Here is a 57148-nt window from a genome sequence, read left to right as displayed (position 1 = left end):
AGATAAGTGAACATGACGTTACCGGAAGGAGTCGCGAGGGCGTCGAGCGGACGCGGAAGCGGAGTTGCCTGATCGTGGTGCAACGGGTATCTACCTAAAAGGGAATGTCTGCGTCGAGGTCAGCGCGGGCTCACGCCCGCGGCTAAATGGGCTTTGCGGGGGTCCTGCTAGCGTTTTGTTGGGAGGAAGCCCTGGCTCGAAAGTTATGAATTACCTTGCGCACGCCATCGATTGCCTCGACGATCCCTACCAAGTAGCGGGGGCGGCGACGCCTGATTGGCTCTGCATGACGCGGCCGCGGCTGCGGTGTAGGTCGCGGCAGGCGGCGCCGTTCGTTGACGCCGACGACTCGAAGATGGCCTCCTACGCTCGCGGCGTCATGCGGCACCATGCCGACGACGACTGGTTCCACGAAACCGGCGCCTTCGGCGATTTGTCGATGGAACTCGCCCGCCAAGTCCGCTGGGCGACCGGCGATCGCGATGGGATGCGGCCCGGTTTTCTCGGCCATATTCTGGTCGAACTACTGCTCGACGCGGCCCTCATCGCCGAGGATCGCCGCGGCGTCGACGCCTACTACGAGGTCCTGGCGACGGTCGACGCCGAGTTCGTTGCAAGCGCGATCGGCCAAATGAATGGCTGCGACGCCAGCGGGGTGGCCGGGCTGATCACGCGGTTCGTGGAACTGCGGTTCTTGTACGACTACATGGAAGACGAGACGCTCCTGTTTCGCTTGAACCAGGTGATGCGGCGGGTGAAATTGCCGGAACTGCCGGAACGGATGCTGGAGATTTTGCCGGGGGCTCGAAAGCTGGTGGCCGAGCATCGAGTGGCCCTCTTAACGCCACGGCCCGCGGAGACTCCGATGCTAGCAGTGACTTCACTCTAGCCCCGGGCTCCGCCCGGGGGTCGTCCACCATTTCGAAACGCGTCGCCCCATGCGCGGCAAACCCACCCCCGGGCGGAGCCCGGGGCTAGAATCAGGAGCACGCGCATAGCCGCCTTGTGACTTCTGCCGCCGCGGCGATATCATCCGGCCGCTATGCCCCCCGAACGCGAATCCGCCGATCCCGATATTTTGCCGCTGCGGCCGATCGCGCCGCCGTCGGCGCCCGCGCCGGTGAACCAGCGATTCTCGCTGGAGCGGCTCTCTTCGGCATTCGCCCGCTTGATGGGGACGCCGGCCGCCGCGCCGGGCCTCGCGATCGCCAAGCCGCAGATTGCGCTCGAACCGGAAGAAGAGCCGGACGACGATAATTCGCTGCCCGTGACGCCGCGGATGATCGTCGAGGGAATGCTGTTCGTCGGTAACGCCGACGGCAAAGCAATTCCCGCCGCAAAAATCGCCTCCCACATCCGCAATGTCTCCGCCGAGGAGGTCGAGCAGCTTGTCGCCGACCTTAACGCCAGCTACCGGCACGACGAGGCAGCCTACGAAATCACCGGCGATGTGGCCGGCTATCGGCTGCAGCTCCGCAGCGACCTCGGCATCCTGCGTGATCAGTTCCGGGGTCAGCAGCGGGCCGCCAAGCTCACCCCGGCCGCCGTCGAGGTCCTGAGCATCGTCGCTTACCGGCAGGGGGTGAGCGGCGAGGAACTGAACAAGCTCCGCGGCTCGCAGAGCCACGCCATCCTCGCCCAGCTGGTCCGCCGCCAATTGGTACGGGTCGAACGCCCCGCCGAGACGCCCAAAGTGGCCCGGTATCACACAACCTCGAGGTTCAACCAGCTCTTCGGCGTCAGCTCGCCCGCCGACCTGCCACGGAACGAGGATTTGGACGATTCGTAACCATCGGCACTCTCCGGGAGGCCAATCTGCGAGAATCCGCAATCCACAAAACCCCATACCACCAAACAACTTACAAACCGGACTCCGGAAACCGCTCTAGTAGTTCCTGCCGCCGTGAGTAGAATCGGCGCGGCGACTTCGACAACCGCCGGCCGCCCTTTGCGGCCCATGATCCTCCGAGGCGACTGAACACGATTCAGTCGTTACCGATTCGATCGGCGCCGCGCGACTACCCAGCGGCCATTCCCTCCTGAACCCCATTTCTGGGTCACTAGCTCCATCGGCATTGCTGCGCCGAAGAGCGACTCCGCCATGCCGCGCCGCCGTATCCTCGATGAACTTCGCAACCCACCGCCGGTGGTGCTGCCGTCGCTGCTGCTTTGCGACTTCGGCAACCTGGCCGCGGAAGTGAAAGCGGTGGAAGCTGCTGGCGCCCGAGCCTTTCACCTCGACGTGATGGACGGCAATTTCGTGCCGAACATTACCTACGGCATGCCGATCGTCGAGGCGGTCCGCCGCGCGAGCGACCTGCCGATCGACGTCCACATGATGGTGTCGAAGCCCGCCGCGTTCGTCGACGAGATCATCGACGCTGGCGCCGACATCGTGACGATCCACGCCGAGGCGACCGACGATCCCCGCCCGATTCTCGAACAAATCCGGAAGCGGGGCGCCTTGGCCTCGCTGGCGATCAACCCGCCAACGCCCGTCGAAGCGATTGCCGACGCGTTGCCGCTGTGCGACATGGTCCTGTGCATGAGCGTCATGCCGGGATTTGGCGCCCAGCAGTTCGAGGCGGTGGCGCTGGAGAAGTTGCGGGCCTTGCGATCGCTTCGCAGTGACTTGCTGCTGGAAATCGACGGCGGCGTCAACGCCTCAACCATCGCCCAATGCACCGCCGCCGGCGCCCAGATGTTGGTCGTTGGCTCCGCAATTTTCAAGAAACCTGCCCCGTACGCGGATAGTTTGGCTGAGCTAACTCGCCTGGCCGCCTCGGGAACCCAATAGCGTCGAAACCGCGAGGCGGCGACGCCGGCGGTTCCAATCGACGCGACACTAAATGCCACTTACCTTAGTAGCCAGAACCAAGCAGAGAGATTCAGAGGTTGCTCGTTCGATGTTAACCATCTTGTTAGTCCGCTCCGGGCTGACCGAGTACGACTGTCAGGGCCGCATTCAGGGAACGCTAGACGTTCCACTGAGCGGCGAAGGACGCCAACAAGCCGAGGCGACCGCCCAGGAATTGGCGGCGCGCGGCACGCAGATCGACGCCCTCTACGCCGGTCCCTGCCTGAGCGCCCAGCAAACGGCCGAGGTGCTGGCCACGACGCTCAAGCAAAAGCCGAAGACGCTCAAGACGCTCCACAACCTCGACCAAGGCTTGTGGCAGGGAATGCTGTTCGACGACGTGAAGTCGAAGCAACCTCGCGTGTTCCGCCAATGGCAGGAACGCCCCGACACGGTCTGCCCCCCCGAGGGGGAAACACTTCGCGAAGCGGGCGAGCGGCTCAAGGCGGCGATCGCAAAGCTCACGAAAAAACACAAGTCGGGGACGATCGCCTTGGTGCTCGCGCAACCGCTGGCGAGCGTCCTCCGCTCGCTGCTCCAAGCGAACTGTCCGCCGACGCTCTGCCAATCGGCTTGCGTCGGCAAGCCACTGTGGGAGCCGATTGAGCTGGCTGCAGCAATCTAATCTCCGCATTCCGATACTTCAGCCATGAGGTTCCCTCCCCTTGATGAGGATTATGCAAGTGCCAGCAGTTCCGGTTGCCGGATTTTGATCCACCGGAGGCCGTTGAGAATGAATTTGGCTTGCACCCAATGTCGGACTCGGTGGAAGCGTCGCACCCAGGCTGGCAGCGGGGCTAAGACTCCTCCGGTGCTTGCCAAGACGCCGAACTGTCGCTCGATGGCGCCACGCTCGCGATAGAGCTCGCGGCCGAACGGCGTGGCCAACAGTTCGATCGATCGCAGGCGGCTCGGGCTTTGGCGACGATGGCCGAGGCCGTTGCGACCGCGACTGGGCGTCTTCTTGGCGACGAGTTGAAACCCGGCTTGCGCCGCCGCATCGTAGAGCCCGTTCGCGTCGTACTGCGTATCTCCCAGCAGATAACCGCCGCCTGGCAGTGATTCGAACAACTGACGCGCGACGGTCTTCTCGCTCACGTTCATCGGAGCGAGCGACCACGTCGTAAACAACGGCCCTCCATTCCACACGGCGTGCAGCTTGTAACCTTTCTGCTTCCCCTTCGCGCCGCGACCCCAGGCGGCGTCCCGGTCCTGACTGATCGGACTGACCGCCAAGGCCTTGCCGTCGATGATGTGGATCCACTGCCGCCCTAAACCAATTAAGATCAGCAGTTGCTGCTCTACCGCCGTCAACAACTCCACGGCGTCCGCCTGCTTCAGTCGTCGACTGAGCGTGCTCTGCGGCGGCAGTGGATCGAGCCGCAGATCAGCCGGCCACTCCTCGGCACACGCCGCCCAACTCGTCGGCCGATCGTGCACCACCGCCCAGAAGTAAACCGCCACAATCTCCGCCGTCGAGTACTTCCAACTTCCCCAACGCTTGTCCAATCCGCGCGCTAATAGGTAAAGTGCCAGCCAGAGTTCGCGTTCCATAAAACTCTCCTTGTCAGGGGTTTGCTACCGACAAGGTGGAACGCGGACTCCTTCTTTTCAAGACGCTGCTAGCAGTTGCATAATCCTCCTTGAGGGGGAGGGGTGATCGCAGCGGGTACCAGGCTTCTTCCCCCCTCCCCAGCCCTCCCCTCCAGGGGGAGGGAGCCAGAAGATTGTTGAGTCGGTGGCTCCGCGAGGCGCTAGAGTCTTCAACGCGGCGCCCGGCCAGTCTCCCCAGACCGCCATGGTTGCCCGCCGGCAACGCTGATATACTGCGTACCGGCGAAATCACCCCAGCAGCCGCCACATGTCGACCATCGTTTCCTCCCCGACCCAAGCCATGTCGTCCAGCGAAACCGAAGCTCCCGGCGGGCAGGGTAAACCTCCGCGCGAAAAACGCGGGGTTCCCAGCGGCCTGTGGATGAGCTGCGGCTCGTGCGGGGAGATGCTGTTTCGCAAGGCGGTCGAGCAGAACTTCAACGTCTGCCCGAAGTGCGACAACCACATGTACCTCAGCGCTCAGGGCCGCATCGCGTCGGTGCTGGACGAGGGGACCTTTGAAGAGTGGGACCGCGACCTGCAATCGGTCGATCCGCTCGGCTTCAACGATAAGAAGTCGTACCCCGACCGCATCAAGTCGGAGCAGCAGCGGACCGGCCTCCGCGACGCCGTGGTCACTGGCAGCGGCATGATTCGCGCCCGCCGCGTGGCGTTCGGCGTCACCGATTCGGCGTTCATCATGGGGAGTATGGGCTCGGTGGTCGGCGAAAAGCTGACCCGGCTCGTCGAACGTGCCACCGAACAGCAATTGCCGCTGATCATCGTCAGCGGCTCCGGCGGCGGCGCTCGCATGCACGAGGGGATTTTCTCCCTCATGCAAATGGCCAAGGTGTCCGCCGCGCTCGCCCGGTACGACCAGGCAGGGGGCCTGTTTATCTCGGTCCTCACCAACCCGACGATGGGCGGCGTCGCGGCGAGCTTCGCATCGCTGGGCGACATCATCGTCGCCGAGCCAAAGGCCCTCATCGGCTTCGCCGGCCCGCGGACGATTAAAGCGACGATCCGGATTGAACTGCCGGAAGGCTTCCAAACCAGCGAATTCCTGCTGGCGCACGGTTATATCGATCGCATCATCCGCCGACACGATTTGAAGAGCGAATTGGCCCGCGTCATCGACTACTGCGGCAAGCGCTAAGCCCAGCCTTTTCTTGCCCGCATCGCGTGCCCCATCTAAATTGGAATGATGGCCGCTGGAGCCATTTAGCCCCGCCGCTCTCGGCGGGAGGCGGCCTGACGACCGCCGCTAAATGGGCGTATTTTGCGGCTACGATTTCAACGCTTCGTTCCGTCGGCATTCTCCACTCCTTTCACCGAATCGCGACATCCTATGGGTATCGGCGGCTTCTTCAAATCGCTGATGGAGGGGGGCAAGGTCGACGTCACGCGTCGCTACGAAGTCCTCCGCGAAGCCGTCTCCGGCACGATGAGCAGCTTCCAGGCGGTTCGCGATCGGAACACTGGGGAGATCGTCGGCCTCAAGGTGCTCGACAAGGACAAGACCGAGCAGCTCGAGCAACGCTTCCGCGGCCTCAACAAGCCGAGCGAAGGCGAGATCGCGATGCTGTTCAACCACCCCCGCATCGTCCGCACGCTCAGCCACGGCATGACGAACAAGGGCGAGCAGTACGTCGTGATGGAGTATCTCGACGGCCCGGGGCTCAACTCGCTGATCATCGGCCGCAGCAAACTGCTCGACGGCAATCGCGTTGCGCTGATGACGCAGGCCGGCGAGGCGCTGCAAACCGTTCATGAAGCCGGCTACATCCACCGCGACGTCTGCCCGCGGAACTTCGTCTGCACGAAGGACGCCACCTCGCTGAAGCTGATCGACTTCGGCCTTACCGTCCCGGCGAAAAAGGAATTCCAACAGCCTGGCATTCGTACTGGCACGCCAAACTACATGGCGCCGGAAGTTGTTCGCCGCCGGCCGACCGACCATCGACTCGACATTTTCGCGTTTGGCGTGTCGATGTACGAAATGTTCTCGTTCGAACTCCCCTGGCAGCGGGGGAGCGGCGACGGCCTCGCCGCGATGGGGAACGGCCAGTCGGCGCCCGTGCCGCTCGAAAAGCATTGCCCGAAGATCAATCCGATCCTCCGCGATGCGATCCACAAATGCCTGGAGCCAGAGCCCGAGAAGCGTTTCCAGTCGATGAAGGTGCTGCTCAACGCCATTCGTGCGGCCAAAAGCGAGACGGCTTAGACCGACCGTGCGGAATGCATTCATTTGGTGGTCAGAAGGCTGAAAACGCCCCACAGCGGACGTCGACGGGAAGTTAAAGCCGCCAAATTGGTCAATGGCCCCTCGCTCGGCCGATAATTCCCTTCGTTCTGTCGACGCCGGCATGCATTGCGGGGTTTACCCCGACCCGCTAAAATGCCGAATTCGACCAACCATGCGGGCGATTCGCCGTGCGAACGCCCTTCGACAATATCCTTTCACGATCGATCCGCCCGCGGGGCGGGAGCTTCCCATGACCATCGACAAGAGCCTGAAAGTCCGTCGCGGCGCCACGAGCACCCGGAACGTCCTGAGCCGTGCTGAGCGCCTGGAACGCCTCAAGGAGAACGACCGTTGGAGCGAAGGCATGTCGCCCATCGGCATTCCGAAGGTCCGCGTGAAGAAGCTTTCGCTGAAGAAGAAAAAGAAGACCAAGGCCGAAGGCGATGCCGCCGCAGCCCCCGCCAAGGGCGCCAAGGGCAAGAAGTAAGCCGTTCGTCGCTTGCATCAGGCGACCGCAGACAAACAACCATAGACAAAGGCCAAGCTAGACAGCTTGGCCTTTGTCTTTTTGTGACAGAGCGACGCGTTGCTCGCTATTCCAAGAAGCCACTAAATACTCCACGACTCCACGCACTCCATTTCTCCTGTGGAAGTCCGCACCAGACGAGATGCTTGCCGCAGTTCGTAGTCGGAAACGACCGCCATCCCTCCGTCGGTCGATCGCTGCAACGACGCCAAGAGTCGGCCCTGCTCATTGTAGAGTTGCCACACTTCGCAACTCGCGCGATCTTGTCGATTGGCGCAGCGCGCCAGCCGAATTGCGATGCGACCGCATGATGCTTCATGCACCTCGACAATATCGCGATCCGCCGACGCGGAGATCACGCGCCAACGGCCGATGCGCGCCCGAGTGATTCGTCCGCTTGCATCGCGCACGATTTCAACGCCGCTCGGCAAACGCCGCGAACCTCGCAACGGGGCGTTTTCGCCGTGATTTAAGCCATTTCCGCGATCAAGCAACATCGTTGAGGAAGCATTCGCACCGATGGTGACATGCGCGGCACGGCGTCTCGTAGAAGAAAAAGCGACCATAGATTGCAACTTTGAAAGGAAACTATTGAGGCCGACGTCAACCCGCGTCATGCCACAATGGAAAGCGAAATCGGCGAAGCCTCGTTACAGAGGGGGAAATACCCTTTCAAGTCCCATCACACGCTCCTAAACCTTCCATTTTGGTAAGATTAGGACCCTTTAATCGCCGTTCTCCGCAATTATGCGTAAACCATCTTCCATTAATTCGTCGGCGTGCTTAAAACCGAGAAATGTGAACGCTAGCGAAGGGCGTTCCAACACACACCGGCGCTGCCAAGCGCCCCCGCCAGAAGGAATTGCGTATGTTCTCTCAAACCGTCGAATATGCTCTGCGTGCGATGGTGCAGCTCGCCGCCGACTCGTCAGGCTCCGCCACGACGAAAGACATCGCCGCCAAGGCGAAGGTCCCGAGCGCCTACCTTGCGAAGGTGCTGCAATCGATGCGTCGCGGCGGATTGATCCACTCGCGTCGCGGCGTCGGCGGCGGCGTCACCCTCGCGAAGCCGGCTGCCAAGATCTCGCTGCTCGACGTCATCGACGCCGTCGAGCCGCTGAAGCGTCAGCCCAACAAGAAGGTGGCCACCGCCAACACGCTTCAGAAGTCGATGGACACCGCCGTTGATCAGCTCCGCTCGAAGTTCGCTTCCGAGTCGCTGGCCGACATGATTCCGAAGGGCAAGGGCGTCAAGCCAGCTCCGGTGAAGCGCGCCGTCGCTAAGAAGCGCTAGTCGCTTCGCTCGATTCGTCCAACGCAGGGGCGAGCAGAATCGACGGTCAGGTCGATTCTGCTCCCTCTGGGGACGATCTCTTCTTCCGTCCGCTGTCTTTTCAGATTCAGCTTCTAGGACGTTCTTTCCGGTGATTTGTTTCGCGGCAAGCTTTTCGCGGCGCCGACGAATCTCTCCTATCGCCCGTGCCAGCAGGGGAATCTCTGATTCCTTCCCGCACTTTGCCGCATCGCGTATAATTCGCGCTGCTCGCAGTAAACTGTTGCTAACGGTCGACTTAACGCTAGACGCGCCGCATGAACAAGTCGAACGCACTGATCGCCGCTCGCGCCTTCGGGCGCTGCCTCGCACTCTTCGCGCTAATCGCCGTAACATTGCTTGGCGGCGTCTGCCAGTCGCAAGAAGCAGCCCCCGCAGCTAATGGCGGCGCGAACGCGCCGCAACAAGGCCTCGCGGCAATGATCGAGGTGAAGCTGCCATTGGGCAGCGGCGGCGAAGCTCCTCTTAAGCAAATGATTACCCGCGCACGCGATCGGCTCGTCGCCGAGAGCCGCCAGCGCGGCGACGGTCGCCGCCCGATTCTGGTACTGCGATTCGACGCCCCAGGCGAATCGGCGGGCGCCGGCAGCCAGTTCGAAACCGTCCTCTCGCTCGCACGGTTCCTCGAAAGCCGCGAGATGGCCGACGTGAAAACCGTCGCCTGGCTCCCCGATTCGCTCCGCGGCCACGGACTGCTCGCGGCGATCGCGTGCGAAGAAATTATCATGCCCGCCGATGCCCGCATCGGCGACGCTGCCGCAGACGAACCGGCCGATCAAGCAATTAGCCGCACCGTGGTCGAAGCCTACCGCGAAATCGCCGACGCCAAACGAACGATCCCCGTCGCGCTGGCAGTTGGTATGACCGACCCCGCCGTCGAGGTGATCCAGATCGAGAGCGACGAAGGCGTTCGCTTCTTGTTGCGCGAAGAGGTCGAAGCTTTCCGCGGCGACAACGAAATCATTTCTGAACGTACGCTGATCTCCGCCGGCTCCATCGGCGAGTTCACCGGACGCGAAGGACGCCAATTCGGTTTCGTGAAGTATCTCGCGGCCGACAAGGCCGACGTCGCCAAGGCGCTCTCGATCCCAATCGAGTCGCTCGAAGTCGACCAATCGCTGATCGCCGATTGGAAGCCGGTGATGATTACCGTGCGCGGCGAAATCACTCCCGCCGCCGTTAGCCAGTTGTCGACGCTGCTGACGACCCATCTCGACAGCGGCGCGAATTGGATCGGCGTCCGCATCGACAGCGTCGGCGGCGATCTCGACGCTTGCCTCACCTTCGCCAACCAATTGGCGGAACTCGACGCCAACGCCATCCGCACCGTGGCATACGTCCCCGTCGAAGCGAAGGGAGGCGCCGCCATCGTGGCGCTTGCTTGCGATCAACTCGTCATGGCGCCCGACGCGACGATCGGCATCGGCCCGGATCTCGCCGAGGCGGGACGCCAGGATAACAACAATCGCAATCTCCCGCCGAATCCGCGGCGTCGCCGGGGCTTCCAGCCTCGCAACGAAATCGACGTGGAAGGCCTCCGCGCCGCCGTCGCTTCCGCCGAGATCAGCCTCCGCAGTTCGCTCGCCGCGAAAGCCAATCGCAGTTGGTCGCTGCTCGACGCAATGATCGATCCGCAGGTCGAGCTCTTCCAGTACCGCAATAAGAACACCGGCGTCGCGCGGTGGATGAGCGCCGAAGAAGCGGGCGAGCTGCGCGACAGCGCCAACTGGACGCAAGGCCCATCGCTCCACGCAGGCAACGAGTTGCTCTCGCTGCGCGGCACGGATGCGCTCGACGCTGGCATCGCGTTTCAAACGGTCGACAACTTCGAGCAACTTGAGCGTCTCTACGGCCTCGACAACGTGCAACACGTCGAGCCGAACTGGGCGATGAAACTCGTCCACGCGCTGGCGTCGCCAGGGCTCGCAACCTTCCTACTGATGCTCGGCCTCGTCGGCATGTACATCGAAATGAAGACCCCCGGCGTCGGCGTCGGCGGGGTCGTCGCCGCGATCGCCTTCCTGCTCTTTTTCTGGAGCAAGTCGCTCGAAGGGACTGCCACCTCGCTGGAGATCGTGATGTTCGTCGGCGGCATCGTGTTGCTGCTGCTCGAAATCTTTGTTGTCCCCGGCATGGGGATCTTCGGACTCGCCGGCGGATTGATGGTGATCTTCTCGCTGATCTTGGCGAGCCAGACCTTCACCTTCCCGACCAGCGGCGCCGAAATGGACGAGATGCGGCAGTCGATGGGAATCGTCATCGGCGCAGGCCTCGGAGTCATCGGATTGGCAGTCGTGCTGCGCCGGTTCCTGCCGAAGGCTCCGATCTTCAATCGCCTGGTGCTCGAACCGCCGGCTCCGGAAGAGCGCATCACGCTTTCTCACCGCGAAGCGATTGCCGACTACTCTCACCTGATCGGCGTCGTCGGCGAAGCGATGACCGATCTTCGGCCCGGCGGCCGCGCGCTCGTGGGCGGACAGTTGGTCGACGTGATCGCCGAAGGCATCCCGCTTGATCGCGGCACGCGCGTCGTCGTCGTCGAAGCCCACGCCAATCGCGTGCTCGTCCGCGCGGCGACGTGAACTATTGGCGGCTCTCCCTAGTCCATTGTCAGTAGCCAGTTGCTGCTGTCGCCAGAACGCGATGCCCATCGACAGCAACTGACCACGGACCACTGGCGTTGCGACCACTTTGCCGCCGCTTGCCGCATCGTGGTAGAATGTCCAGCGTCCTAAAATCGCCGCGCGAAGCACCAGAGAAACGCCTGCCCTATGAATCTGCTCGATCCAATTGGTTGGGCGGTCGTGCTGCTGGTGGTCGGCTGCGGCTTGCTGGCACTCGAAACGTTTATCCCTTCCGGTGGGATTCTTAGTTTCCTCGCATTCGTCGCCGTCGTGGCGAGCACGGTAGTCGCGTTCAATCGCAGCCTCACCACGGGCCTCAGCTTCATGGCAGTCGCTGTGCTGGCAATTCCGCTGGCGATTGGGCTCGCGTTCAAAGTTTGGCCGAAGACGCCGATGGGGCGAGCCATCCTCGGCGATCTTCCGAGCGAAGAAGACACCAAACCGGACGACTCGCGCCGCGCACTCGTCGGCCGCGTCGGCGTCGCTCAATCGCTGATGCTCCCCAGCGGAGCGGTGCTCGTCGACGGCAGGCTGATCGACGCCGTTAGCCAAGGAATCGCCATCGAGCCGGGTCAGCCGGTGGTCATCGTCGAGGTCCGCGCCAATCGCGTGATGGTCCGCCCCGCCGCAACCGAAGAAGCCCAGGCCGCCGCCTTTGAGCCCGACGACGTCCTCGCCCGCCCAATCGAGGAGTTCGGCTTCGATTCGCTGGAAGATCCGCTGGCCTGAAGCGAAGAATCGCCTGGAGGGTGTGAGGGACTCAGGCTCCCCAATTCCATCCGAATTCCGCTATACTGACGCCCAAGCCGACTTTCTCTTTGCATCTCCCCAACGACGGAGCGATTCTCGATGCCTGCATTCCTAACTGGCGCACCGCTGCTGGTGGTCGGGTTCATCGCGCTCATCGCCGTCGTGATCGCCTTCGCGATCTTCGCCCGCTTCGCCCGGCTATGGGTGCAGTCGGTGATGACCGGCGCCGGCGTCGGCATGCTCGACCTGATGCGGATGTGGTTTCGCAAGGTGAACCCCACCGTCATCACCCGCACGAAAATCATGGCGGTGCAGGCCGGCCTCGACGACGACGAAGAACTCACCACCAAGGCGCTCGAAGCCCACTACATGGCCGGCGGCAACGTCCCGCTCGTGATTCGCTCAATGATCGCCGCTCGTAAGGCGAAGATCATCGAACTGTCGTTCCGTCGCGCCACGGCCATCGACCTGGCCGGCCGCAACATCCTGGAAGCGGTCCAAACGAGCGTCTATCCCCGCGTCATCGACTGCCCGCCGCAAACCGGCAAGCGGCTCACGCTCGACGCGGTGGCCAAGAACGGTATTCAACTGAAGGTGAAGGCCCGCGTCACTGTGCGTGCGAACCTCGACCAACTCATCGGCGGCGCCACCGAAGAAACGATCGTCGCCCGCGTCGGCGAAGGCATCGTCAGCGCGATCGGCTCGGCCGAGACGCATGCCGAGGTGCTCGCCAACCCCGACCGCATCTCCCGCGCGGTGCTCGCTCGCAAGCTGGATTCGCAAACGGCGTTCGAGATTGTCTCGATCGACATCGCCGACATCGACGTCGGTGACAACATCGGCGCTCGCCTCCAGGCTGATCAGGCCGAGGCCGACACCCGCGTCGCCCGCGCTCAGGCCGAAGGCCGCCGCGCGATGGCCGTTTCGCAAGAGCAGGAGTACATCGCCAGCATCGAGCAAAACCGCGCCAAGCTCGTTGAAGCCGAAGCGTCGATTCCGAAAGCGATGGCCGAGGCCTTCCGCACCGGCAAGCTTGGCATTCTCGACTACTACAAGCTGAAGAACGTCCAGGCCGATACCGATATGCGGGAGTCGATCGCCGGCACGACCAGCAATCGGGCGTAGGATTACGTTAGCAGCTTCATCCTCAAGCAATTCATCGGCATGCTCGCCTCTCCGCCACTCCTGCTCGCCGACCTCGCCGATCTGCTGCGAGTCGTGATGCCGATCATCTTCGTGGTGATCTACGGCGTCGCTCATCTCGTGGGCGCGATGCAGCAGGAGAAAAAGAAACGCGAGCAATTGGCGCCTCGCCCGAAGCCCGAGCCTGATCCATTCGACATGGGTCGGCCCGCCGGCGCTCCCAATCAACCAGCCGGTGACCGCAGCCGCCCCAATCCGGCTCCCGCGGCCAAGCCGGTCACGTTGGAAGAAACTCTCCGCCGCGAGGTCGAAGAATTCCTCCGGCGCGCGCAGGGGGAACAGAAGCCGAAGCCAGCTACGGCCCAAAAGCGCCCGCAGCAACAACGACAGGCCCCGCCGAAAAAGTCGGAGGAGCCGAAGCTCGAGGAAGTGCAGCCGCGCCGCTTGGTCGATGCCCCCGGATCGCTCACCAGCCGCGCCGCAGAATCAGTCGCCGATACCGGTCGCAAAAATCTGCCCACAGGCGCCGCGGTCGACGCCTACGTCACCGAGCAAATGCGCGGCGTCGCCTCCATCGGCCAGCATGCCTCGCGGCTGGGTGAAGAGGTCGCCCAAGCCGACGACCGTATGCAGGCGCAACTGCAGCAAAAGTTCGACCACCGGGTCGGCACGCTGGCGCCGGTCTCGACCGCAGCCCCCAAAAGCGCCGCGGCGACCGCGGCCCGCGAGTTTCGCGAGTTACTCGCCCGCCCCGGCGGCATGCGGCAGGTAATCATCGCCAACGAAATCTTGCGCCGGCCTGAAGAACGTTGGTAAACGTTTCGATAAGTCTCCTGTGCCGACGGCGATTCCCGGCGCAGCCCATGAAAGCGAGCCACCCATGCCCCTGTACGAATTCGTCTGCCGCGACTGCCAGAAGGAACAAGAACACCTCGTTCGCGGCAACGAAACGCCGACCTGCGACTCGTGCGGCGGCGTGAAATTGTCAAAACTGCTGAGCGTCCCGGCAGTGGCTCACCTTGGCGGCGAAGCGGCGAGCCCTCGGCCCATGGGCGGCGGCGGTGGCTGCGGCACAGGTTGCGGCTGCCACTAACCTCGGGCTCCGCCCGGGGGTCGGCCTGTAGTCGGGGCGACGCTTCAGCGGCGTGGTGCGCGACCCCCGGGCGGAGCCCGGGGCTAGAATTCCACTGTTGCAGTCGATCCACGCCCGCAGCCGGCTTGTGGCGATTTTGCCACGCTCCCCGCCTGAATCCAGGCGAGCCATCAAGCCGCCCCGCCGTCAAATCTAGAGACTCCGGGGCAGGGCTGTTGCGTAGTTCTCGCCCCACGAATCCCCCTCCGGCCGGCGGCGGCCCAGAAAAATCTTCGTACCGCCGCAGCGGATACCCGTATAATCCCTAAGATCAGTCGCCCCTTCGCCTTGCGGCCCGGCATCTGCGGCCGCAAAGTTTGACACCCTTTTCGGGGCCTGATTATACTGCGGTACTACAGGGGATATCTCCTGTCCTGGCAGTGATTTGTGGCAAGATCAGCCAGCCCTCAAGGCTGACTGCGGAACGCCCTTTGCACTAGTCGCTGCCAAGAGAAGTAGGTCGCTAGGACACAACCGTCGCGTGACGGGGCATCGGATGCTCTGCGTGCCACTGGAGGCTATTCGAGCGGTTTGGATTGAACCGGTCGAAGGCGCGTTGGAATCGCCGCCGTAAGGCAGTCGCGTTCCTCACTGGAAAGTGCATCGATGAATCTGCTGGGAAAGATCTTCACTGTCCTCATCTTGTTGGCCAGCGTTGCGCTGATGGTCATCGCGATGTTCGTTTACGCGACGCATCGCAACTGGAAGGAGGCCTACGACAAGGTCAACACGCAGTTGTCCCAGGAGCAGAACGCAAAGGCCGATCTCGAGGCCAAGTACCAGACACAGATTAGCCAGCTTAAGAGCGAGCAAACCGCCGCTCTGCAAGACGTCGCCAAGCTCGAAACGGAGCGCAACGTCATCGTCAGCCAAAACCAATCGATCCAGAAAGAAGTCGACCAACTTCGCCAAGATCAGGCTCAGAGCGTCGCCCTCGTCAAATCGACGGAGGTCAACAATGAACGCTTGATGGAGGAAGTCACGGGCCTGCGAGACGACGTGCGGGTCGCCCAACAAGATCGCGACGAGCAGTTCCACACGACGCTCAAGGCAACCTCGGAGCTCCACTCGGTCGGCGGGCAGCTTCAGCAACTCGAGGAGCGAAGCGCTCAGGTCGTCGCTCAACTGGCCGACGTCACTGCCAAAGCCAAAGAAGCAGGCGTGAACACTGAAGGGGAGTACATTCCCCGCGTCCGCGGCAAGGTTAGCAAGATCCAACGCAACGCCAGCGGACAGCTTATTGAAATCACCATTGGCGCCGACGACGGCGTTCGTCCCGGCCAGACTGTCGAGCTCTTCCGCGGCGATCGTTACCTAGGTCGCGCCGAGATCCTCAAGGCCGATCCCGATCGCGCCGTAGGCCAAGTCATTCGCAAGTTCCAGCAAGGTCAGATCCAAGAGAACGACGATGTCGCAACCAAACTTCGAGTCGGATAGCCCCGCCCCGACCGTCCTGACGAAGAAGTCGGCCTGGAACATCTACACGGCCTTGCTGCTCATCTCGCTGGTCGCGTTGATGCTCGCGTCGCTCTTCTTCCTGCTCGAAATCAACACTTACGGCTTCGGCACGCAGAAGGGCCCACTCAGCATGAGCGTGCCCGCGCCGGCGAACGCCGCTGCATCTCTTTGGACGTAACGCACAGCCTCTAGCCCCGGGCTCCGCCCGGGGGTCGCCTTCCATTCCGGATGGCGACGCCGCGCGTTGTGCCACCCCCGGGCGGAGCCCGGGGCTAGAAGCGCAACCACGCCTCGCGCAATGCAACTATGCTCGCGCTATGCGGTCGCGTCGCTCGCCGTCGCCCGGCCGCCGAGTTCGCGATCGAGATCCAAGAGGGCCGAAGGATCATCCTTCACCATCTTGAACTTGTGGACCACCTCGCGCGAGGTCTTTTCTTCCTCGACCTGCTCGGTGATGAACCACTCGAGCTCCACGAGCGCGGCAAATGCCTTCTCGTTGAACGCCAGCTCGTACAGCCGGTCGATTTGCTCGGTCACCTTCTGCTCTTGCTCGAGAGCCTTCTCGAAGACGCTCGCCACCGAAGCGAACTTCTGCTCCGGCGCTGCGATCGCCTTCAGCTTGATCGGCGCGTTGCGGGCCAGCAGGAAATCGTACAGCCGCATCGCATGGGCGTACTCTTCCTGGCTCTGGATCCGCAGCCAGCTCGCACAGCCGACGAATTGCTCGTGCTCGCACCACGCCGCCATCGAGAGGTACTGGTACGACGAGAAGAGTTCGTAGTTGATCTGGTCGTTGATGGCGTCTTGCACCACGGCATTGAGCATGGCTGAGTTCTCCGCGGTTGGCGTGATCTGAGCGACTGAAAAACAGACGGCGTTAAGGGATTGTAAGTCGTTGTCGGACGTTTGGCGACCGCCGCATGAGCGCAAAAAAAGAGGCTCGCGGTCTGCTGACAGCGAGCCTCAATCTCAATAAGCCGGCGGCCAACTCGAACGAATTCGAGCACCGCGGCAAATTTGTGGGAACGCATTGGCTTTGCGTTCCTCGCCAAGTGGGCCCGACTGGAGTCGAACCAGCACGCCCTTGCGGGCACAAGGCCCTCAACCTTGCGCGTCTGCCAATTCCGCCACGAGCCCTTGGAGTCTGGCCGCCCTAGCGGTTTCCCGCCGCACGCAACCAGATTCGGTAGTCTACCTCGCCCCCCGCGAACGTCAACCCGCTACGCCCGGGAGCCGCGGGTCAACGACCCGCCGGAGCGTCTCAAATCCTCGTTTCCCGCGCGTTAGGGCGGGTTCGTGAATGCTCGCCGCCGACGGCGGCGGCTTTATGGGCGGCTGGCGGGGGTTACTTTTTCTCGGCCTCGGCTGGCTTCTCGTCGGACGTCGGCTTTTTTTCGTCCCCGGTCTGCCGTTCTCGCCAGGGCTTCTTTGCCTCGAACGTCGCCAGTTCGGCCGCCAGTTCCTTCGATAGCTCGTCGACCTTCTCCTGGTTGCCCGCCTTCACCGCAGCTTCGCGTTGAGTCTCGAACGTCTCGATCGCCTTCTTCGACCACTCCGTCGCTTTGTCGAAGTCGCCCGTCTCGGCGTACGCCGCAGCGAGCGTGCTAAGAATGTGCGACTCTTTATTGTCAGTCACTTCGCACGCCTTCGTCGCGAGCTCGACGGCAAGCTTGCCGTCGCGAACATTATCATCCGGCGATGTGGCCAACACCCAGGCGTAGTTGTTTAGCAGGCCCGATTCCTTCGGCTCGACTTCGAGCGCCTTCTTGAAGTCCGCGACTGCTTTCGCATGTTCGCCGATGTTCAGGTAAGCGTCCGCACGACCGCGGAGTGCCGGAAAGTTGTCGCCATCTTGTTCCAGCAACTCGCTATACGCCGCGATCGCCTCGCGCGGCTGGTTAGCAAACAGGTAATAGAGGGCGAGTTGCAATTGGAACTCAGGCTGCGCCTCTTCATCTTCCGTCAGCTTCTTCAGTTCCTCAATCGCTTCAGGAAAGCGCTCCAGGCTCGCGAGCGTCTGCGCCTTCAGCCCATGGGCGACCGGCAATTCGGGGTTTTCTTTCATGACGGTTTCGATGTCCGCCAGCGCCTTGTCGTACTGCTTGTCGTTGAGATACGCCTCCGAGCGGTGAATCAACGGCAACATTAAGCCCGGGTGCATGTCGATCACTTTCGTGAACTGCTCGATCGCCTTGGGGAAGTCGCCTTGCATGCGGTAGATCTCGCCCCGCTGCTGGTAGATCCCCGGGGAACTCGGAGCAATTTCCGCCGCTTTGTCGAGCGCGGCGATCGCTTCGTCAAGCTTCGCCTGCTCGCGCAGAATCGTCGCTTTCACAAGATACGAGCCGGCCACTTCGGGATGGAGTTCGATCACCGCGTCGATGTCCGCCACGGCCTCGTCGTACTTCTTCTGCCGGCTGTAGAAATCGGCCCGCGCGAGCAGGTACTCCGGATTCTTGCCGTCGAGTTCGATGGCGGCGGCGAAATCGGCCTGAGCTTTATCCGGATCGGTCTCGCCCAGCAGCTTCGCCCGCATGATGAGCGATTCCGCCTGCATCTTCGGCGGCATCGCATCAATCCGCTTGTCTTCGAACACCTCGTTCAGCAGCTTGAGCGCCTCCTTCGGGTCGCCCCCCGGCAGCGTCAGCAGTTGGGCAAGCAATACCTTCGCCTGCGGCGGCGCCGAGTCGTACTCAATCGCCCGCTGCAGGTCGGTTGTCGCTTGGTTCACGACCTTTTGCAGATCAGCGTCGCCCAAACGACGCCCGGGCGCCGACTGAATGACCGCCGACAGCTGGGCCGCCCGCTGCATCAGCGTCTCGACCAGCATCTCCTCGGCGAAGTCGTTGTTGTCGACGTCGAGCCCCTTCTGAATCGCCGACTCAAGCAGTTCGACCACTTTGTTCAGGTCGCCCATATCCTCGGCGGTGACCTTCACCCGCATCGCTTCGTCGAAATCCTCCTGCCCGTTCCCTTCGGCTCGGACAGTAGGAGCGCTAACGACGAGCGACACGACAAGCGACATGGCCAGCAGCCACGGGCAACGTTTCATAGGAAACCTCAGGGCGGGGAGTCAGCGCCGGCGACGAGCGATCCGCTGCCGCCAGCGGGAATTTTGAAGGGACGCCCCCATTATTACGGTTTCCAGCCCGCCTGACCACGCGAAGTCTTGAAGTGGCAGAGCAGGGGGGCGGGAGCCTTTGCCACTGGAGGTCTTCCATGCGAAGCCGTCTCCCCAGTGGCAAAAGGCTCCCGACCCCTTCCGCGCCGCCACCCACGCGCGGCACAATACGCGCATGGACGTGATCAACCTCGCCGACGCCCCGCCGTTTACCACCAAGGACGGCTCTGAAATACGCGAACTGCTGGCCCACCGCAACTCGGTCATTCGCAACCAGAGCCTCGCCGAAGCCCGCATTCCGTCCGGCGAAGCGACGGCGCCCCATTACCATCCACAGGCCGAAGAGATTTATTACATTCTCGAAGGCCGCGGGCGCATGCAGATCGAAGACGAAGTCCGCGAAGTCAGCCCCGGCGACGCCGTCGCGATCCCGCCGGGTCTGCGACACCAGATCACCAACATCAGCAAGGAGCCGCTACGCTTCCTCTGCTGCTGCGCCCCCGCCTACGAGCACGCCGACACCGTGATGGTCGACAACTGGCCCTAGCATTGCACAGCATCAAAGCGAGCCGGGGCGTCCCCGCCCCCGGCCGGAAGCCAATCGCGCCGGGGTCGAGACGACCCGGCTCACAAAATTTAAAAACACCAAATCATAAATCCTTCCCGGAGCCTCTCATGTCTTTCCGCACCGAACGCGACACCATGGGCGAAATGCAAGTCCCCGCCGACGCCCTCTACGGCGCCTCGACCGCGCGGGCCGTCGACAACTTCCCCGTCGCGCTCGAACCAGTTCCCGCCACGGTGATCCACGCGTTCGGATACCTCAAAGCCGCCTGTGCGCAAGCGAACCAAGAACTCGGCAAGCTCGACGCGAAGATCACCGAGTCGATCGTCGCCGCCTCGCTCGAAGTCGCCGCGGGAAAGCACGACAAGCAGTTCCCGGTCGACATCTACCAGACCGGTTCCGGCACCTCGACGAACATGAACGCCAACGAGGTGATCGCTAACCTCGCGAACGAACATCGTGGCATCGGCCTCGGCGCCAAGAACGAGAAGGGCGCCGTTCACCCGAACGATCATGTCAACATGGGGCAGTCGTCGAACGACACATTCCCCGCCGCGATGCACATCGCCGGCGCCGTGCAGATCAAAGAGAAGTTGATCCCCGCGCTCACCCGCTTCGCCAATGAGCTCGAAGCGAAGGGCAAGGAGTGGGACGACATCGTGAAGATCGGCCGCACGCACTTGATGGACGCGACGCCGATTCGCGTCGGCCAGGTTTTCGCCGGCTACGCCGCCCAGGCTCATTATGCCGTCGTCCGTGCAGGGCGTGCGCTCGCTCGCCTCGAAGAAAATATGCCGATCGGCGGCACCGCCGTCGGCACCGGCATCAACACGCATCCGGAGTTCGCCAAGCGCGTCTGCGCCGCACTCACGAAGCAACTTGGCGTCAACTTCCAGGAAGCGGAAGATCACTGCGAGGCCCAAGGCGCCAAGGATTCGTTCGTCGCCGCTCACGCCGAACTGAAGACAATTGCCGTCTCGATGACGAAGATCGCCAACGATATCCGCTGGCTCGGCAGCGGCCCCCGCTGCGGTCTATTCGAACTCCTGCTCCCCGAAACGCAGCCCGGCAGCTCGATCATGCCCGGCAAGGTGAACCCGGTCATCGCCGAGTCGATGATGATGGTTTGCTGCCGCGTCATCGGCAACGACGCAGTCGTCACCACCTCGGCGCTCGGCGGTATCGGTTCGCTATTCGAACTGAACGTCGCAATGCCGGTGATGATTGACGCCTTCATGGAATCGGTAAAGCTGCTCGCCAACGTCGCCAACGTCTTCACCGACAAGCTGCTGGCCGGCCTGCAAGTGAATGCTGACCGCTGCAAGTCGCTAATCGACGAATCGCTGATGATGGTCACGAGCCTGGCACCGGTGCTCGGCTACGAGAACTGCGCGAAGCTCGCGAAGCAGGCGTTCAAAGAGAACAAGACGATCCGCCAGTTGGTGAGTGAGCAAAAGCTCATCGAACCAGCGGAACTCGATCGCCTGCTCGACCCCGACAGCATGACGCGGCCGGGCTGAGGCGGGCGTTCTACGGCGATCTCCCCATTCCACATTCAGCATTCCCCATTCGAGCGCCGCTCCGGCCGGTCGTTGACCGGCGGCTGCTAGCTTGCGTGGCAATCCAGCGAAGCTGCGCAGCCCCTTCCGGTTTTTCCCGAAATTCCGGTCACGCCAACTTTCCGCAGCGACCGATACAGACTCAACGCGAACTCGGCGCATAGCGCGCCGAGTTCGCATGGGCTTATCGAACTGTCGCACTCTTCGCGGACTGGCCGAACATGGAATTTCACAACGCCACTCGATTCAACCGGGTTGCCGGAGCTTTGCTAGCACTGGGCGTCGTCGCCACGGGCGCTGGCGCTTTCGCTGACGAATCGAACATCTCGTTTGTCAGCGACGAAGGCGTCGAACTCCAAGAACCGGCCGGCGAGCCGATCGGCGCCAGTGATCTGGTGATCTTCGCCGACGACAGCCAGCCCGCCGTCGTAGCGACGCCGGCCCCTGCCGCTCAGCTCGCTCCATCAGCTCAGGGAACCCTGTCGGTCGTCGCCAACAGCGGCCGCCAAGCTCCATTGGCGCCAGTCGCTGCTCCGGCAGCCGCTCCTACAATGACTCCCGAAGGGGCGGCGGCGTCACAAACGATGCTCGCCGACGCCGCCGTCACGCCGGCTGCTCATCGTCGCGGCCAGCCGTTCAACGGACAATCGAATCGCCGCGGCGGCATGAGCTCGCCGACGCGCCAACAGCCACAACGTCAGCCGAGCGCCGACGACTTCGTCGCCGTCACCGATCAAGACCTGCCGTCGCGTCCGCTGCAGGCCGCCCCAGCAGCGCCAACCGTCGCTCCGCGGGCTCCGCAGCAATCGGCTCAATCGTCCGATCAGCTGCTCGTGAGTTCCTACCAACTTTCGCTCACCGCTCAGAGCGAAGCCGAGTACTCGCAGATCATCCGCGACTGCGCCGCGGCCATGCGAGGCAACTCGAATCCTGAGAATCGCAAGTTCGGCCACGAGCTCTCCGCCTGGGCGCTCAACCGCCGGGGTCAGGCCCGCGCCGATCAAGGTCAGTTTGATCTCGCCCTCGCCGACTTCCGCGCGGCGCTCGAGTTCGATCCCAACTGCTGGCGCGCCTACCACAATCGCGGCGTCAGCCTCGCGCAAGCAGGCCAGTTCGCCGAGGCGTTCGACGACATCTGCCGCTGCATCACGATCAATCCGAACTTCGCCAAGGCCTACTCGAATCGCGCCACACTGTACCTGCAGGCTGGCGACGTCGAACGCGCCGTCTCCGACTACGAGTCTGCCCTGCGGTTAGAGCCGCAACTCACGCAAGCCCTCGTCGGCTACGGCCGCCTGTGTCACATGACCGGCCGGTTCGAAGACGCCCTCGTCAACCTCGACCGCGCGATGGCAGGAACCGACGTCACCGCCGAAGTCTCTTGCAGCCGCGGCGATTTACTCGTCGACCTCGGCCGCTACAGCGACGCCCTGAAAGATTATGCTCGGGCGATCGACCTCGATCCGCAGTTCGAGCACGCCTACCGTAACGGGGCATGGTTGCTGGCCACTTGCCCGGACGATTCGATCCGCGACGCGAAGGCGGCGCTCGCCGGCGCCAACAAGGCGCTTGAATGCGGCTACGGCGATCGGTGCGCCGCACTCGACACGCTGGCTGCCGCTCAGGCGAACGCCGGCCAATACCGCGAAGCGGTCGCCACGATCAACCAAGCGATTCAGATCGCGCCGCCGCAAGCCCGTGAGGCGTACGAAGAACGCCGCGCGATGTACCAAGCGGGCCAACCGTTCCGCACCGAACCGGTGTCGGACGTGCAGACAGCCGACTTCGTCGAAGGCTAGTAGCGAGGGTGATGATCAGGGATCCGTGATCGGTTATCGGTGGGCGACGAAAACGCCGTCGGCATTTCCCGATCACCGATTACCACCCCCGCTACATCAGCCACCAATCGCCCGACCAAATCACCCACGCTCCCAACATGCCGTTGGTCACGGCGTGCGCGGCGACGCAGTCCCAAATGTTCTTCGTCCGGATCATCAGCCACGTGATCAGACTGAACCAGACGAACGCGGCGAATAGCTCGGCCGGGTGCATCAGCATCGGGAACGCCACCGAGGTGATCAGCCCCAGCTTGTCGACGCGACCGAAGGGGATCTTGAACCAGTCGACGTCCATCACGAAGCGGATCAAGAAGCCGCGGGTGAAGAACTCTTCGATGATCGGCACAATGATCGCGAGCCCGAACAGCCGGATCGCCAGGAACTGGTAAGCCCACGTCGGGTCGCTCTGCAGTTTCTCCAGCGGGTTGTAGGCAGTCCGCTCGCCCAGCCCCAGCACGCTGCCTAGGCCGATCGGCACGAGCAGCTTTTGCTCCAGATGGAGCTTGCAGATCCCGATCCACAGCACGGCGCCAACGGCGCCGACCAGAATCGAGATCCAGTTCAACTTCAGCGGGAAGCTCAAATACCCTGGCAACACCAGCAGCATCGTCACGACGGTCGCGATGATCTTGATGGTGTAAACCCTGGGATAGTACGTGTACGGCATCTGGACGTAGCCTTTTTTGTCCAGCTCGACGTCGTCGCCAATCACGTGTCCATCGGCGTCGTGTCGCCGACCGTCGCTGCCGGGGATGCCGATCGGCTCCCCCGTTTTTCCCAGCTTGGCGGTCTCGCCCGGCTTGGGCTGCTCGAATTTCTTCGGCGGCCCCGGCTCGAACATGCCAATCAGCATGAAAACCACGAACGGCAGCACGAAGGTAATGGCAGGCCAGCGGCCCCAGACTCCGCGCGGCAGCGGCGGGGCGCCCCCCTCGAACAGCCACCGCTTCGATTCCGGGATGTTGTCGCTGACCGGTGCTTCCATGGAAATCGTGTTCCCGCAACGAGATAAGAGCCCTGCGGCCCATTTTCCGCAGGCCGCCTCAACGCCCAGTGTAGTCAAAATCGATCTTTGCGATTGTGCGCCGTTGGCTTAATCTGACGCCGTTTCCCGCGACCTGCGGCAACCCCGGCACCCAGCCCCGAAAACCGGCAAAAACCGCCCCGCAGGGACTAGTCGCTCCGCCCCCGCTCCGTAAAAATGTAGGATCGTCCCCGCCTCGGACGGGAGAAGCTATCTGGAGCCTCTCCCGGCTCTTGATCGTTCGTGCCCTCGGCGACCTGTCACCGCCGCGGGACCAACCAACAGCGGTTCCACCCGCGTCGCACTGCGCACGCGGTCGAGAGAACCGACCCGACAACTCTACTTTACTGCCTTCACCGGCGCCTCGACTATGGACCTTCGCAAAGTACGCAACATCGGCATCTCCGCTCACATCGACTCGGGCAAGACGACGCTCAGCGAGCGCATCCTGTTCTATGCCGGACGTATCCATAAGATCGAAGACGTCCGCGGCGGCGGCGATGGCGCCACCATGGACTTCATGGAGCTGGAAAAGGAGCGTGGCATCACGATCACCTCCGCCGCCACCAGCCTGAAGTGGGAAGGCCACTCGATCAACCTGATCGATACCCCGGGCCACGTCGACTTCACCGTCGAAGTGGAGCGCTCGCTCCGCGTCCTCGACGGCGCCGTCCTCGTGCTCTGCTCCGTCGGCGGCGTCCAGTCGCAGTCGATGACCGTCGATCGCCAGATGAAGCGCTACAACGTGCCGCGCCTCGCGTTCATCAACAAGATGGACCGCACCGGCGCCAATCCGGAAAGCGTCACCAAGCAAGTCCGCGAGAAGCTCGGCGCCGACGCCGTGATGATGCAGATCCCGATCGGTCGCGAAGACGAATTCAACGGCGTCGTCGACCTGATCACCATGAAGGCGTACTTCTTCGACGGCTCGAACGGCGAGAAAATCCGCGTTGAAGCCATCCCGGCCGCCCAGGCCGAGGAAGCCGCCGAAGCGCGCACCCACATGCTCGAAGCCCTCTCGATGTACAGCGACGAGCTGATGGAACTCCTCCTCAGCGAAGGCGAAGTCACCGAGAAGCTGATCCACAAGATCGTCCGCGACGCCACGATCAACCAGGGTTTCACCCCGGTCTACTTGGGCTCCGCCTACAAGAACAAGGGCGTCCAGTTGCTGATCGACGCGGTCACGCGCTATCTGCCCAGCCCGCTCGATCGCAAGTACACCGCGATCAACCCGAAAGAAGCGACCGAACGAATCGCCCTCGAAAGCGATCCGACCAAGCCCTTCGTCGGCATGGCGTTCAAGATCATGGACGACGAATTCGGCCAGCTCACCTTCGTCCGCGTCTATCAAGGCACGGCGAAGAAGGGCGAAATGTACATCAACCAACGCACCGGCAAGCGCGATCGCTTCAGCCGTATCGTGAAGATGCATAGCGACAAGCGCGAAGACATCGAGCAGGGCGAAGCTGGCGACATCGTCGCCATCATGGGCCTCGACTGCGCCTCGGGCGATACCTACGCCCCCGAAGCCGGCTACGCGACGCTCGAAAACATGTTCGTCGCCGAACCGGTTATCAAGATGTCGATCAACCCGCTGACTCGCGAAGGCATCGATCGCCTCGGCAAGGCCCTGCAGCGCTTCCGCAAGGAAGACCCGACGTTCAACGTCTTCACCGACGAAGAAACGAGCGAAACGGTCATCGCCGGCATGGGCGAGCTCCACTTGGAAATTTACGTCGAACGCATTCGCCGCGAATACCGCGTCGAAGTCGAAGTCGGCGCCCCCAAGGTTAGCTACCGCGAAGCCCCCACGGTCCCCTACAACTTCAACCACACCCGCAAAAAGCAAACGGGCGGTTCGGGTCAGTACGGCTGTATCATGGGCACGATGGGTCCGATGACCGACGAAGAACGCGCCGAAGCTGGCGCCGAATTCATGTTCCTCGACAAGGTCGTCGGCGGTCGCATTCCGAAGAACTTCATCCCCGCCATCGAAAAGGGCGTGCGGAACATGCTCGTCAAGGGCCCGCTCGCCGGCTTCCCGGTGGTGAACCTGAAGTTCGAACTGAACGACGGCAAGTACCACGACGTCGACAGCTCCGACATGGCGTTCATGCTCACCGCGCAAGAACTGCTCCGCGAAGAGTTCGGCAAGATGAAGCCGGCTCTGCTCGAGCCGATCATGCTCGTTGAAATCGAATGCCCCGACTCCTTCCAAGGCAGCGTCGTCGGCAACGTCAGCAGCCGCCGCGGCATGGTCACCAGCACCGAGACCCAAGGCAAGATGTGCAAAATCATCGCCGAGGTTCCGCTGGCCCAAACCTTCGGCTACTCGACCGACCTGCGGTCGATGACCCAAGGGCAGGGGACGTTCACGATGGAACTCTGCAAGTACGCCCCCGTGCCGGGCAACCTGCAGCAAGACATCATCGCCGAACGCAAAGCCGAACTGCAGCCTGCCTAGTAGCCGCGGGTCAACGACCCGCCGGAGCGAAACTTCAAAGACGCTCCACCAACGGCGATGCACATCCAACGAAAAGCGAGCCGCGGGGTTCATCCCCGCGGCTTTCTTTATGCGCTTCTTAGAGCCCCCTTAGCCCCCGGTTCTTCAAACCGGTGGCGTTCTCACGCCCCGCCAAACGTAAACGCCCGGCCACAGCGCCAACGCAACAAACGCGGACAATCCCCACAAAAACTCCACACTCAACTTCCGCGGCTCTGCCTTCACAAGCTCCGCCTTATCTATTGCTTCGCCCCCGTCGATGGTCAGCAGCGCGGTCGCTAATTCCCTGGACAGCGGCGCCGACAATGATCCGAGCCGGCCGTCCGCGTAGACCACGAAGATGAGATTGTAGACGTCAACGTCATGGCTGCCCGTACGCGGGCCCTGGCCCGTGAGGACGTCGACCGCTTCGTCAAATGACAGATCGCGAGGTTCGGCCCAATCGACGCTTCGCCCCGGCGCTTCCATCAGGAGAATCGTGTTGGAAGCCCCATCGGTAATTTCATCGATCTTACGCTTCCCATCCGCCGGCCACGCCGTCCTTGGCCCAACGACGGCAAAGTAACTCGTCGCCGGCCCGTGCTGATGATCGGCCGGACATTGCTGGAATTCAAGCAGAGTCTGCGCGGCTGCCGCGTTGGCCGAATCGTCCCATGGCAACCGCAAATCAAACTTGCCGTACAATCCCTTCAAGTCCAGATAGGGCAAGACTAGCGTGCGCCAACTATGAAGAGGCTTCCCCGCGGGGTCGCGCAGCGTGACGGGCGGCAAAGTCCCGTTGGCCGATGCGTACTCGCGTATACCAGCCGCCCAGAACTTGAGATTCACGAGGCAAAGTTGTCGTTGCACGGCGCGGTAGGCGGCAGGCGTCGCCGTCGGCAACAGCAGTTGAGTCGCTCCCACAATGCAGGCCGCCCCGAGGCCCCATAGCATCGGCCGACGTCGAGGCCTCCCGTCGCTAGTCCATAGCCAGAACCACATCACGCCCACGGCGCGAGCAATCCCCCACGCGCCAAACGTCGCCATCCCCGCCGCAAGCAGCGCGAACACGTACGCGATCGTGCCTAACCGAAACTTCATCAATTGCCCCCATTGGCCCCTGCTCCTTCAAACCGGGGGCTCGCGCATCACAAGCCGTCAAGATCCACTTTACGGCCGCGGGCGGCGGAGCACAAATCCGTAAACTTTCTTGCTGAAATCGGCCACTGAAGTCGCTAGGCTGAGGTCTGGCGCAGAGGTTTCGTGCGCGTCGTTCGGCGCAGCGACGTTCAACTCAGCTGGGTTTCGTTGAACTCAGCGCACCCTTCCGGCCTGACGCAATCCCAGATTAGCTGTCCGGTCAACGACGGTCGCACGACAACACACGACGCTCGCAACCGACCGCCGCCCAACGACTTAGCAGCAATTCAGTCGCCTTACTGTCGCCTAAAATGAAAAAAGCGACACGACACGACAGCATATCGAACCGCGTCGCGATGAACGGCAGTCGCCGTAAGAGTCGAGACTTGAGTTAGTTAAACCAGACCGCAAACAGCCCCAGCTGCCCGCCGAAGACTTGCTGCACCTCGCGCCACATTTCGGCGCTGGTGATCGGGCCGGCTTCCAGATACGGAATCGCCGCGCTCCCTTGGACCCACAGGACCAAATCGAATTCCTGCGGCTTAAGGAACACCTGCTTCAGATTGACGCCCCGGCCGTTGGCGGGGCGCCAGAACGGGATGAGCTTTTTCCCCTCAAGGATCGCTTCGCATTCGTCAAGCACGGTGTGCCAGCCGCCGATCATGTCGGGCGAAACGGCGACGCCGGGTAGGGCGGCGTTCTGTTGCTTGGGGCTTGGGATCCATTCGCGGTCATCGTCGGTTTCCGCTTTGATCGCCGTCCACATCAACCGGCTTTGTGCGATCATTTCGAGCAAGTGAGCATGCGACGACTTCAGCCGCTCCGGTTCGATCACCGGCAGTTGGATCAGATGAACGAACGCGACGCCATCGAGAATGCTACTGAAGTCAAAACCGCCGCGAGATTCAGACTCTCGCGGAAGCGCCGGGAAAGGAGTCTTAGCCGTCGGAAAGAAGAACGGCGCCGTGTAGTCGTGCAGCTTCTGCGAATCATGCGCGAGGAAGAAATCGCAAAACGCCTGCAGCACGTGGCAGTAGCCGCGGAGCCAATGGACGTCGCCCGCATCGAATGCGATGACGAAGCCCTTGGCGTCTTCCTCGGCAGCCGGCGCGCCAGTGACCTCGGCGAAGATTCCCCAGAACGATTCCGATTCATCCGCCTTACCGTCGGCGTTGAAGTCGATGCGGTACGAACCAATCGCGAGCGGCAGCTTCACGTCGGCCGACTTGATTGGCGCCAGCGTCTTCTCGGCCTTCGCCAGGCCAGCGGAGAAGTCACTAATGAGCTTGCGGAAGTCGGCGTTCGTCAGCGGCGTCGGCTTCGGATTCGGCGGAATCGGCAACCGCACGAACGGCAAGTTGGTCGTCCACTCGGGATCGAGCCCATAACGGTACAGCCCCTGCAGAAGTCCCTCGAACGCCCGCAGTGCCTGCACCGTGCCCAGTGCAAATCGAGCGTCGTCATCCTTCGCATCGGCGGCGACGGCCCCCGCGAGTTGCTTCTCCGCCTCGGCCCACTTCCCGTCTCGCAGCAGCGGCTCGAACGAAGAAACTTCAATCGCCCGCGATACGCCAGCGCTCGCGACCATCAAACCGCACGCAATCAGCCCAACAACGAACGCACGCATGGAAGATCCTCAAAGTAGCCGCGGGTCAACGACCCGCCGGAGCAGTTCACAAAAAGCACTCAGAAAGAGTTCGCTCAGGCAGCCGAAACATTGCCGCCCTGCGATTAGCGAAACGTCACCCCGCACGCCCGGCGTCATGCTCACGGCAGTATGCCATCATCTCATCAACGCTCATGCCCGACTTGTCGATCCGCACAATCCCGCCGGCCGCCGGTGCTGGCGCCGCGGCAGGTTTCGGAGCAGCTGCCTTGGCCGGGGCAGGGGCCGCCGCTTCGGCCGGAGCCGCAGCACCGGCAGGTTTCGCTCCCGCGCGGGCCGCAGCGAGGATGTCGGCCACCGACGCCTTCGCGCCGCCCGCCGGCTTCGCAGCCGGGGCAGCCCCCGCAGGCTTCTGGGCGCCTTGCTGCCGCGCCATCTCTAGCGGCGATAGCTTCTTCCCGCCCGCATCGGCGACGGCTGCCTTCGCGGCCGGCGCTGCGGCGGCCCGCTTCGTTTCGGCCTGAGCCTTCGACTCGGCCGTCGGCTTGTCGACCACCGTCAGCGCGCTCAAGTCGATGTCGAACCACCCGATATTGAGGTGGTAGTCGAGGAACTCGACGAGCGCTCGGCCACTCATGTTCACCGTCTTGACCTGCCCGACGTAATGTTGGAACCGCGCCAGCTCGGGGCGCCCCGGGTCGACGACGACATACTTGTCGGTGTACTGATGCTTAAGCGCTTCGACAGATTCAGTGAACGTCGCCATCCGTTCGCTCCGCAAGAACTGGTGACCGCCGAGGCGACTGCAGAAAAGCGTCCGCGGCCGTCGCCATGCCGCGGTCCCGTGATTCTCCCCGAAAGCCGACCGCCATTCAAGCGAGCAATCGCCCTTCATTGCCCCCACCGCAGCCGCAATCCATAATCAGTCCCCAGCCACCCAGGCACTCGTCACCCACCGAATCCACGAGGAATCGTCATGTCGAAGCGTGCATCCGCCACCCTTGCCTTGCTGCTGTCGCTCGCCGCGTCGGCCGCCCCCGCCCAGGAATACCTTAACGGCATCGAGTGGCAGGAACCGCCCGTCGTCACCCCCGGCGAAAAGTGCGGCGAAGCTCCCTCCGACGCCGTGATCCTTTTCGACGGCAAAGACCTCTCCGCCTGGAAAGGCGCCGAGACGTGGAAGGTCCAAGATGGCGCCATGGTCGTCGGCAAGCAGATGATCGAGTCGAAGCAAGCGTTCGGCGACAGTCAGTTGCACATCGAATGGTCGGCGCCGACGCCGCCGGTCGGCGAGAGCCAAGGCCGCGGCAACAGCGGCGTCTTCTTCGGCCCGTACGAACTGCAGGTGCTCGACTCGTATAAAGCGAAGACCTATTTCGACGGCCAAGCCGCGGCGATCTACAAGCAAACGCCGCCGATGGCCAACGCCATGAAGGCCCCCGGCGACTGGAATACGTACGACGTCATCTGGACCGCCCCGCGGTTCAAGGACGATGGCTCGCTTGAATCGCCGGCGTACATCACGGTGCTGCACAACGGCGTCGTCGCGCAGAACCACTTCCAACTGCTCGGCAACACGCCGTTCAACGAACCGCCGAAGTACGTGAAGCACGACGTCAAGCAGCCGATCCGCCTGCAAGACCACGGCAACCCGGTCCGGTTCCGCAACATTTGGATCCGCGAAACGAAGCCGGCGGAAGGGAAGCAAGTCAAAGAGCCGTTCATCCGCAACGGCGACAAGGAAACGCCAGTGAAGAAGGCGAGCTAGTCGTCATCAAAGCAGCTCGATGGCGTAGCGCCAACGCACGGTCGTTGGCGCTACGTCGCCGGGCGTGATCTCGCGGACGATCGCGATCTCAGCGTCGCTCTCTTCCATCCGCGGCGCCACCGATTGATCGCTGAGCGGCAGTAGCTCAAACCGAAATCGCTCGACGCGCACCGCTTCAGCGGTCCGCGCGTACCGGCTCACCATCCGCGCGAGCCCCGCGCGCTTGATCCGACACGCTGCGTCGAAAATCAATCGCGGCGCCTTCGCCTCGGCATCGGGCTCAACGATCAGCGACCAATGGTTCGCCCCCGACATACCGACGAGCGCGGCTAAATGCCCTTCGCGATCGGCCAGCGGTTGCACATGCACCGACTGCAGCGCGGGCGACTCCGGCGATTCTTCGCCGCCGACTAGTTCTTGCGAGCGAAGCAGCACCGCCTCGCTTCCGCCGACATTCACGGCCACCACACGATGCCCGACACGATCGCCCAACTGCAGAAACTCCACCCGCAACCGACGCCCGCCGACGGCGAGCGATTCGATCTGAGCGATGGGCGGCTTCTCTTCCATTGGTCAGTTAAGAAGTCTCTCGCAGAGGCGCGGAGGCGCAGAGGGTATAGCTACTGACTTCTCTCGTCTTCACTCTGCGCCTTCGCGCCTCTGCGAGAGATCCGTATTGAAGAAGCTCAACGATCAATCGTCATCCTCTTCCACCGGCTGTCCCGCGCGCCAGCGGAGCACCGCGTCGAGGAAGCCCTGGATATCACCATCCATCACCGCATGGAAGTTCCCTTGCCCGTACTTCGTGCGGGCATCCTTCACTCGCTGATCGGGATGCAGGAAGTAGTTGCGAATCTGCGAGCCGAAGCCGGTCTTCGCCTGTTGCTGGTACTTCGCCGCTTCGGCCGCTTCGCGCTTCTCTTCTTCCATCCGCGCCATGCGGGCTCGCAACATCTTCCACGCGGTCGCGCGATTCTTGTGCTGCGAACGCTCGCTCTGGCACTGCACGACGATGCCGGTCGGGAAGTGAGTCAGGCGGATCGCGCTGGAAGTTTTGTTAACGTGCTGACCGCCGGCGCCGCTCGCGCGGAACGTATCTTCGCGGATGTCGTTCGGGTCGATCTCGATCTCGACCGCGTCGGAGATTTCCGGCGAAACGTCCACCGCGGCGAAGCTCGTCTGCCGCTTGCCTTCGCTGTTGAACGGGCTGATCCGCACGAGGCGGTGCATGCCCGTCTCGCCCCTGAGGTAGCCGTACGCCATCGGCCCGCGGATGGCGACCGAGGCATGATTGATGCCCGCCTCTTCGTTGTCGTGGCGATCGATTAGTTCGACAGTGTAGTCGTTCTTTTCGGCCCACATGAGGTACATGCGGAGCAGCATCTCGGCCCAATCGTTGGCGTCGGTGCCGCCGTCGCGGGCGTTGATCGTCAGGATGGCGCCAGCGGCGTCGTAGCGGCCGTTGAGGAGCGCCTTCAGCTTGAGATCTTCGAGCAGCGTCTCGATCCGCTCAACCTCGGGCGGCACCTCGGCGGCGAACGACTCGTCCTCCTCGGCCATTTCGATCATCGCGGCGAGGTCGTCGCTCGACTTGAGCGCCTCGTCGAGCGGCTTCACGATGCCGATGAGGCCCTTGCGTTCGGCGACCCGCTCCTGGGCCTTCTCCTGGTTGTCCCAGAAGTCGGGCGAGGCCATCTCGCCGTCGATCTCAACGATGCGTGAATGCTTCGTCGCACAGTCAAAGAGAGTCCCGCAGCTGGACAATCGTCTGGCGGATCGCTTCGGCGCGGTCGTACCACTGGCTGTCCAACATTGTTGCGAGACCTCGAGAGGGCTGTCGGCTCTCGGCTGTCAGCCGTCGGCCAGAGGGGAGAGTGTTGCGGGCCACCGCGTTTCTGGCCGATAGCCGAAAGCTGAGAGCCGACAGCCCACTATTCTACGGCACGTCGACGTAGGGCACGAGGGGGCCTAGACTTGGTGTATGGCACGCGTGGTTCTGGCAATGTCGGGAGGAGTCGATTCAAGCGTCGCGGCCCATCTGCTGCTGGAGCAGGGGCACGAGGTGATCGGCGTCTTCATGCGCCACGGGCAAGCCTCGCCGGTGGCGTGTGCGATCGATGAACCCACAGCGAGCCGGGTCGTCCCGACCCCGGCGCATTCTGCGAATTCAAAGAATCCAAGACAAAACTCCGGGGGCGAGACGCCCCGGCTCGCAGCGCTGCCGATCATCAATCGACTCGATCACAAGCAAGGCTGCTGCACCGCCTCCGACGCCGAGGACGCTCGCCGCGTCGCCGATCGCCTCGCGATTCCGTTCTATGCGCTGAACCTCGACGCCGAGTTCAGCCGCATCATCGACTACTTCGTCGACGAGTACGCCGCCGGTCGCACGCCGAACCCCTGCGTCCAGTGCAACAACTGGATCAAGTTCGGCAAGCTGTTCGACTACGCCGACAGCGTCAACGCCGAGTTCGTCGCCACGGGCCACTACGCCCGCATGGGTCGGAGCGCCGCCGGCGAGGCGACGCTCCTTCGCGGCATCGACGATTCGAAGGACCAGTCATACGTGCTGTTCGGCATCGAGCGCCGCCATCTCGATCGAATGCTGCTGCCGGTCGGCGAGTTCGCGAAGCCAGAGATCCGCCGCCTCGCCGGCACGATCGGCCTCAACGTCGCGACGAAGAAAGACAGTCAAGAAATCTGCTTCGTCACGCAGGGCCACTACCACGAGTTCATCAAAGACCGCCAGGCTCGTCGCGGCGTCGCCGACGCGGCAGAGCAGGGGGGGGAGTTCGTGCTCACCTCGGGCGAAGTCGTCGGCCAGCACGACGGCATCGAAGGGTTTACGGTCGGCCAGCGGAAGGGCCTCGGCATCGCGCTCGGCGAACCGAAATTCGTCGTGCGGATTGAACGCGAGACGCGGCGCGTCGTGCTCGGCGATCGAACTGAACTCGGCCGCAGCGAACTGACCGCGAAGGATTGCAACTGGCTCGTCGAGGCGGGCAGCGTGCCATCGCGAGGCTTGGTGCAGATTCGCTACAACGCCGCGCCGGCGTGGGGCGACATGGTGCTGCTCGATGATGGCCGACTGAGCGTCCGCTTCGACGAACCGCAATTCGGCGTCGCGCCGGGGCAAGCGGTCGTCTGCTACGACGGCGAGCGCGTGCTCGGCGGCGGGTGGATTGAGTGAGCAGAAGTGAACGGCAAGATCGCTCACACTGCTAGCCCTCGGCAAGCTTGCCGAGGGTTATTCCGCACGAACTCACAAGTTCATATACGGATTCGACTCCGCTTCTTTCTGCAGTTGTCGCTGGCTCTCTGCAAGCTTGTACCCCGCATGCCCCGCCACGGCGATGAGCGGCAACAAGCAGAGCACGCACCGCAGCGCGATCCGGCCGCGTTCGCTCGCCGGCTTGCGAGGCAGCCGCGTCGACGCGAAACCAATCGCGATCCACAGCCCAGCCGCATGCAGCGGCTCAACCTTCGAGATCAACGTAGCAAGCATCAACAGCGATCCGGAGAGAAGAACGATCGGGCCAGCGGCATACTCCGGCCCCGCGTTCGCGCGACAAGCGAGCGCGGCAAAGAAACAGCCGCCGACCGCGGCAGCGACAATGCCGATCACGTAGGCGTAGACAAACGACCCGCTCATCCCTGCCACGGCAGCCGCGCAGGAAAGAGCCACGGCGACGAGAAACCCGCGGGTGCGCGGCTGATCGCTTGGTTCGTTCGCTTCCCACAATCGCCAGACTAACAGCATTGCTGCGGCCACGGCGCCTAGGATCACGATCGCTTCGCCGACGCTCCACGCCTCGGTCATAAATCCGGTCGCACGGTCCGCAGCGCTCGGCAGATACTTGCTCCGCCACATCAACCACAGCGGCACGCCGGCCACGAGCGGCACGATCAAGAGCCAGCGCCAGCCGCGGCGTTCGCCGAGAAAGGAAGCAACGATGGCGGGTATGGCCGCCGCGATCGCCAGCATCCAGGTCCACTCATGCGCGTCGTGCGGCGAACCAAGTTTCTTCAGCGCCGCTGCGATGCCGATAGTCCCCGCTTCGAGCGCAACCGTCCCGCCAACGTAGCCGACGATCACGCCCACCGGCCAAGCCACCGACGCCCGGCGCGCGGCGACCCACGCCAGCGCAAACGCCGCCAATGCGGCGATCATCGGCACGATGCCGCCGAGCAAAAACTCTTTCAACCCGGGCATTTCGACCCAATCAATTCAAAGAAAGCCGTCGGCCAGATCTGGCGATCTGACCGACGACGTGCAAACACTCCATACAAGCCACCGGCTCTGCCGGTGGACGACGTGCTAGGCAGGCCGAGCTACAACTGCGTCCACCGGCAAAGCCGGTGGCTTTTATCTGTCTCGACGACCGCCTACTTGCGCGAGCCTTCGAGGCTGATCGTGACGGCCACTTCGTCGCCGATGTGCGGAACCATCTTCGTCATGCCCCATTCACTGCGATTGAGCTTTGTCTGGCAGTTGAAGCCAGTGTGAAAACCTTGGCCGGTCGGGCCAGGGCCTTCGCCGAGCTTTTGCAGGTTGAGCGTCACCGGCTTCGTGACGCCGTGCATCGTGAGGTCGCCGCTGACGACGTAGATCGTCGCATCGTCCTTCTTTTCGACGACGACCTTGTTGCTCTTGAAGCTGATGACCGGGAACTCGCCCGTGTTCAAGAAGTCGGGACCGCGCAGGTGGTCGTCGCGCTTCGCATCGTTGGTATCGATGCTGCCGGCGTCGATGGCGAGGGTGAACGATGCGGCGTCCGGCTTCGCGGGATCGAGCGTGAACGCGCCGCTCACCTTGTTGAAGCGGCCGTAGGTGAAGCTGTAGCCGAGATGGCTAATGCCGAAGATGACCGAGGTGTGCGAGGGATCGACGGTGTACTCGTCGGCATGGAGGGGGCTTTGGAGGGAACCAATTGCCAACACAAGGGCGAGGGCAAGCTTGGCGGTGCGGGACATTAAAAACTCTCCTACTGGTTCAGCGTGATAGGCTGCCGCGGGGGCAGACGCCGTCATTCTAGGCGCCTGCCGAGGAATGGAAACTTCCGCACTGGCACTAAAAGCTTCCGAAACTCCAAATCTCAAGAACCGGAGCCATCGGCAAGTCCATGCCGTGTGAGGGCTTAAGAGAATTGCGAATGAACCGGCAAGTGTTCTCACCGCTCGGCGAATCGCCTATGATGGCGGCGAGGTTTCACACTTCCACAGTCCAGTAACGCGATGCAGTCGACTATGACTTTTGCACCTTTCACGCTTGCGGACCTCGATCCTACGCAAATGGGGCTGATCGGCGCCATCATCCTCGGCGTCATCATGCTGCTGGTGTTCATGGCGGTCATCCTGAACTTCGGCGGCCTGTGGCTCCGCGCGTACACCTCGAACGCGCGGGTCAGCTTCTTCGAATTGATCGGCATGAAGCTGCGGCAAGTGAATGCGAGCACGATCGTCGATGCCAAGATCATGGCGATGCAAGCCGGCGTCGGCACCGATCCTGAAACGGGCATCACCACCAAGCGTCTTGAAGCCCACTACCTCGCCGGCGGCGACGTGCCGCGGGTCATCAACGCGATCATCGCCGCCCAGCGGGCCGACATCGATCTCGACTTCGACCGTGCCGCGGCGATCGACCTCGCCGGCCGCGACGTCCTCGACGCGGTACGGACGAGCGTCTACCCAAAGGTGATCGACTGCCCCGATCCCGCCAAGTCGCCGCGCACGACGCTCAGCGCCGTCGCTCGCAACGGCGTCGAGCTGAAGATTCGCGCCCGCGTCACCGTGCGGACGAACCTCGCCCAGCTGATCGGCGGAGCGACGGAAGACACGATCATCGCCCGCGTCGGCGAAGGCATCATTACGTCGATCGGCTCGGCGGCGACGCACCTGGAAGTGATGGAAAACCCCGACCGCATCTCGAAGGCTGTGCTGCAACGCGGCCTCGATGCTCACACGGCGTTCGAGATCGTGTCGATCGATATTGCCGACATCGACGTCGGCGAGAACATCGGCGCTCGGCTGCAAGCCGATCAGGCCGAGGCCGACACCCGCATGGCACAGGCGTTCGCCGAACAACGGCGGGCCAACGCAATTGCCCTAGAGCAGGAAATGAAGGCCCAAGTCGCGGCCAATCGCGCCGGCGTGCTGCTCGCCCAAGCCGAAGTCCCGCTGGCGATGTCCGACGCTTTCCGCCAAGGCAATCTGGAGCGAAGCGGGGCGAATGGCTCGCACTAACGCCGCGCCGCGGTCGTTCGCATCGCGCTACTCGCCGTTGGCGCGCAGCGCGTAGTCGAAGAGAATCTTCTCGATGCTCATCGGTTCGTCTGGCGTCCGTGGAATCTCTTTCACGAGCTTCCACTTCCCGCCTTCATAGACCATTGGGAACTCCGCAGTTTCGATCTGCTGCGTGTCCGACATCGTGAACGGCTTCACGGCGCCTTCCGGCAGTTCTTCATTGGCCGCCTTCGCAGCTTCTTCGATCTTTCTTTTCGCCGCGGCGTTCAGCGCCACAGGAGCGAGGGCGCGCTTCGTCTCGATAAAGATGGTCGCTTCTCGCGGCTCCGAACCATCTTCGGGCTGATTCAGCTTCGAATACGCGCGACGTTCAGAGATAACGCCGGAGCCGCCAGCCGCTTCGGCCGACTCAATCGCATCGTCAAACCGCTGCATGATGCGCGCGAGCTTCCCCTCGGAGGTATTGCTGGGGGGCAACACGGGGACAGAAGGAAGCTTCTGGGCGGGACGTTCGCAACCGACGAACGGCAGCGTCACGGCCAGCAAGAGCGCCAAACCTTTGGCACGCCGACTCCAACGAGCGATTACCGAGCCCACGCGATAACTAGCCGAATCCATCGCTTCAGTTCCTAATCACGCGGGCCTGATCGACACGCGCACCTCACTGGAACTCCAGGTGGGCATCGATCTCTTCGCTCGAACGTCGTGCTAGTCGAATCGACCCGGCGGAGTCGCCGACTTCAATCTCTTAGCGACCGCCGAAAGGATCGTCTTCAGCAGGAGCTTCCTCCGTCTTGGCTTCGTCGGCCGGCTTCGCTTCGGTCGCGTCAGCCGAATCCTCAGCGGGGGCATCGTCAGCAGCTGGCTCGTCCGTCGCCGCGTCGGCGAAGGGATCATCGCTCGCCGCGTCGGCGGCAGGAGCATCGCTCTCAGCGGCTGGCTTTTCGCCTTCGGCGGGAGCGGCGTCGGCGGCCGGTTCAGTGGCAAACGGATCGGACTCGTCGGCAGGAGCGGCGCTGTCGCCGAATGGATCGGACTCGGCAGCATCGGCGGCCGGAGCTTCTTCAGCAGGTGCCGCGTCAGCCGGAGCGGCTGGCTCCGACGCTGGGACGCCAAAAGGATCCGACTCGTCAGCGGGGGCGGTGGAACCGAAAGGATCGTCCGCTGCAGCCTCGGCCGGGGCCGATTCCGCGGGAGCCGACTCAGCGGGAACTGCATCTGCAGCAGCGGCCGGTTCCGTCACGGGTTCGCCGAACAGATCGGTCTCGGCGGCCGGAGCGGCAGGCTCGGCTTCGGTCTCGGTTTCGGCGGCCGCGGGAGCTTCCGTCGCAGCCGAATCACCAAAGGGATCGTCTTCCGTCGCCGGAGCGGCTTCGGCAGGCGCCGCTTCCGGGGGCGCGGTCTCTCCCGCAGCAGGCGTTTCCGTGGGCGTTTCGCCGAAGATGTCGGCCTCCGCGGCAGGCGCGGCGGCGGCAGGTTCAGCGGCTTCGGTCGCCGGCGGTTCCGTCGCGGCGGGGGCTTCGTCGGCAGGCACGCCGAGCGCCGGATCTGCAGCGAACGGGTCTTCTTGCTTTTGGACGTCGCCATCTTCGGCGGCCTCTTCTTGGAAGAGTTCGCCGGTCGCTTCAGCGGCTCCAGCTTCCGTGGCCATGTCGGCGTCGACCGGCTCGGCAGCTTGGCCGGCGGGAACTAGTTCTGCGCTCGGTTCGGTGCTGAAGGGATCTGCCTCAGCCGCCGTCTCGGCCTTCGCTTCCGCGGCGGCTTCGGTGTCAGCAGTCGCCTCGGCGGCAGGATCGTCGAAAAGGCCGTCGGCTACTTCCGAAGAGGTGACAGCGGGAACCTCGACGGCTGCCTTTTCAGCAGCGGCTTCAGCGGGCGCCTCGGCGCCAAACGGATCGGCTTCCTCGGCAGGCGCCACAGCAGCCTCCGCAGGAACGGTTGCCGGGGCTTCGAGCGCTGGCTCACTGGCCGGTTCGCCGCCGAACAAGTCTTCGGATGGGTCGGCGGCAGCCTCGGTGGCTGGGGCGGCGGGTTCGCTGGCGGGCATCGCTGGTTCGGTCGCCGATTCCGCGAACGGATCGGGCGTCGTCGCGGGGACGGCTGCCTCGGCCGGAACGGCAGGCGTTGCCGAGACCGCCGGAGTTTCGGCGGGCGTGCTGAACGGATCGGCCTCAGCCGGCGCCGCTGCGGGGGCCGCCGGTTCAACGGCTAGCGTCGGCTGCGGAGTCGGAGGCGTCACGGCAGGCGTGGCGACCGGCGGCGGCGAGATTGCCGGCGCGGCGGCCGTGGCGGCTGGCGTCGCTGGAGGCGCGGAGAGCTTGCTCAGATCGGCTGGAGTTTCGGTACGCAGCACTTGCTGCTCGCGGCTCTGCAACTGCTCGTAGCGAGTTTGCGTGAGGGCGTGATTTTGCTGGGCTTGATTGATGCGAGCGCTGCGACGGTACTTTTCGACAAGCTGGCGATTCGAGCCCTGAATGCGGCTGAGCGCCTGGCCAATCGTGTGAGTCGCCCCCGGATCGCGAGCTTCATAGGCGGCGCCCGTCGCGAGGTCTTGCTTCGCGTCGTCCTCACGCCCGGTCCGCAGGCGCGAGAGAGCCCGATAGTAGTAGACCCGCGGGTCGGTTGAACCAGCGTCGATGACTTGCGAGAACTGATCGTCCGCCAGCCACACTTGCCCGCCAAAGTAATTATGGACGCCCCGACCGTAGATTTCGGTCAGCTCCGGCGAATCCTGGGCAACTGCGGTCCCGCCTGACAGCAAGGCGACCAACAGGGCGCCGGCCGGCGCGGGAATGAAACGACGAAACGGGCTGGCAAGGCGACGCAACATGCTTGGAACTCCGCCCCGCAGGGCTGACGGATGGAACCGGAAAGGTGCGGCAAAGCGGCAGAAATCCTCACTGCCTCGACTGCCAAACGTTCGACGTAGATGACCGGAGTGAGCGTCCCAGCATGGCTCCAAGTTCGCATCTTAACGACGGCGATGCGGCCAAACAACGATTCGGGTGCAAACAGGGGGCCATTTACGGCAAGCGGCGGCTGTTCTGCCGTCAGAACCGGCAAAACAGCCGCCGCGTTAGGCTGCCAAGCGGGTTGAAACTGCCCTACTGCACCTGGGCGGTGGCGCCAGCTTCAGCCCCTTGCTCGATCTGCTTGGTGAACGCCTCCAGGTCGGCCTTTTCGAGGTCAGAGACCGCGTCGGGACCAATTCCTCGCGTCTTGGCCTCCTTCCAGGCCGCGGCGGCGCCGTCGGCGTCGCCGGCGCCCAGCAGGGCGGCAGCCAGGTGGTAATACTTGCTGGCCGTGGCGTTCATCTTCACGGCGAGCTTCATATCTTCCACGGCGGGGCCGTATTGCTGCTGCTTGAGGTGCACCAGGGCGCGCGTATCGAGGACATCGGAGAGCGGACCGATCAGGTCGATCGCTTGGTTCGCCGAGTTGAGCGCCAGTTCAAGGTCAGCCGGAACATCACTCTTCTGGGCGAGAATAAACGCCAAGTTGTTGAGCGCCGTGGCGCGCACCAGCGCGGGAACGTCGTCTCTCGCAAGCAGTTTCTTGTAGGCGGCGATGCTTTCGTCGAACTTCTCTTGAACTTCAAGCATTTCCGCTTCGAGTATCAAACGCTTCGCGGCTTCGGGATCGTCGCGAAGACCGGCGCGAACGATTCGCTCGACCGCGGCGTCGAGTTTCTCAGGCGATTCGCTCCGCCGCTTCCGCAGCACCTCGACGGCAATACGCATCGCGTCGTCCATATTTTGCGACGACTGCGCAAGAATGCTCGCCATGCCTTCGTCGAGCTTTCCGTAGAGAGCCGTCAGTCGCGCCATCTCCAAACCAGCGTCGGAAGCGCGGCGGGCGTACTCTTGGAAGAGCTTGAGAGCGTACTCATGGTCGCCCACGCCATCGGCGGTTCTCGCGAGATTGGCGACGTACTTCACCTGCTCTTCGGTCAGCCGGGTGAGATCCGGCGTCATCCCCGTCAGCATCCGACGAACTTCGTCTTTATCGCCTTTCTCAGATGCCAAGCGCAAACGCAGCTCGTTGACCCCCGCGGCGGTTCCAGGCAGGCCTTCGAGGCGAGTGATGCGGAGCGCGGCTTCGTCGAATTTCTTCTGCCCGATCAACATCGAGGCGAAGGCGGTTTGCAATCGCGGATCATTCGGGAACTTGCCGATCGAATCGAGCATCTGCTTTTGGGCGGCATCCCACTCGCCCAACTCGTACAGCAGATGTCCGAGTTGCAGCTCGCGCTCAGGGGTCAATCCGCCGCGCATCTGCTTCACCCGCCGCAGCGTGTCGATAGCCCGCTGCCGCGAAACCGGATCGGCGCGCATCGAGAGCAGATCGACGAGCTGGTCGAGATCTTCCGGCGTCGCGTCTTTCCCTTCCACGGCTGCCGCGAGCAACTGCTCCGCCTTCGCCGAGTCTTTCAGTTCGCCCGTCGTCGCGAGCAATTGAGCCGCCTGACGACGCGCCCATGGCCCGTTCGGATCGTTGGCTTCGAGCTTCCCGTCGTAGGAGGCTTTCAGCAGTTTATTGATCTGAACGGCTGCCTTCCCGCGGTTTGCGGGATTCGCGCTCATCCACTGCAGGTAGAAGTCAGCCATACGGCGCGCGACGTGCGGCTCGTCCTCACGACCAGCGTAGGTCGTGAGATAAATATCTTCCGCTTCCTGCCAACGGGATTGGAGTTCGTAGTAACGTCCCGTCAGCAGTGGAAGATATTCGTCGTCGAGCGCGAGGAAGGCTTCGCGAAGAGTCTTTTCAACATTGTCGTACTGCTTTAGCTCACGGTAGAGACCTACCAAGCGCGTCCACGCATCTGGATCCTCTGGGTTGATCTCGATCGCTTTCTTCATCGCCTTTTCGGCGGCCTCCGGCTTATCCGCCCGCACGGCGACCCCTGCAAACCAGGACTGCACGGCGGCGTCTTCCGGCTTCGAATCAACCACCTTCTGCGCCTCGGCGAACGCCAACTCGTTTTCGCCAGTGTTCGCGAGGATATCGGCCGCCGCCGTCCCCAACACGCCCGACCAAGCCGAGGTCGGCAGGCGATCCATACGCTGCCGCGCCTCTAGAACGCGGCCGCGCTCGGCCAGCAAGCGAATCTGTAGTGCTAGGGCATTGAGATTCGTGCCGCCGAGTTCGAACGCCTTCTCGAAGTCTTTCAATGCTTGATCAGGATTGTTGTCGAGCATCAGCGCCAACTGCCCCTTCACGACGTACAAATCGGCCCAGGTGGGTCGCTGCTTAATCGCCGCATCGAGCATGCGGCGAGCTTCGGCAACGTCTTCTTTCGAAGCGGTCCCGGCTTCGAGTCCCGAGATGCGGCGTTTGACTTCAGAAAGGACGTACACCGGATCGGTTTTGCTCTTCACGATCTTAAGAATCTTCTCTTGAGCAGCCTGCATGCCGGGATCGTCGCGTTGCTTGAGGGCGAGATCGAACAGGGCGTTGCGCGTCGGCAAGTTGTTCGGCGACAGGGCGACGGCTTGTTCGAGGCAACGGCGCGCCTCGGCGATATCGCCCAGCTGTTCGAACCGGGCGGCCACGGCCGACCAGACGAGTGCCTTCTGAGCATCCTCGAAGTCGTCCATCCCCTGCGTGGCAGCATTCAACTGAGCCGCTAGCTGCGGATCGCGAATTGCAGCCAGGAGTTCGACGCGCAGCGTGCGGAAGGCAGCTGAGTCTTTCCCCTTTTTGACGATGCTGTCGAGCAGTTCGAGCGCTTTCGCCGGGCCGCTGCCCGGTTCTTGCGCCAATAAGCGAATGGCTTGGATTTGAACCGTGGGGTCCTTCGGATCGATGGCGTACGCCTGCTTGATCGCATCGCGAGCTTGCGTGAATAGAGCCTTTTGCTCGGCCAGATTCTTCTCCTCGACGGCCCGCATTGCCAACATCTGGCCGCGGAGCAGAGCCTTACGCGACGGCGCCCACGTCGTGGCCACCACTCGCTGCGACGCTTGTTCGTCGATGTAGTCCTCGATCTTTGACGTCAATGAATTCCAGTCCTGCTCTGCCTTCGGCTTGGCAAGCATCTCCTTGATCTCGCGATCGAGCTCAAGCATGCCCTCCTCGGGCTGATCGATGTTCATCATCGCCAGAATCTGATCGCGTCCCGCCTTGGCCTGCGGCAACTCCGGGTTAATGTCGAGAGCCGCCTTGTAGGCCTCGAGCGCCAGGTCGAACTGCCCCAGTTGCGTGTGGCAGAACCCCTGGATCGCCGCGGCAAGCGCCTGCAATTCGGAGAAACCGAGGAGCCGCGGGCGCACGTCTTGCAGTTGCTTGGCGGCGTCGGCCCACTTCTCGTCGACGGCGGCCAGGCGGGCTTCGTGGAAATCGGCCACGGCGTTGACGCGAGCGTCGTTGAGCGTGCGCAACGCGGCAATTTCTTTCTTGACTGCGGCAAAGTCTTTACGGGTAATCAAGATCTCCATCTTGATGTTCGCCAAACCGAGCGCGGCGGGAATACCGAGGCGGCTGTAGTTCGATTTCAAAGGAAAAGCGGCGATCCCTTTGTCGACGATCTTCAGCGCGTCATCCGGCTTTTCGCGAAACGTTTCGATACGCGCTGCACGTTCGAAGAAGTCGATGCGATCAGGATACTTTTCGATCCCTTGCGCGTAAAACTTCGCCGCGTCGTCTAAGTGCTTCTTCGCGTCCGCACGCTGTTTCTCCGCTTCGTCGCCCTTGGCGTCGGCGAACGCTTGCTGGAAATCCGCGATGGCTTCGGCGCCCTTTGCATTCAACACTGCCGCATCGTCCGGCTTGAGGGCGAACGCCTTATCGAGCGCGGCGCGGGCCTCGTCATTCTTTCCCGTTGACTTGTAGAAGCTGTACTGCGTCACGAACGCTTCGGCCGACTCGGGGTTGGCCGTCACCATTTGTTCGATGACGCGCGCGGCGAGTTCCGGTTTCTGGTCGTTCAAATAGGCCGCCAGCATCAAATAGGTCCGCGGATCGTGCGGCGCCTTCGCCTTTGCGACGTCAAACTTATCTTCTTGCGGGTCGTAACCAACGAGTTCGTTGGCGATGCGCGCCCCTTCGCTCGCCTTTTGCGTCTGGAACAAGCCCTGCACCTTCAGCGTCAACAACTCGGGATCGTCGCTATTGTTTAGCAGCAATTCGTTGATGTTGCCGAGCGCAAGATCAAACGACCCGAACATCGTTTGCAAGTCGATTAGTTTGCGGCGCAGCTTGGCGCTGCCGGCTCGCACCTCGTCCGACTTTGAAACGGACGTTTGCCGGACAATTTCTCCTAACCGCCCGTAGCCTTTGCTGCGCACTTCCATGTCGAGCCCCTCGGTCTCGACTGCCTTCGCCGCCAGTTCGCCGAAACGGAGCAAGGCATCGTCGTCATTCGTCCGCAATTGGACGTACTGCTGCAAACTTTCGAATGCCGCGCCGATGTCGCCGGAAGCCTCCGCAGCGTCCGCCTTGGCCAAGAGCCGATCGGCATTTCTATTGATCTGATATCGCCACAGGAAATGGACGCCAATAGTCCCGACGATGCCGACGACGACCAGAACGATGAGGAGAACGTAATTGACGCGATAGCGTTGCATGGCGTATTCGCTGCGTAAGTTGGCGAAGGAATCTCTGTGCGGCGGAAGCTGGCGAGTTCGACGCAACGGCGCTTTTCAGTCGCGACGCCAATCGCCGAACCCCATTCACCGAAGTCGTTGGGAACCGCGCCTTGGAAGGTCCGCAAAGCGCCGCTGATGAGAGCGAGAAAAGACGCTGGTCGAACGGTTCCTCAACGTGGCCTTAGGGCCTGTCAGGACAGGAGTTAAGTTCATCGTATCCCCGGGGGGGGACGTGTCAACGATGCCGCGGACGGCACATTCGGCACAGTCGCTTCGCCCCCTCCTAGGACCCCCAATCTGACGCTGCGGCGGCCCTGGAATGGGTACGAACTGACCCGCCACGCCGTTCGGCGGGAGCCGTGAATTGACCAGTTTGACCCTCCCCAGGAGGGCGCCGATACTTGGAATGTCCCCCGCGGCGTTGGCCATGCCTTGTAAATCGGGCCCAGCGATAGCGTTCACGAATCCTTCATAACCTTCTCACGCCGTCCGGCCGCTCGAGGCGGCCCGCTATGCCTTCATCCGTTCCTTCGGTCGAGACCGTCTTCACCGCTCGGCAGATCACGAAGGTGTATCACATGGGCGAAGTCGACGTGCACGCCCTCCGTGGCGTCGATTTGGAACTCTTCGCCGGCGAATTCGTCGTCCTGCTCGGCCCCTCTGGTTCAGGCAAGAGCACGCTGCTCAACATCCTCGGCGGGCTCGACGTCCCCAGCAGCGGGGAGGTTTTCTACCGCGATCGCCAGCTCACAGAGTTCGACGACGCCGCGCTGACGCGGTACCGCCGCGACCATGTCGGGTTCGTCTTCCAGTTCTACAACCTGATCCCCAGCCTCACGGCCCGCGAGAACGTCAGCCTGATCACCGAGATCGCCCGCAACCCGATGAGCCCCGTCGAGGCGCTCGAATTGGTCGATCTTGGCAAGCGGCTCGACCACTTCCCGGCGCAGATGTCCGGCGGCGAGCAACAGCGAGTCGCAATCGCTCGCGCCGTCGCCAAACGCCCCGACGTGCTGCTATGCGACGAACCGACCGGCGCCCTCGACGTCCGCACCGGCGTGCTGGTGCTGGAGGCGATCCAAAAAATCAACGCAGAATTGAAAACGACCACCGCGGTGATCACGCACAACGCGGTCATCGCGGAGATGGCAGACCGCGTGATCCACCTTTCCGGCGGCGAGATTACGGGCGTTGAAATGAACTCTCGCAAACGACCAGCTGCGGAGCTGAACTGGTAATGCTCATCGCTCCGCTAGATCGCAAGATGTTTCGCGACCTGTGGCATATGCGCGGGCTGGCAGCGGCGATCTCGGTGGTGATGGGTTGCGGCATCGCGCTCTTCATCCTGTCGCGGAGCATGCTCCATTCGCTCGAGCTGACGCAACAGACCTACTACGACCGCTACAACTTCGCCGACGTCTTCGCGTCGATCAAACGGGCGCCCGACGAGATCATCCATCGCATCGAGCGCATCCCCGGCGTCGCGACCGCTGAACGGCGGATCGTCGTCCCGGTCAACCTGTCGGTGCCGGGACTCGACGAACCAGCCTCAGGCCGGCTCATCTCCGTGCCAGACGTGGGCCGCCCGCGGCTCAATCAGCTTTTCCTCCGCCGCGGCCGTTGGCTGACTCCCCGCAGCGACGACGAAGCGCTCGCCAGCGAGGCGTTCGTCGACGCGAACCACATGGAAGTCGGCGACCGCTTCTCCGCCGTCATCAATGGCCGGATGAAGGAACTGAAGATCGTCGGCGTCGTCCTCTCGCCCGAGTACATCTACGAAATCAAACCGGGCGGCATCGTGCCGGATAATCGCCACTTCGGCGTCTTCTGGATGAACGAAGAGGCGCTGCAACTCGCCTACGACATGGACGGCGCGTTCAACGACCTTGCCATCAAACTGATGCGCGGCGCCAACTCCGAAGACGTTATCCAACGGGTCGACAATCTGATCGAACCGTACGGCGGCCTGGGAGCGTTCGATCGTCGCGATCAGCTCTCACACCAGTTCGTCGACAACGAGATTGAGCAAAACCGCAACATGGGACTCTTCGCCCCGTCGATCTTTCTGGGCGTTTCGGCGTTTTTGATCAACGTCGTCATGTCGCGCACGATCAACAGCCAGCGGGAGCAGATCGCGGCGCTCAAGGCGTTTGGCTACTCGAACTTTGAGGTCGGTTGGCATTACATCAAGTCGGTGCTGCTCATTGCGGCGTTTGCCCTTGCGATCGGCATCCCGACCGGGGCTTGGTTCGGCTGGCTGGTGACTGGGATGTACGCGCGGCTGTTCCACTTTCCGGTGTTTCTGTTCCGCATCTATCCCTCGGTGCTGGTCGCCGCGGCGCTGGTTGCTGCGTCGGCGGCGGTTGTGGGCGCCTTGGGCTCGGTGCTGCGCGCCGTCCGGCTGCCTCCTGCCGAGGCGATGCGTCCGGAGCCTCCCGCCGGCTTCGGGCCGACGATCCTCGAACGCCTCGGCATCGGCCGCTACGTGCCGCCGATCGCGCTGATGGTCGTCCGCCAGCTGGAACGTCACCCCGTCAAAACGGGCCTCTCGACGCTCGCGATCTCGCTCGCCGTCACTGTGCTGGTGATCGGCAACTTCTTTCAAGACTCCATCGACTACATGATGAACGCCCAATTCCATTGGGTGCAGCGGTTCGACGTCTCAATCGCAACTTCGGATCCGGTCAGCGATCGGGCGCTCTACGAGCTCGCCAGCATGCCGGGGGTAATGCACTGCGAACCGACGCGCACCGTTTCCGCTCGTCTGCGCGCCGGCCCGCGCAACCGCCGCGTCGGCGTTCGCGGCATCGAACCAGACAGCACGCTCTACGGTCTGGTGAACATGGACGGCCATGAAGCGACGCTGCCGCCGCACGGCCTGCTCGTGTCGCAGAAACTGGCCGAGGTGCTCGACGTGAAGGTCGGCGATTGGGTGGAGCTCGAAGTCCTCACCGACAAACGTCCCCACCGGCGGGTGATGATCGCGGCGACGATCAAAGACTTCGTGGGGCTGAGCGCCTACATCGATCTCGCGGAACTGCGGCAGATCATGTTGGAAGGACCGGTGATCAACGGCGTGAATATGGAAGTCGACCCCGCCTACCAGGACGCCCTGTACCGCGACTTGAAGGAAACTCCCGCCGTCGCCACCGTGATGGTCAAGCAGCATTCGATCGACAGCTTCAACGATACCATTGCCAAGAACCTCGGCGTGATGAAGCGGATCAACCTCATTTTCGCCTGCATCATTGCGGCGGGAGTCGTCTACAACAGTGCCCGCATCTCGCTGGCCGAGCGGAGCCGCGAGCTCGCGACGCTGCGGGTCATCGGCTTCACGCGGCAAGAGATCTCGTCGATTCTGCTCGGCGAACTGGCGATCGTCACGCTGCTGGCAATCCCCGTCGGGCTCGGACTCGGCACGTTCTTCGCGTGGTGGATGTGCACCGCGTTCGACCAGGAGCTGTTCCGTTTCCCGATGGTGGTGAGCAACCGAACGTACGCCTGGGCGTCGCTCGTAGTGATCGCCGCCTCGGCGCTCTCGGGCTTGCTGGTGCGGCGAAACCTTGACCACCTCGATCTGGTCGCAGTCCTGAAATCTCGCGAGTAGGCAAGCTAAGCTGTAGTCATGAAATCTTTGGTTCGCCGTATCCTGCTGATTGGGTTCGTCGCCGCGGTTGCCGCGGCGATTATCCTTGGCCTGCGCCCGGCGCCGGTGGAGGCGGATTTGGCCAAGGTCGTCCGCGGCGAGATTCGCGAAACGGTCGACCAAGACGGCAAGACGCGACTACGAGAACGCTACACCGTCTCGGCGCCGCTGGCCGGGCGATTGCTGCGGATTGAACTCGATCCAGGCGATCAGGTCGCTGCCGGCGAAACGCTTGTCGCCAGCATCGAACCGCGAGATCCCGAGTTGCTCGACGCCCGAGCGCTGCTGCAGGCCGAGGCGAACGTCAAAGCAGCCGAGGCGAAGCTCGCCCGCGCGACGCCCCTTCTCGACGAAGCGACGGCCAATCTGGAGTTCGCCGAGGCCGACATGCGGCGGGCGCGAGCGGCCCAGCGCGAAAGCGTCGGCGCGATCACGCAGAACGAGCTGGAAAACAAAGAGATGTTCCGCCGCACCCGCGCGGCGCTGGTCCGTTCCGCGCAGCATTCGCAGGAGATTGCTCAGTTTGAACTCGATCAGGCTCGCGCCGCGCTGCTGCGCTCGCGCCCGCCCGAGAAACCCGCGAAGCCCGCGGCTGGCGAGGAGCAGGGAAGAGCCCCCTATCCCCAGCAAGATCCGCAGTGGCACTTCAACATCCTCTCGCCGATCAACGGTCGCGTCCTGCGGGTGTTCAAAGAGAGCGAAGCCGTCGTCGCGGCCGGCGAGCCGTTGCTTGAGATCGGCGATCCTCACGACCTCGAAATTGAAATCGACGTTCTCTCTCGCGATGCGGTGAAAGTTCGCCCCGGCGCCACGGTGATGCTCGAAGAGTGGGGCGGCGATCGGCCGCTCCATGGCGAAGTACGGCTCGTTGAACCCTCCGGCTTCACGAAGATCTCCACGCTCGGCGTCGAGGAACAGCGCGTCAACGTGATCGTCGACCTGATCGATCCCCCGCAACAGCGCGACGACCTGGGCGACGGCTTCCGCGTCGAAGCCCGGATCGTGATCGCCGAGGCGGACGATGTGCTGAAAATCCCCTCGAGCGCCCTGTTTCGCGTCGGCGACGACTGGGCGACCTTCCGCGTCGAGAACGGAGTCGCCCGCCAGCAAACGGTAAAGCTCGGCCTGGAAAACGGGCTGGAGGCCGAGATCCGCGACGGATTGGCCGAGGGGGACGTCGTCGTGATGCACCCCGGCGATAACGTCGTCGACGGCCAGGCCGTGAAGCCGCGGTAGTCGTTGACATCCGCCCTCAAACCCTGAAGATGGCACGCATGGCCGGTACAACTCAGCCGCTGGTCGGCGTCATTATGGGGAGCAAAAGTGACTGGGAAACGATGCGCGCTGCGGCCGACGTGCTTGCCGAGTTCGGCGTGCCGCACGAAAGTGAAATCGTGTCGGCCCACCGCACCCCGCAGCGGATGGCTGACTACGCGGCCGAAGCCGAGGGACGCGGCCTCGAGGTAATCATCGCTGGCGCCGGCGGGGCGGCCCATCTGCCCGGCATGGTGGCCTCGCAAACGGTGCTGCCGGTGCTCGGCGTACCGGTGCAAAGCAAGGCGCTCAACGGCATGGACTCGCTGCTGTCGATCGTGCAAATGCCCGGCGGCATTCCGGTGGGGACGCTCGCCATCGGAGCGGCCGGGGCTCGCAACGCGGGCTTGCTCGCCGTTCGCATTCTCGCGGGCAGCCGACCTGAACTGCGGAAGAAGCTGCACGAGTTCCACCAGCGGCAGACCGCAGACGTTCGCAGCCAAACGTTGGACTAAGGATATTGCCATGGCGGCTTCTGCTGCGACGAATCCCGCCGCCGCTCCGATTCTTCCTGGCGCCACGCTGGGCGTGCTCGGCAGCGGGCAACTCGGCAAGATGTTCGCCATGGCCGCCGCACGGCTCGGCTATCGAGTCCACGTCTACGCCCCCGAGCACGACGCCCCCGCGGCCGACGTCGCCTACCGGCAGACGGTCGGTTCGTTCGATGATGAGGCGGCAGTGGCCGAGTTCGCCCAGTCAGTCGACGTGGTGACGCTGGAGTTCGAGAACATCTCGGCGGCGGCGATCGAAACGGCGGCCAAGTTTGCTCCCGTCCGGCCGGGCGGGCGCGTCCTCCACACCACGCAAGAACGGCTCCGCGAGAAAGGCTTCCTCCGCGCGGCGGGCATTCCTTGCACGCCGTTTGCCGAGGCGACCACGAAGGAACAACTCGCCGCGGCCTTGGCTGAACTCGGCCTCCCCGCCGTGCTGAAGACTGCCGCTTGGGGCTACGACGGCAAGGGCCAGGCACTCGTCCGCAGCGCGTCCGAAGCCGAAGCGGCCCACGCCGCGCTCAACGGCGCCGCGGCGATCCTCGAAGGCTGGGTCGATTTCGAGTGCGAAGTCTCGATGCTCGCCGCTCGCTCAGCCAACGGCGAGGAAACGTTCTTCGGGCCGATCGCCAACGATCACGCTCACCATATTCTCGACGTATCGGTCTACCCGCAACCGCGGGTGGCGCGGCTGTTCGAGGACGCCCGCAAGATCGCTCAGGCGGTGGTGCGGGAGCTCGACGTCGTGGGCCTGCTGTGCGTCGAGTTCTTCTTGACGCGCGACGGCCGGCTGCTGGTGAACGAGATCGCCCCGCGGCCGCACAACTCGGGGCACCTCACGATCGACGCCTGCAATTGTTCGCAGTTCGAGCAGCAGGTGCGGGCCGTATGCGGACTGCCGTTAGGGTCGTTCGAGACGATCGTTCCGGCCGCGGCGATGGCGAACCTGCTGGGAGACGTGTGGGCGAACGGCGAGCCGCGGTGGGAAAAGGTGCTGGCCGATCCGCAGCTGCGGCTTCATCTGTACGGCAAGACCGAGGCTCGGCCGGGGCGGAAGATGGGGCACCTCACGGCCATCGCCGGGTCCGCGGAGGAAGCGGTGGCGCTAGTCCGCGAGGGGCGCGAGGCGCTAATGGGCCGGTAATTGTGTGGCATGCTCTCGGTGGTACTCCGCCGTGAGCATGTCTAGCGGCGAGCCCGATTGCAATTCAGCATGCTTACGCCTTGAAGGGCGAAAGCATGCCACCTAGTTTGTGCGTAGAATGTAGCTATGGTTCGCCGACCATTTTTACTGCTGTCGCTCGTCTTTCTACTCGCTGCCATGGTGCAGGCTGGGGTGGGGGCGTTCTCTTCGCAGCCAACGGCGGGTGATGCCAGGGCGAAGGTCTGCAGTGCCTGCGGGCCGCTTGGCGACTTCTGCAAGCTGAAGTAGCCGCGGCTCAACGAGCCGCCGGAGCGAGTACCGAATCGCGCCGCTTCTACCCGAATCTCATCGGAGTGGCGCGCACTGCCTTCTCTCTTCGCTTGTTTTTCTTCTCGCGTTTCTTTGTGCGTCTTCGTGGCCGTTGTGTCTTCGTGGTGAGTTTTTCTATCACCGCTCCGGCGGGTCGTTGACCCGCGGCTACTCAGCGAGGCGGAGTTCGGCCCAGCAGCTGGGGTCTTCTTCGTAGGGGAACTCGGGGCCGGTTGAGAAGGTTTGTTGGCCGCGCTCGCGGTCGAGCAGGGCGTAGGTGAAGCCGAGCCGCGGCTGCTGCGACGGGTCGTAACCGCCGAGGGCGTCGGCGGGGGCGAAGGCCCACAGGGTATAGCCGCTGCCGCTCGTCTTGGCGCGAGCGGTCAGTTCGCGGGCGCGAGCGGGTCGAGCGTTTTCGCGGGCGCGATTGATGAGTATTTGCTCCGCAATCGGCTGGTCGCCGGCCGAACCGCCGCCGCGGGCGAGGTAAATGAACCGGTGCGAGAACCGGCCCGCCCGATGGACGTTGAGCGTCGCGCGAGTGTCGATCCAAACCTGCAAGCCATCGCTATCTTCAAGGCGCGAATCGCGGCACCAGGGAAGCTGCGTCTTCCCCTCGACCGTCACCTGCCAAGCGAGCCCCTTCGGACTCCACGCCATCCTCACCTCGGCGAACGCGGGCCGGCCGTCGAGTTCGCCGAGCGCTGGCAGCGTGTAGCTCTCGTCGAGCGTGAACCCCTTCGGCGATTCGATCCCGTCGGCCCGCTTGATGTCGGCCGAGAAGCGAAAGAACTGCCGCGGCGGCAGGAGGGAGGCGTCGATGGTTTCGGCTTCGGACATGGCGAGCAGTGCGAAAGGGTGAAGGAAAGTAGCCGCGGGGCAACGCCCCCGCCGGAGCGGCGTAGAACGGACTAACCACGAAGACACTAAGGGCAAAAAGAAACACAAAGACAAAAACTCTAACAAAGCGACCAGAGGGATCGCGGCCCGCAGCTTTCCCCTTGCATTAATTTGTGCGTCTTCGTGCTCTTCGTGTCTCTGTGGTTAGCGATTCGAGGTTCGCTCCGGCGGCCCGCGTACTCGCGGCAGCAACTCGTTGAGCCGCGGCTACTGGTTGTTGCGTCATGCTACTCGCTGGCGCTGCGGCGGGACACCGGCGGGGCGTCGTGTCGCGTTGCCTGGAAGTCGCAATGCGATTTTAGGCGACACCAAGGAATCTCCGTAACAGGCTATATTGCAATGGGTTACGGAGAATCGTCGTTCGCTTCATGTCGCATTTCGCCATTTGATGTCGCCTCCTCTTCGCGACATGGCGGCGTGTACTCGGATCGGCTGAGCGACGGCACGCGTTCCGCCGGCGCGCAGCACTCCCACAAAATGAACGTACGTTCACCTTCGCAGACTGGGTGGCCGAAAGCAAGCCGATAGTTTGGCGAATGCCGTAGCGCGAATCAGAAGTCGGCATCGGCGAGCGGCGGGTTCATAAATCGCTGGTCGTTGGGGAGCGTTTTCTCGAACGGCTGATCGGGAGCATCGGCGGGGGCGGCCCGGGCGCCGTTGGGGGTCATTAGCTGCTGGTAGACGGTGTAGTCGATATTCTCGTCGATCTCCTTCACGCCACCGCCGCAAAAGGCGACGTTGAACGTGCTGCCGTGGTTGCTCGACGGGCGGGCGAAGCGGGCGCCGCTGGCGGCGTAGGGTTGTTCGCGTTCGCCTTCTGCGCGCGTGTCGCGATTGAACCGCTCCATTAGGTCAGCCCGCGGCGAGCGGGGGTTCTGCGGATCGACGACCCACACCATGCCGTACCACTGCTCGGGATTCGCGGCGCCCGGGGCAGGGCGGAGCCAGGTGTTGCCGGGCTGCTCGGCCGAGCCGGGGGGATCGCGGTGGATGTTTTCGGAGAGAAGGATCGTGTAATTGGAGCCGTCCTTAACGTCGTGCTGACCAACCTTCGGCCCGAACCGGCCGGGCCGTTGATCGTGGCAGACGCCGTTCGCACGGAGGTCGCTGGGCTGCGTCTCGCTGGCGTCGGCGAGGTCGGGCATGCCGCTGTTAGCAACATAACTGAGAGCGCCCGCATCTAAATCGATTTGCGGGTCGGCCGGACAGACGAAAACGTCGATCCGCGGCGGAGCGTTGACGTCGAAACTATGGTCGCCGCTGAGAAATTGCTCGTGAAGCGTCGCTTCGTCCAGCGACGGTAGAAGCGTTGCTGGCCAAGCAACCATGAGTTCGCGAGTGGAAGTCGTCGGATCTTCATCTGTGGCCAATGCATCGGCTGGGAGCCGTTGCGAGGAGAGGTAGCCGCCAAATGCGCCTTGGGACCGACGCGTGGCCACGGATACGTTGCTCATCGCGAGCTGGCGCAGGTTGTTCCTGCAAGCGTCGGTGCGTGACCTAATCCGACCTGTCGTAGCTGGAAAAAGGAGTGCCGCGAGCAGGAAGAAAACAAACCCGACGACCGCAAGCTCGGTCAGAGTAAACCACGGGCGGCGTTCATCCGACATCGACAACCTCCCTCAGCCGATCGAACTCGAAGAGGATCGAAACGAAGCAGTTGAAAGCAACAAAAAAAAAGCCGGCTCGAATCGCATGAATTCGAGCCGGCTTGAGTTGTCAAATCAACGATTTGCAGTCGCTTAGTACTCCGATTCCTTCAGCTGCGCCGTGGGATCGGCGTTGAAGTACGCCGCGGGCATCGTGTTCGAGTTGTTGGGATTCGTCGTCCAAACGGACTTCGAACCGTTCGGCGTCATTAACTGCTGGTAGACGCGATAGTCGATGTTCTGGTCAATTTCTTTGATATTACCGCCGCAGAACGCGACGTTGAACGACCCGCCATGAGCGCCATTCGGGCGAGCGTAAGCGTATCCCGCTTTGGTCGCTCCGGTGATTGGCACGCCAGAGGCTAGTTCCCTGCCGGGCAATGCTTGGTCGGTAGGAGGTTGCGGATAATTCTGCTGAACAACCCAGACCATTCCGTAGGGCTGTTCGCCAACCGAACGATCATTATCGAAGAGCGCATTCGACCGCAACCACGAAACATTAAACGAAGTCGCCGGCGCGCCGGTTTCGTCCTTATTGATGTTTTCCGAGAGCATCAGCGTGCGATCCGAGCCGTCTTTGATGTCGGCCGTTCCTTCCCGGATCTTCGGCCCTTTGTAACCATTCAGATGGTTGTGAAAAATACCGTTACCCTTCGCATCGCTCGCACCGAGCGGACCTGTCGGATTGACGTCGACGCCGCCCGTATTCGCGACGTACGACAACCCTGGAAATTCGTTGTTGGTATGGGTGTCCGCAGGGCAGAGGAAGACCTCCATCATCGGGATGTCATCAGGAGTTCCATTTCTAAACTGGGTCGCATTGGCAACATTCAAAGTCCCTTGTTGCAATGACTCCCATGTCGCTTGAGCGTCGAGTTGCGGCAATAATCTCGCGGCCCAGCTGATTTCAATATCTTTCGTGGTGTCAGAAGGAGTCGCAAAGGGGTCTTGATAGTAGTCGACGTTCCCAAGCACTTTCGTCGTCTGCATCCAACCCGGATACGAACCATCGGATTTAGTGGTGAAGCCTTTTACCGCGACCGCTAACTGGCGAATGTTGTTACCGCACGCCGTCATGGCGGCGCGAGCCCGCGCCGCTTGAATGGCGGGCAACAACAACCCAACGAGCGTGCCGATGATCGCGATGACGACCAACAGCTCAACGAGCGTGAAGCCGCGGCGGGACGATGTGGACATGACGCTTCTCTCCTCTGTGTACAGCAGTGTTCCCCTGCACGATTGCCCTGGCTGCGGCGCGGCGGTGGCGCGAGGGTCCGTTGGGGCCGGTAGATAAGCCAGAATCCGGCCCGGCGGGCGCGATCGCCGTGGCCGAGTAATTATCGCCGAAAGCCGGGGGAAATGCCAGTAAACGTTTTTTGGGAGGGGATTTTACGGCTTGCTGCGGGGGGAGTCGGGGAGGAACCACGAAGGCGCGAAGGGCACGACGGAAGCACAAAGAGTACAACGGAAGGGGTCGGGGGCCTTTTGCCACTGGGGGCGTTCCAGGCCGAATAAGCCCGCTAGTGGCAAAAGGCCCCCGACCCCGTCACGGCATCAATGCCGGAAGTGGCGACGGCCGGTGAAGATCATCGGGATGCCGTGTTTGTTGCAGGCGGCGATCACTTCTTCGTCGCGGCGGCTGCCGCCCGGTTGGATGATCGCGGCGATGCCCGCAGCGGCGGCGGGGCCGATCGAGTCGTCGAACGGGAAGAAGGCGTCGGAGGCCAGCACCCCGCCGCGGGCCTTCTCGCCCGCCTTTTTGAGGGCGATTTCGACCGAGTCGACGCGGCTCATTTGCCCGGCGCCGACGCCGGCGAGGGCGCCGTTGTTCGAGACGACGATCGCGTTGCTCTTCACGAACCGGCAGGCGGCCCAGGCGAAGCGGAGCTCGTGGTGGAGTTCCGGAGTGGGCTGCACCTGCGTGACGACCTTCCATTCCGACGGTTCATCGGGGAGATCGTCGGCGTTCTGAGCGAGCATGCCGCCGTCGATCTGGCGGAACTGGCGGGCGCCGTGGCCGACGGGGAGTTCGCCGACGCGAAGCAGGCGGACGTTGTCGCGCCACTTCGGCTTCGTGGTGAGGATGTGGATCGCGTCGGGGTGGAACTCGGGGGCGACGATCGCTTCGACGAACTTGCCCGGCTCGGAGAGGTATTCGGCCATTGCGGCGTCGACGGGGACGTTCACGCCGAGGACCGAGCCGAAGGCGCTCAGCGGGTCGCCGTCCCAGGCCTTCGCGACCGCTTCGCCCAGGGTGTCGGCCGTGGCGGCGCCGCAGGGGTTGTTGTGCTTCAACACCGCGACGGCAGGGCGGGGGAGGGCCTTGGCGATCGCGAGGGCGGCGTCGAGGTCGAGCAGGTTGTTGTAGGAGAGTTCCTTGCCGTGGAGTTGCTCGGCGTTAACGAAGGCGTGGGCCGGGGCGTCGGCGAAGGCGTAGAGGTCGGCGGATTGGTGGGGGTTTTCGCCGTAGCGGAGGGGGGTGCGGTGGGTGAGGTGGAGGGTGACGGCGTCGGGGGAAGTGACTGGTGATTGGTGATCGGTGACCGGTGGGGCGGATGCAGATGCGGCCGAACTCGCAGCACTGTTGCCGAGGATCTTCGCGAAGTAGGCGGCGATCGCGGTGTCGTACTGCGAGGTGCGGGCGAAGGCGGCGCCGGCTAATTGGCGGCGGAGTTCGGGCGTCGTGCGGCCGTGGGTTTCGATTTGCGCGAGGATCGTTTCGTACTGGCTCGTATCGGTCGCCAGGGTGACGAAGGCGTGGTTCTTCGCGGCGGAGCGGACCATCGAGGGGCCGCCGATGTCGATTTGCTCGATCGCCGCTTCGATGGCGACATCGGGATTGGCGACCGTCTTCTCGAAGGGGTAGAGGTTCACGACGACCAACTCGAAGCTGAGGATGCCGTGGTCGGCGAGCGACTTCATGTCCTCGGGATGGTCGTGGCGGCAGAGGATGCCGCCGTGGACCTTCGGGTGGAGGGTTTTGACGCGGCCATCCATCATCTCGGGGAAGCCGGTGTAGTCGGCAACGTCGCGGACCGGGAGGCCGGCGTCGGCGAGGTGCTTGCGGGTGCCGCCGGTGGAGAAGAGTTCCACGCCGCAGGT

General features: G+C 63.1%; 48 protein-coding genes and 1 tRNA gene (2 of these 49 only partly in view). 28 read left to right on the top strand and 21 right to left on the bottom strand.

All coding sequences use genetic code 11. The features are described 5' to 3' along the window. A protein-coding gene (locus tag ACQY7R_RS21655; protein ID WP_428307634.1) for a mechanosensitive ion channel family protein crosses the window boundary here: on the bottom strand, positions 1 to 14 show its 5' end (the start). It extends 997 nt beyond the left edge of the window; only the first 14 of its 1011 coding nucleotides appear in the window; its start codon is at positions 12 to 14; its stop codon lies off the left edge, out of view. A 191-nt stretch (positions 15 to 205) separates the two neighbouring features. Here ACQY7R_RS21655 and ACQY7R_RS21650 point away from each other — a divergent pair, with 191 nt between their 5' ends. From ACQY7R_RS21650 to ACQY7R_RS21635, 4 genes are all read left to right on the top strand, one after another. Continuing rightward, positions 206 to 889, top strand: coding sequence for a hypothetical protein (locus ACQY7R_RS21650; RefSeq protein WP_428307633.1), 684 nt, complete (start codon positions 206 to 208; stop codon positions 887 to 889). 153 nt (positions 890 to 1042) lie between these two features. Then, entirely contained in the window at positions 1043 to 1789 is a 747-nt protein-coding gene (gene scpB / locus ACQY7R_RS21645; RefSeq protein ID WP_428307632.1) for an SMC-Scp complex subunit ScpB, read from the top strand. Between the two features lie 312 nt (positions 1790 to 2101). Then, the gene (gene rpe / locus ACQY7R_RS21640; protein ID WP_428307631.1) at positions 2102 to 2797 is read left to right on the top strand and encodes a ribulose-phosphate 3-epimerase; all 696 of its coding nucleotides are present in this window, start codon (positions 2102 to 2104) and stop codon (positions 2795 to 2797) included. 109 nt (positions 2798 to 2906) lie between these two features. Beyond that, positions 2907 to 3482 carry a histidine phosphatase family protein gene (locus tag ACQY7R_RS21635; RefSeq protein ID WP_428307630.1) on the top strand — a complete coding sequence of 192 codons (576 nt, stop codon included), beginning with the start codon at positions 2907 to 2909 and terminating at the stop codon, positions 3480 to 3482. A gap of 50 nt (positions 3483 to 3532) precedes the next feature. Here the strand turns inward: ACQY7R_RS21635 and ACQY7R_RS21630 are convergent, their stop codons facing one another. After that, positions 3533 to 4411 carry a transposase gene (locus ACQY7R_RS21630; protein ID WP_428303583.1) on the bottom strand — a complete coding sequence of 293 codons (879 nt, stop codon included), beginning with the start codon at positions 4409 to 4411 and terminating at the stop codon, positions 3533 to 3535. A 307-nt stretch (positions 4412 to 4718) separates the two neighbouring features. On the opposite strand from ACQY7R_RS21630, the gene accD reads away from it, so the two are divergent. The 3 genes from accD to ACQY7R_RS21615 all read left to right on the top strand — a co-directional run bounded on the left by accD (position 4719) and on the right by ACQY7R_RS21615 (position 7182). After that, positions 4719 to 5606: an acetyl-CoA carboxylase, carboxyltransferase subunit beta gene (gene accD / locus ACQY7R_RS21625; RefSeq protein ID WP_428307629.1), complete on the top strand. Its 888-nt coding sequence runs from the start codon at positions 4719 to 4721 to the stop codon at positions 5604 to 5606. Positions 5607 to 5798: 192 nt separating this feature from the next. Beyond that, positions 5799 to 6674 (top strand): serine/threonine protein kinase, encoded by an 876-nt coding sequence (locus ACQY7R_RS21620; RefSeq protein ID WP_428307628.1) that lies wholly within the window; start codon positions 5799 to 5801, stop codon positions 6672 to 6674. 271 nt (positions 6675 to 6945) lie between these two features. After that, a complete protein-coding gene (locus ACQY7R_RS21615) occupies positions 6946 to 7182 on the top strand; it encodes a small basic protein (RefSeq protein WP_428307627.1) in 237 nt (78 codons plus the stop codon). Between the two features lie 122 nt (positions 7183 to 7304). Here the strand turns inward: ACQY7R_RS21615 and ACQY7R_RS21610 are convergent, their stop codons facing one another. Continuing rightward, the gene (locus tag ACQY7R_RS21610) at positions 7305 to 7718 is read right to left on the bottom strand and encodes a hypothetical protein (protein ID WP_428307626.1); all 414 of its coding nucleotides are present in this window, start codon (positions 7716 to 7718) and stop codon (positions 7305 to 7307) included. A gap of 371 nt (positions 7719 to 8089) precedes the next feature. Here ACQY7R_RS21610 and ACQY7R_RS21605 point away from each other — a divergent pair, with 371 nt between their 5' ends. The 8 genes from ACQY7R_RS21605 (at position 8090) to ACQY7R_RS21570 (ending at position 15839) form a co-directional block, all read left to right on the top strand. Further along, positions 8090 to 8515 (top strand): RrF2 family transcriptional regulator, encoded by a 426-nt coding sequence (locus tag ACQY7R_RS21605; RefSeq protein WP_428307625.1) that lies wholly within the window; start codon positions 8090 to 8092, stop codon positions 8513 to 8515. Between the two features lie 296 nt (positions 8516 to 8811). Next, complete coding sequence (locus ACQY7R_RS21600; RefSeq protein WP_428307624.1) at positions 8812 to 11136, top strand: hypothetical protein; 2325 nt, start codon at positions 8812 to 8814, stop codon at positions 11134 to 11136. A 189-nt stretch (positions 11137 to 11325) separates the two neighbouring features. Then, a complete protein-coding gene (locus ACQY7R_RS21595) occupies positions 11326 to 11907 on the top strand; it encodes an NfeD family protein (RefSeq protein ID WP_428307623.1) in 582 nt (193 codons plus the stop codon). Between the two features lie 120 nt (positions 11908 to 12027). Then, on the top strand, positions 12028 to 13053 hold the full coding sequence (gene floA / locus ACQY7R_RS21590; protein WP_428307622.1) for a flotillin-like protein FloA: 1026 nt from the start codon (positions 12028 to 12030) through the stop codon (positions 13051 to 13053). Positions 13054 to 13092: 39 nt separating this feature from the next. Next, on the top strand, positions 13093 to 13887 hold the full coding sequence (locus ACQY7R_RS21585) for a hypothetical protein (RefSeq protein WP_428307621.1): 795 nt from the start codon (positions 13093 to 13095) through the stop codon (positions 13885 to 13887). 64 nt (positions 13888 to 13951) lie between these two features. Further along, on the top strand, positions 13952 to 14164 hold the full coding sequence (locus ACQY7R_RS21580; RefSeq protein ID WP_428307620.1) for an FmdB family zinc ribbon protein: 213 nt from the start codon (positions 13952 to 13954) through the stop codon (positions 14162 to 14164). Between the two features lie 645 nt (positions 14165 to 14809). Continuing rightward, on the top strand, positions 14810 to 15640 hold the full coding sequence (locus ACQY7R_RS21575) for a hypothetical protein (protein WP_428307619.1): 831 nt from the start codon (positions 14810 to 14812) through the stop codon (positions 15638 to 15640). Then, entirely contained in the window at positions 15612 to 15839 is a 228-nt protein-coding gene (locus ACQY7R_RS21570; protein WP_428307618.1) for a hypothetical protein, read from the top strand. Before ACQY7R_RS21575 ends, ACQY7R_RS21570 begins: the two co-directional genes overlap by 29 nt. A gap of 137 nt (positions 15840 to 15976) precedes the next feature. Here the strand turns inward: ACQY7R_RS21570 and ACQY7R_RS21565 are convergent, their stop codons facing one another. From ACQY7R_RS21565 to ACQY7R_RS21555, 3 genes are all read right to left on the bottom strand, one after another. Next, positions 15977 to 16486: a ferritin gene (locus ACQY7R_RS21565; RefSeq protein ID WP_428307617.1), complete on the bottom strand. Its 510-nt coding sequence runs from the start codon at positions 16484 to 16486 to the stop codon at positions 15977 to 15979. Between the two features lie 228 nt (positions 16487 to 16714). Beyond that, positions 16715 to 16798, bottom strand: a tRNA-Leu gene (locus ACQY7R_RS21560). 208 nt (positions 16799 to 17006) lie between these two features. Continuing rightward, the gene (locus ACQY7R_RS21555) at positions 17007 to 18713 is read right to left on the bottom strand and encodes a tetratricopeptide repeat protein (RefSeq protein WP_428307616.1); all 1707 of its coding nucleotides are present in this window, start codon (positions 18711 to 18713) and stop codon (positions 17007 to 17009) included. A gap of 148 nt (positions 18714 to 18861) precedes the next feature. Here ACQY7R_RS21555 and ACQY7R_RS21550 point away from each other — a divergent pair, with 148 nt between their 5' ends. The 3 genes from ACQY7R_RS21550 to ACQY7R_RS21540 all read left to right on the top strand — a co-directional run bounded on the left by ACQY7R_RS21550 (position 18862) and on the right by ACQY7R_RS21540 (position 22705). Continuing rightward, on the top strand, positions 18862 to 19329 hold the full coding sequence (locus ACQY7R_RS21550; RefSeq protein ID WP_428307615.1) for a cupin domain-containing protein: 468 nt from the start codon (positions 18862 to 18864) through the stop codon (positions 19327 to 19329). Positions 19330 to 19457: 128 nt separating this feature from the next. Further along, the gene (locus ACQY7R_RS21545) at positions 19458 to 20867 is read left to right on the top strand and encodes a class II fumarate hydratase (protein WP_428307614.1); all 1410 of its coding nucleotides are present in this window, start codon (positions 19458 to 19460) and stop codon (positions 20865 to 20867) included. Between the two features lie 260 nt (positions 20868 to 21127). After that, on the top strand, positions 21128 to 22705 hold the full coding sequence (locus ACQY7R_RS21540) for a tetratricopeptide repeat protein (protein WP_428307613.1): 1578 nt from the start codon (positions 21128 to 21130) through the stop codon (positions 22703 to 22705). A gap of 91 nt (positions 22706 to 22796) precedes the next feature. On the opposite strand, the gene ACQY7R_RS21535 is transcribed toward ACQY7R_RS21540, so the two are convergent. Further along, positions 22797 to 23729: a CAAX prenyl protease-related protein gene (locus tag ACQY7R_RS21535; protein ID WP_428307612.1), complete on the bottom strand. Its 933-nt coding sequence runs from the start codon at positions 23727 to 23729 to the stop codon at positions 22797 to 22799. Between the two features lie 409 nt (positions 23730 to 24138). On the opposite strand from ACQY7R_RS21535, the gene fusA reads away from it, so the two are divergent. Then, positions 24139 to 26235 (top strand): elongation factor G, encoded by a 2097-nt coding sequence (gene fusA / locus ACQY7R_RS21530; RefSeq protein ID WP_428307611.1) that lies wholly within the window; start codon positions 24139 to 24141, stop codon positions 26233 to 26235. A gap of 144 nt (positions 26236 to 26379) precedes the next feature. Here the strand turns inward: fusA and ACQY7R_RS21525 are convergent, their stop codons facing one another. From ACQY7R_RS21525 to ACQY7R_RS21515, 3 genes are all read right to left on the bottom strand, one after another. Then, entirely contained in the window at positions 26380 to 27354 is a 975-nt protein-coding gene (locus ACQY7R_RS21525; protein ID WP_428307610.1) for a DUF1559 domain-containing protein, read from the bottom strand. A 430-nt stretch (positions 27355 to 27784) separates the two neighbouring features. Beyond that, positions 27785 to 29020, bottom strand: coding sequence for a hypothetical protein (locus tag ACQY7R_RS21520; protein WP_428307609.1), 1236 nt, complete (start codon positions 29018 to 29020; stop codon positions 27785 to 27787). Positions 29021 to 29135: 115 nt separating this feature from the next. Beyond that, positions 29136 to 29765, bottom strand: coding sequence for a hypothetical protein (locus tag ACQY7R_RS21515; protein WP_428307608.1), 630 nt, complete (start codon positions 29763 to 29765; stop codon positions 29136 to 29138). 210 nt (positions 29766 to 29975) lie between these two features. Here ACQY7R_RS21515 and ACQY7R_RS21510 point away from each other — a divergent pair, with 210 nt between their 5' ends. Further along, positions 29976 to 30767 carry a 3-keto-disaccharide hydrolase gene (locus ACQY7R_RS21510; RefSeq protein ID WP_428307607.1) on the top strand — a complete coding sequence of 264 codons (792 nt, stop codon included), beginning with the start codon at positions 29976 to 29978 and terminating at the stop codon, positions 30765 to 30767. Positions 30768 to 30773: 6 nt separating this feature from the next. On the opposite strand, the gene ACQY7R_RS21505 is transcribed toward ACQY7R_RS21510, so the two are convergent. Further along, positions 30774 to 31337 (bottom strand): hypothetical protein, encoded by a 564-nt coding sequence (locus tag ACQY7R_RS21505; RefSeq protein ID WP_428307606.1) that lies wholly within the window; start codon positions 31335 to 31337, stop codon positions 30774 to 30776. 123 nt (positions 31338 to 31460) lie between these two features. Next, positions 31461 to 32577, bottom strand: a protein-coding gene (prfB, locus tag ACQY7R_RS21500) for a peptide chain release factor 2 (RefSeq protein WP_428308913.1) whose coding sequence is annotated in 2 segments (ribosomal slippage) — positions 31461 to 32507 and positions 32509 to 32577 — 1116 coding nt in all. Because the reading frame shifts where the segments join, the coding sequence is not laid out codon by codon here. A gap of 171 nt (positions 32578 to 32748) precedes the next feature. Between prfB and mnmA the strand changes: the two genes are divergently transcribed. Next, on the top strand, positions 32749 to 33957 hold the full coding sequence (gene mnmA / locus ACQY7R_RS21495) for a tRNA 2-thiouridine(34) synthase MnmA (RefSeq protein ID WP_428307605.1): 1209 nt from the start codon (positions 32749 to 32751) through the stop codon (positions 33955 to 33957). Positions 33958 to 34029: 72 nt separating this feature from the next. Here the strand turns inward: mnmA and ACQY7R_RS21490 are convergent, their stop codons facing one another. After that, positions 34030 to 34980, bottom strand: a complete 951-nt coding sequence (locus tag ACQY7R_RS21490; protein WP_428307604.1) for a hypothetical protein — start codon at positions 34978 to 34980, stop codon at positions 34030 to 34032. Between the two features lie 173 nt (positions 34981 to 35153). Beyond that, a complete protein-coding gene (locus ACQY7R_RS21485; RefSeq protein WP_428307603.1) occupies positions 35154 to 35741 on the bottom strand; it encodes a YceI family protein in 588 nt (195 codons plus the stop codon). A gap of 318 nt (positions 35742 to 36059) precedes the next feature. On the opposite strand from ACQY7R_RS21485, the gene floA (ACQY7R_RS21480) reads away from it, so the two are divergent. Next, a complete protein-coding gene (gene floA, locus ACQY7R_RS21480; RefSeq protein WP_428308912.1) occupies positions 36060 to 37010 on the top strand; it encodes a flotillin-like protein FloA in 951 nt (316 codons plus the stop codon). A 27-nt stretch (positions 37011 to 37037) separates the two neighbouring features. On the opposite strand, the gene ACQY7R_RS21475 is transcribed toward floA (ACQY7R_RS21480), so the two are convergent. From ACQY7R_RS21475 to ACQY7R_RS21465, 3 genes are all read right to left on the bottom strand, one after another. After that, positions 37038 to 37628 (bottom strand): hypothetical protein, encoded by a 591-nt coding sequence (locus tag ACQY7R_RS21475; protein ID WP_428307602.1) that lies wholly within the window; start codon positions 37626 to 37628, stop codon positions 37038 to 37040. A 130-nt stretch (positions 37629 to 37758) separates the two neighbouring features. After that, positions 37759 to 39840 (bottom strand): hypothetical protein, encoded by a 2082-nt coding sequence (locus ACQY7R_RS21470; RefSeq protein WP_428307601.1) that lies wholly within the window; start codon positions 39838 to 39840, stop codon positions 37759 to 37761. A gap of 274 nt (positions 39841 to 40114) precedes the next feature. Next, complete coding sequence (locus tag ACQY7R_RS21465) at positions 40115 to 44575, bottom strand: tetratricopeptide repeat protein (RefSeq protein WP_428307600.1); 4461 nt, start codon at positions 44573 to 44575, stop codon at positions 40115 to 40117. A 533-nt stretch (positions 44576 to 45108) separates the two neighbouring features. Between ACQY7R_RS21465 and ACQY7R_RS21460 the strand changes: the two genes are divergently transcribed. From ACQY7R_RS21460 to ACQY7R_RS21435, 6 genes are all read left to right on the top strand, one after another. Next, complete coding sequence (locus ACQY7R_RS21460) at positions 45109 to 45834, top strand: ABC transporter ATP-binding protein (protein WP_428307599.1); 726 nt, start codon at positions 45109 to 45111, stop codon at positions 45832 to 45834. Beyond that, the gene (locus ACQY7R_RS21455) at positions 45834 to 48203 is read left to right on the top strand and encodes an ABC transporter permease (protein ID WP_428307598.1); all 2370 of its coding nucleotides are present in this window, start codon (positions 45834 to 45836) and stop codon (positions 48201 to 48203) included. The genes ACQY7R_RS21460 and ACQY7R_RS21455 overlap by 1 nt, the downstream gene beginning before the upstream one ends. Positions 48204 to 48221: 18 nt before the next feature. Continuing rightward, positions 48222 to 49478 (top strand): efflux RND transporter periplasmic adaptor subunit, encoded by a 1257-nt coding sequence (locus ACQY7R_RS21450; protein ID WP_428307597.1) that lies wholly within the window; start codon positions 48222 to 48224, stop codon positions 49476 to 49478. Positions 49479 to 49516: 38 nt separating this feature from the next. Beyond that, positions 49517 to 50011, top strand: coding sequence for a 5-(carboxyamino)imidazole ribonucleotide mutase (purE, locus tag ACQY7R_RS21445; protein ID WP_428307596.1), 495 nt, complete (start codon positions 49517 to 49519; stop codon positions 50009 to 50011). Positions 50012 to 50021: 10 nt separating this feature from the next. Continuing rightward, positions 50022 to 51191, top strand: coding sequence for a 5-(carboxyamino)imidazole ribonucleotide synthase (locus ACQY7R_RS21440; RefSeq protein WP_428307595.1), 1170 nt, complete (start codon positions 50022 to 50024; stop codon positions 51189 to 51191). Between the two features lie 126 nt (positions 51192 to 51317). Continuing rightward, entirely contained in the window at positions 51318 to 51479 is a 162-nt protein-coding gene (locus ACQY7R_RS21435) for a hypothetical protein (protein ID WP_428307594.1), read from the top strand. A gap of 189 nt (positions 51480 to 51668) precedes the next feature. Here the strand turns inward: ACQY7R_RS21435 and ACQY7R_RS21430 are convergent, their stop codons facing one another. The 4 genes from ACQY7R_RS21430 to purH all read right to left on the bottom strand — a co-directional run. Then, a complete protein-coding gene (locus ACQY7R_RS21430) occupies positions 51669 to 52340 on the bottom strand; it encodes a hypothetical protein (RefSeq protein ID WP_428307593.1) in 672 nt (223 codons plus the stop codon). 611 nt (positions 52341 to 52951) lie between these two features. Further along, positions 52952 to 54007, bottom strand: a complete 1056-nt coding sequence (locus ACQY7R_RS21425; protein ID WP_428307592.1) for a DUF1559 domain-containing protein — start codon at positions 54005 to 54007, stop codon at positions 52952 to 52954. Positions 54008 to 54139: 132 nt separating this feature from the next. Continuing rightward, entirely contained in the window at positions 54140 to 55243 is a 1104-nt protein-coding gene (locus ACQY7R_RS21420; RefSeq protein ID WP_428307591.1) for a DUF1559 domain-containing protein, read from the bottom strand. A gap of 357 nt (positions 55244 to 55600) precedes the next feature. Then, a protein-coding gene (gene purH, locus ACQY7R_RS21415; RefSeq protein ID WP_428307590.1) for a bifunctional phosphoribosylaminoimidazolecarboxamide formyltransferase/IMP cyclohydrolase crosses the window boundary here: on the bottom strand, positions 55601 to 57148 show its 3' portion. Its footprint extends 84 nt past the window's final position; the window shows 1548 of its 1632 coding nt (coding positions 85-1632); its start codon lies beyond the right edge, outside the window; the stop codon is at positions 55601 to 55603.

Origin of the sequence: Lacipirellula sp. (assembly GCF_965279485.1) — a bacterium.
Lineage (GTDB): Bacteria > Planctomycetota > Planctomycetia > Pirellulales > Lacipirellulaceae > Lacipirellula.
This window is presented reverse-complemented; position numbering and strand designations above follow the sequence as displayed.

Coding starts and splice junctions, on each gene's coding strand:
- ACQY7R_RS21650 (WP_428307633.1), top strand. CDS start 206: ATGAATTACCTTGCGCACGCCATCGATTGCCTCGACGATCCCTACCAA.
- scpB (WP_428307632.1), top strand. CDS start 1,043: ATGCCCCCCGAACGCGAATCCGCCGATCCCGATATTTTGCCGCTGCGG.
- rpe (WP_428307631.1), top strand. CDS start 2,102: ATGCCGCGCCGCCGTATCCTCGATGAACTTCGCAACCCACCGCCGGTG.
- ACQY7R_RS21635 (WP_428307630.1), top strand. CDS start 2,907: ATGTTAACCATCTTGTTAGTCCGCTCCGGGCTGACCGAGTACGACTGT.
- ACQY7R_RS21630 (WP_428303583.1), bottom strand. CDS start 4,411: ATGGAACGCGAACTCTGGCTGGCACTTTACCTATTAGCGCGCGGATTG.
- accD (WP_428307629.1), top strand. CDS start 4,719: ATGTCGACCATCGTTTCCTCCCCGACCCAAGCCATGTCGTCCAGCGAA.
- ACQY7R_RS21620 (WP_428307628.1), top strand. CDS start 5,799: ATGGGTATCGGCGGCTTCTTCAAATCGCTGATGGAGGGGGGCAAGGTC.
- ACQY7R_RS21615 (WP_428307627.1), top strand. CDS start 6,946: ATGACCATCGACAAGAGCCTGAAAGTCCGTCGCGGCGCCACGAGCACC.
- ACQY7R_RS21610 (WP_428307626.1), bottom strand. CDS start 7,718: ATGTTGCTTGATCGCGGAAATGGCTTAAATCACGGCGAAAACGCCCCG.
- ACQY7R_RS21605 (WP_428307625.1), top strand. CDS start 8,090: ATGTTCTCTCAAACCGTCGAATATGCTCTGCGTGCGATGGTGCAGCTC.
- ACQY7R_RS21600 (WP_428307624.1), top strand. CDS start 8,812: ATGAACAAGTCGAACGCACTGATCGCCGCTCGCGCCTTCGGGCGCTGC.
- ACQY7R_RS21595 (WP_428307623.1), top strand. CDS start 11,326: ATGAATCTGCTCGATCCAATTGGTTGGGCGGTCGTGCTGCTGGTGGTC.
- floA (WP_428307622.1), top strand. CDS start 12,028: ATGCCTGCATTCCTAACTGGCGCACCGCTGCTGGTGGTCGGGTTCATC.
- ACQY7R_RS21585 (WP_428307621.1), top strand. CDS start 13,093: ATGCTCGCCTCTCCGCCACTCCTGCTCGCCGACCTCGCCGATCTGCTG.
- ACQY7R_RS21580 (WP_428307620.1), top strand. CDS start 13,952: ATGCCCCTGTACGAATTCGTCTGCCGCGACTGCCAGAAGGAACAAGAA.
- ACQY7R_RS21575 (WP_428307619.1), top strand. CDS start 14,810: ATGAATCTGCTGGGAAAGATCTTCACTGTCCTCATCTTGTTGGCCAGC.
- ACQY7R_RS21570 (WP_428307618.1), top strand. CDS start 15,612: ATGTCGCAACCAAACTTCGAGTCGGATAGCCCCGCCCCGACCGTCCTG.
- ACQY7R_RS21565 (WP_428307617.1), bottom strand. CDS start 16,486: ATGCTCAATGCCGTGGTGCAAGACGCCATCAACGACCAGATCAACTAC.
- ACQY7R_RS21555 (WP_428307616.1), bottom strand. CDS start 18,713: ATGAAACGTTGCCCGTGGCTGCTGGCCATGTCGCTTGTCGTGTCGCTC.
- ACQY7R_RS21545 (WP_428307614.1), top strand. CDS start 19,458: ATGTCTTTCCGCACCGAACGCGACACCATGGGCGAAATGCAAGTCCCC.
- ACQY7R_RS21540 (WP_428307613.1), top strand. CDS start 21,128: ATGGAATTTCACAACGCCACTCGATTCAACCGGGTTGCCGGAGCTTTG.
- ACQY7R_RS21535 (WP_428307612.1), bottom strand. CDS start 23,729: ATGGAAGCACCGGTCAGCGACAACATCCCGGAATCGAAGCGGTGGCTG.
- fusA (WP_428307611.1), top strand. CDS start 24,139: ATGGACCTTCGCAAAGTACGCAACATCGGCATCTCCGCTCACATCGAC.
- ACQY7R_RS21525 (WP_428307610.1), bottom strand. CDS start 27,354: ATGAAGTTTCGGTTAGGCACGATCGCGTACGTGTTCGCGCTGCTTGCG.
- ACQY7R_RS21520 (WP_428307609.1), bottom strand. CDS start 29,020: ATGCGTGCGTTCGTTGTTGGGCTGATTGCGTGCGGTTTGATGGTCGCG.
- ACQY7R_RS21515 (WP_428307608.1), bottom strand. CDS start 29,765: ATGGCGACGTTCACTGAATCTGTCGAAGCGCTTAAGCATCAGTACACC.
- ACQY7R_RS21510 (WP_428307607.1), top strand. CDS start 29,976: ATGTCGAAGCGTGCATCCGCCACCCTTGCCTTGCTGCTGTCGCTCGCC.
- ACQY7R_RS21505 (WP_428307606.1), bottom strand. CDS start 31,337: ATGGAAGAGAAGCCGCCCATCGCTCAGATCGAATCGCTCGCCGTCGGC.
- mnmA (WP_428307605.1), top strand. CDS start 32,749: ATGGCACGCGTGGTTCTGGCAATGTCGGGAGGAGTCGATTCAAGCGTC.
- ACQY7R_RS21490 (WP_428307604.1), bottom strand. CDS start 34,980: ATGCCCGGGTTGAAAGAGTTTTTGCTCGGCGGCATCGTGCCGATGATC.
- ACQY7R_RS21485 (WP_428307603.1), bottom strand. CDS start 35,741: ATGTCCCGCACCGCCAAGCTTGCCCTCGCCCTTGTGTTGGCAATTGGT.
- floA (WP_428308912.1), top strand. CDS start 36,060: ATGGGGCTGATCGGCGCCATCATCCTCGGCGTCATCATGCTGCTGGTG.
- ACQY7R_RS21475 (WP_428307602.1), bottom strand. CDS start 37,628: ATGGATTCGGCTAGTTATCGCGTGGGCTCGGTAATCGCTCGTTGGAGT.
- ACQY7R_RS21470 (WP_428307601.1), bottom strand. CDS start 39,840: ATGTTGCGTCGCCTTGCCAGCCCGTTTCGTCGTTTCATTCCCGCGCCG.
- ACQY7R_RS21465 (WP_428307600.1), bottom strand. CDS start 44,575: ATGCAACGCTATCGCGTCAATTACGTTCTCCTCATCGTTCTGGTCGTC.
- ACQY7R_RS21460 (WP_428307599.1), top strand. CDS start 45,109: ATGCCTTCATCCGTTCCTTCGGTCGAGACCGTCTTCACCGCTCGGCAG.
- ACQY7R_RS21455 (WP_428307598.1), top strand. CDS start 45,834: ATGCTCATCGCTCCGCTAGATCGCAAGATGTTTCGCGACCTGTGGCAT.
- ACQY7R_RS21450 (WP_428307597.1), top strand. CDS start 48,222: ATGAAATCTTTGGTTCGCCGTATCCTGCTGATTGGGTTCGTCGCCGCG.
- purE (WP_428307596.1), top strand. CDS start 49,517: ATGGCCGGTACAACTCAGCCGCTGGTCGGCGTCATTATGGGGAGCAAA.
- ACQY7R_RS21440 (WP_428307595.1), top strand. CDS start 50,022: ATGGCGGCTTCTGCTGCGACGAATCCCGCCGCCGCTCCGATTCTTCCT.
- ACQY7R_RS21435 (WP_428307594.1), top strand. CDS start 51,318: ATGGTTCGCCGACCATTTTTACTGCTGTCGCTCGTCTTTCTACTCGCT.
- ACQY7R_RS21430 (WP_428307593.1), bottom strand. CDS start 52,340: ATGTCCGAAGCCGAAACCATCGACGCCTCCCTCCTGCCGCCGCGGCAG.
- ACQY7R_RS21425 (WP_428307592.1), bottom strand. CDS start 54,007: ATGTCGGATGAACGCCGCCCGTGGTTTACTCTGACCGAGCTTGCGGTC.
- ACQY7R_RS21420 (WP_428307591.1), bottom strand. CDS start 55,243: ATGTCCACATCGTCCCGCCGCGGCTTCACGCTCGTTGAGCTGTTGGTC.